This window comes from Deltaproteobacteria bacterium (assembly GCA_029210625.1).
Taxonomy (GTDB): domain Bacteria; phylum Myxococcota; class Myxococcia; order SLRQ01; family SLRQ01; genus JARGFU01.
In genome coordinates this window covers 1-57,671 of the sequence record JARGFU010000019.1, presented here as the reverse complement: position 1 = coordinate 57,671, position 57,671 = coordinate 1, and the positions used below count along the sequence as shown (strand labels likewise).

Annotated in this window: 43 protein-coding genes (1 of these 43 running past the window's edge); 22 read left to right on the top strand and 21 right to left on the bottom strand. The window is 72.2% G+C overall.

Annotation, left to right across the window (positions count from 1 at the left end; genetic code table 11):
- On the top strand, positions 1 to 1,093 hold the 3' portion of the coding sequence (locus P1V51_17695) for an RDD family protein (protein ID MDF1564881.1). The gene continues 416 nt to the left of window position 1, outside the view; only the last 1,093 of its 1,509 coding nucleotides appear in the window; its start codon lies beyond the left edge, outside the window; it ends in the stop codon at positions 1,091 to 1,093.
- Here the strand turns inward: P1V51_17695 and P1V51_17690 are convergent.
- Both P1V51_17690 and P1V51_17685 read right to left on the bottom strand, forming a co-directional pair.
- Complete coding sequence (locus P1V51_17690; GenBank protein ID MDF1564880.1) at positions 1,090 to 2,001, bottom strand: 50S ribosomal protein L11 methyltransferase; 912 nt, start codon at positions 1,999 to 2,001, stop codon at positions 1,090 to 1,092. The two genes, P1V51_17695 and P1V51_17690, sit on opposite strands and share 4 nt — an antisense overlap.
- 26 nt (positions 2,002 to 2,027) lie before the next feature.
- Complete coding sequence (locus P1V51_17685) at positions 2,028 to 2,927, bottom strand: LysR family transcriptional regulator (GenBank protein MDF1564879.1); 900 nt, start codon at positions 2,925 to 2,927, stop codon at positions 2,028 to 2,030.
- Positions 2,928 to 3,043: 116 nt separating this feature from the next.
- Here P1V51_17685 and P1V51_17680 point away from each other — a divergent pair, with 116 nt between their 5' ends.
- A complete protein-coding gene (locus P1V51_17680) occupies positions 3,044 to 5,947 on the top strand; it encodes an amino acid permease (protein ID MDF1564878.1) in 2,904 nt (967 codons plus the stop codon).
- Positions 5,948 to 6,036: 89 nt separating this feature from the next.
- Positions 6,037 to 6,942, top strand: a complete 906-nt coding sequence (locus P1V51_17675) for a hypothetical protein (protein MDF1564877.1) — start codon at positions 6,037 to 6,039, stop codon at positions 6,940 to 6,942.
- 17 nt (positions 6,943 to 6,959) lie between these two features.
- Here the strand turns inward: P1V51_17675 and P1V51_17670 are convergent, their stop codons facing one another.
- Positions 6,960 to 7,715: a hypothetical protein gene (locus P1V51_17670; GenBank protein ID MDF1564876.1), complete on the bottom strand. Its 756-nt coding sequence runs from the start codon at positions 7,713 to 7,715 to the stop codon at positions 6,960 to 6,962.
- Positions 7,716 to 7,924: 209 nt separating this feature from the next.
- Between P1V51_17670 and bioF the strand changes: the two genes are divergently transcribed.
- From bioF to P1V51_17645, 5 genes are read left to right on the top strand one after another with little or no spacing between them, the layout of a single operon-like run.
- Positions 7,925 to 9,133 (top strand): 8-amino-7-oxononanoate synthase, encoded by a 1,209-nt coding sequence (gene bioF, locus P1V51_17665; GenBank protein ID MDF1564875.1) that lies wholly within the window; start codon positions 7,925 to 7,927, stop codon positions 9,131 to 9,133.
- Positions 9,130 to 9,708 carry a hypothetical protein gene (locus tag P1V51_17660; protein ID MDF1564874.1) on the top strand — a complete coding sequence of 193 codons (579 nt, stop codon included), beginning with the start codon at positions 9,130 to 9,132 and terminating at the stop codon, positions 9,706 to 9,708. The genes bioF and P1V51_17660 overlap by 4 nt, the downstream gene beginning before the upstream one ends.
- Positions 9,705 to 10,976 carry an adenosylmethionine--8-amino-7-oxononanoate transaminase gene (gene bioA / locus P1V51_17655; GenBank protein ID MDF1564873.1) on the top strand — a complete coding sequence of 424 codons (1,272 nt, stop codon included), beginning with the start codon at positions 9,705 to 9,707 and terminating at the stop codon, positions 10,974 to 10,976. The genes P1V51_17660 and bioA overlap by 4 nt, the downstream gene beginning before the upstream one ends.
- On the top strand, positions 10,973 to 11,740 hold the full coding sequence (locus tag P1V51_17650) for a 16S rRNA (uracil(1498)-N(3))-methyltransferase (GenBank protein ID MDF1564872.1): 768 nt from the start codon (positions 10,973 to 10,975) through the stop codon (positions 11,738 to 11,740). The genes bioA and P1V51_17650 overlap by 4 nt, the downstream gene beginning before the upstream one ends.
- A gap of 26 nt (positions 11,741 to 11,766) precedes the next feature.
- The gene (locus tag P1V51_17645; GenBank protein MDF1564871.1) at positions 11,767 to 12,297 is read left to right on the top strand and encodes a hypothetical protein; all 531 of its coding nucleotides are present in this window, start codon (positions 11,767 to 11,769) and stop codon (positions 12,295 to 12,297) included.
- On the opposite strand, the gene P1V51_17640 is transcribed toward P1V51_17645, so the two are convergent.
- Positions 12,298 to 13,176, bottom strand: coding sequence for a hypothetical protein (locus P1V51_17640; protein ID MDF1564870.1), 879 nt, complete (start codon positions 13,174 to 13,176; stop codon positions 12,298 to 12,300). It abuts the gene before it with no gap.
- 121 nt (positions 13,177 to 13,297) lie between these two features.
- A complete protein-coding gene (locus P1V51_17635; protein MDF1564869.1) occupies positions 13,298 to 15,580 on the bottom strand; it encodes a HEAT repeat domain-containing protein in 2,283 nt (760 codons plus the stop codon).
- Between the two features lie 122 nt (positions 15,581 to 15,702).
- Here P1V51_17635 and P1V51_17630 point away from each other — a divergent pair, with 122 nt between their 5' ends.
- The 3 genes from P1V51_17630 to P1V51_17620 are packed head-to-tail and all read left to right on the top strand — an operon-like array spanning position 15,703 to position 16,911.
- Positions 15,703 to 16,299 carry a TonB-dependent receptor plug domain-containing protein gene (locus P1V51_17630; protein ID MDF1564868.1) on the top strand — a complete coding sequence of 199 codons (597 nt, stop codon included), beginning with the start codon at positions 15,703 to 15,705 and terminating at the stop codon, positions 16,297 to 16,299.
- Positions 16,290 to 16,418, top strand: coding sequence for a hypothetical protein (locus tag P1V51_17625; protein MDF1564867.1), 129 nt, complete (start codon positions 16,290 to 16,292; stop codon positions 16,416 to 16,418). Before P1V51_17630 ends, P1V51_17625 begins: the two co-directional genes overlap by 10 nt.
- A gap of 16 nt (positions 16,419 to 16,434) precedes the next feature.
- Positions 16,435 to 16,911 carry an FKBP-type peptidyl-prolyl cis-trans isomerase gene (locus P1V51_17620; protein MDF1564866.1) on the top strand — a complete coding sequence of 159 codons (477 nt, stop codon included), beginning with the start codon at positions 16,435 to 16,437 and terminating at the stop codon, positions 16,909 to 16,911.
- 4 nt (positions 16,912 to 16,915) lie between these two features.
- Here P1V51_17620 and P1V51_17615 read toward each other — a convergent pair whose 3' ends face one another.
- From P1V51_17615 to P1V51_17600, 4 genes are read right to left on the bottom strand one after another with little or no spacing between them, the layout of a single operon-like run.
- Positions 16,916 to 19,078, bottom strand: coding sequence for a PAS domain S-box protein (locus P1V51_17615; GenBank protein MDF1564865.1), 2,163 nt, complete (start codon positions 19,076 to 19,078; stop codon positions 16,916 to 16,918).
- A 41-nt stretch (positions 19,079 to 19,119) separates the two neighbouring features.
- On the bottom strand, positions 19,120 to 20,226 hold the full coding sequence (locus P1V51_17610) for an ArsA-related P-loop ATPase (GenBank protein ID MDF1564864.1): 1,107 nt from the start codon (positions 20,224 to 20,226) through the stop codon (positions 19,120 to 19,122).
- The gene (locus P1V51_17605) at positions 20,223 to 21,152 is read right to left on the bottom strand and encodes an ArsA-related P-loop ATPase (protein MDF1564863.1); all 930 of its coding nucleotides are present in this window, start codon (positions 21,150 to 21,152) and stop codon (positions 20,223 to 20,225) included. Before P1V51_17605 ends, P1V51_17610 begins: the two co-directional genes overlap by 4 nt.
- 53 nt (positions 21,153 to 21,205) lie before the next feature.
- A complete protein-coding gene (locus P1V51_17600) occupies positions 21,206 to 22,522 on the bottom strand; it encodes a DUF5690 family protein (protein ID MDF1564862.1) in 1,317 nt (438 codons plus the stop codon).
- A 122-nt stretch (positions 22,523 to 22,644) separates the two neighbouring features.
- Here P1V51_17600 and P1V51_17595 point away from each other — a divergent pair, with 122 nt between their 5' ends.
- Positions 22,645 to 23,469, top strand: coding sequence for a response regulator (locus P1V51_17595; GenBank protein ID MDF1564861.1), 825 nt, complete (start codon positions 22,645 to 22,647; stop codon positions 23,467 to 23,469).
- Here the strand turns inward: P1V51_17595 and P1V51_17590 are convergent, their stop codons facing one another.
- From P1V51_17590 to P1V51_17565, 6 genes are all read right to left on the bottom strand, one after another.
- Positions 23,470 to 24,021: a YaeQ family protein gene (locus P1V51_17590; GenBank protein MDF1564860.1), complete on the bottom strand. Its 552-nt coding sequence runs from the start codon at positions 24,019 to 24,021 to the stop codon at positions 23,470 to 23,472. It lies immediately after the preceding gene.
- Between the two features lie 11 nt (positions 24,022 to 24,032).
- Positions 24,033 to 25,343, bottom strand: a complete 1,311-nt coding sequence (locus P1V51_17585) for an ATP-binding protein (GenBank protein MDF1564859.1) — start codon at positions 25,341 to 25,343, stop codon at positions 24,033 to 24,035.
- Positions 25,344 to 25,513: 170 nt separating this feature from the next.
- On the bottom strand, positions 25,514 to 26,149 hold the full coding sequence (locus P1V51_17580; GenBank protein ID MDF1564858.1) for a hypothetical protein: 636 nt from the start codon (positions 26,147 to 26,149) through the stop codon (positions 25,514 to 25,516).
- Complete coding sequence (locus tag P1V51_17575) at positions 26,146 to 27,171, bottom strand: SPFH domain-containing protein (protein ID MDF1564857.1); 1,026 nt, start codon at positions 27,169 to 27,171, stop codon at positions 26,146 to 26,148. The genes P1V51_17580 and P1V51_17575 overlap by 4 nt, the downstream gene beginning before the upstream one ends.
- A gap of 11 nt (positions 27,172 to 27,182) precedes the next feature.
- Positions 27,183 to 28,250, bottom strand: a complete 1,068-nt coding sequence (locus tag P1V51_17570) for an SPFH domain-containing protein (GenBank protein MDF1564856.1) — start codon at positions 28,248 to 28,250, stop codon at positions 27,183 to 27,185.
- A gap of 74 nt (positions 28,251 to 28,324) precedes the next feature.
- Complete coding sequence (locus P1V51_17565; GenBank protein MDF1564855.1) at positions 28,325 to 29,695, bottom strand: lipase family protein; 1,371 nt, start codon at positions 29,693 to 29,695, stop codon at positions 28,325 to 28,327.
- 107 nt (positions 29,696 to 29,802) lie between these two features.
- Between P1V51_17565 and P1V51_17560 the strand changes: the two genes are divergently transcribed.
- The 4 genes from P1V51_17560 to P1V51_17545 all read left to right on the top strand — a co-directional run bounded on the left by P1V51_17560 (position 29,803) and on the right by P1V51_17545 (position 35,862).
- Positions 29,803 to 30,429 carry a hypothetical protein gene (locus tag P1V51_17560; protein ID MDF1564854.1) on the top strand — a complete coding sequence of 209 codons (627 nt, stop codon included), beginning with the start codon at positions 29,803 to 29,805 and terminating at the stop codon, positions 30,427 to 30,429.
- Positions 30,430 to 30,537: 108 nt separating this feature from the next.
- On the top strand, positions 30,538 to 32,118 hold the full coding sequence (locus P1V51_17555) for a hypothetical protein (protein ID MDF1564853.1): 1,581 nt from the start codon (positions 30,538 to 30,540) through the stop codon (positions 32,116 to 32,118).
- Positions 32,119 to 32,130: 12 nt separating this feature from the next.
- On the top strand, positions 32,131 to 35,409 hold the full coding sequence (locus tag P1V51_17550) for a hypothetical protein (protein MDF1564852.1): 3,279 nt from the start codon (positions 32,131 to 32,133) through the stop codon (positions 35,407 to 35,409).
- Between the two features lie 9 nt (positions 35,410 to 35,418).
- Positions 35,419 to 35,862, top strand: coding sequence for a PilZ domain-containing protein (locus tag P1V51_17545; GenBank protein ID MDF1564851.1), 444 nt, complete (start codon positions 35,419 to 35,421; stop codon positions 35,860 to 35,862).
- 26 nt (positions 35,863 to 35,888) lie between these two features.
- Here the strand turns inward: P1V51_17545 and P1V51_17540 are convergent, their stop codons facing one another.
- From P1V51_17540 to P1V51_17530, 3 genes are all read right to left on the bottom strand, one after another.
- A complete protein-coding gene (locus tag P1V51_17540) occupies positions 35,889 to 37,916 on the bottom strand; it encodes a thrombospondin type 3 repeat-containing protein (GenBank protein ID MDF1564850.1) in 2,028 nt (675 codons plus the stop codon).
- 39 nt (positions 37,917 to 37,955) lie between these two features.
- A complete protein-coding gene (locus P1V51_17535; GenBank protein ID MDF1564849.1) occupies positions 37,956 to 45,914 on the bottom strand; it encodes an Ig-like domain-containing protein in 7,959 nt (2,652 codons plus the stop codon).
- Positions 45,915 to 46,075: 161 nt separating this feature from the next.
- Entirely contained in the window at positions 46,076 to 46,477 is a 402-nt protein-coding gene (locus P1V51_17530; GenBank protein ID MDF1564848.1) for a CBS domain-containing protein, read from the bottom strand.
- A 95-nt stretch (positions 46,478 to 46,572) separates the two neighbouring features.
- Here P1V51_17530 and P1V51_17525 point away from each other — a divergent pair, with 95 nt between their 5' ends.
- Positions 46,573 to 47,619: a DNA repair exonuclease gene (locus P1V51_17525; protein ID MDF1564847.1), complete on the top strand. Its 1,047-nt coding sequence runs from the start codon at positions 46,573 to 46,575 to the stop codon at positions 47,617 to 47,619.
- On the opposite strand, the gene P1V51_17520 is transcribed toward P1V51_17525, so the two are convergent.
- Positions 47,577 to 48,113: a TlpA disulfide reductase family protein gene (locus P1V51_17520; protein ID MDF1564846.1), complete on the bottom strand. Its 537-nt coding sequence runs from the start codon at positions 48,111 to 48,113 to the stop codon at positions 47,577 to 47,579. The two genes, P1V51_17525 and P1V51_17520, sit on opposite strands and share 43 nt — an antisense overlap.
- On the opposite strand from P1V51_17520, the gene P1V51_17515 reads away from it, so the two are divergent.
- A complete protein-coding gene (locus tag P1V51_17515; GenBank protein ID MDF1564845.1) occupies positions 48,112 to 48,366 on the top strand; it encodes a GDCCVxC domain-containing (seleno)protein in 255 nt (84 codons plus the stop codon). The genes P1V51_17520 and P1V51_17515 overlap by 2 nt on opposite strands.
- A gap of 36 nt (positions 48,367 to 48,402) precedes the next feature.
- Here P1V51_17515 and P1V51_17510 read toward each other — a convergent pair whose 3' ends face one another.
- Both P1V51_17510 and P1V51_17505 read right to left on the bottom strand, forming a co-directional pair.
- Positions 48,403 to 49,383: a redoxin domain-containing protein gene (locus P1V51_17510; GenBank protein MDF1564844.1), complete on the bottom strand. Its 981-nt coding sequence runs from the start codon at positions 49,381 to 49,383 to the stop codon at positions 48,403 to 48,405.
- Positions 49,384 to 49,387: 4 nt separating this feature from the next.
- Positions 49,388 to 50,497 carry a cytochrome c3 family protein gene (locus tag P1V51_17505; protein ID MDF1564843.1) on the bottom strand — a complete coding sequence of 370 codons (1,110 nt, stop codon included), beginning with the start codon at positions 50,495 to 50,497 and terminating at the stop codon, positions 49,388 to 49,390.
- 264 nt (positions 50,498 to 50,761) lie between these two features.
- On the opposite strand from P1V51_17505, the gene P1V51_17500 reads away from it, so the two are divergent.
- The 4 genes from P1V51_17500 to P1V51_17485 form a co-directional block, all read left to right on the top strand.
- Positions 50,762 to 53,539, top strand: a complete 2,778-nt coding sequence (locus P1V51_17500; GenBank protein MDF1564842.1) for an MFS transporter — start codon at positions 50,762 to 50,764, stop codon at positions 53,537 to 53,539.
- A 10-nt stretch (positions 53,540 to 53,549) separates the two neighbouring features.
- On the top strand, positions 53,550 to 55,874 hold the full coding sequence (locus P1V51_17495) for a UvrD-helicase domain-containing protein (protein MDF1564841.1): 2,325 nt from the start codon (positions 53,550 to 53,552) through the stop codon (positions 55,872 to 55,874).
- A 98-nt stretch (positions 55,875 to 55,972) separates the two neighbouring features.
- Positions 55,973 to 57,148: a zinc-ribbon domain-containing protein gene (locus P1V51_17490; GenBank protein ID MDF1564840.1), complete on the top strand. Its 1,176-nt coding sequence runs from the start codon at positions 55,973 to 55,975 to the stop codon at positions 57,146 to 57,148.
- Between the two features lie 55 nt (positions 57,149 to 57,203).
- The coding region (locus P1V51_17485; protein MDF1564839.1) for a zinc-ribbon domain-containing protein at positions 57,204 to 57,671 on the top strand (468 nt) is incomplete at its 3' end.

Genomic DNA, 57,671 nt, shown 5'->3' with positions numbered 1-57,671 from the left:
GGACCTCGCGGTCACCGATCCGGGGCTGCCCGGCTTCGCCGAGAGGATCGCCCACCTGCCGATCCCCGTCCCGGAGCGGGAGCCGGAGCCCGTGGCCGCCGCCGAGGTCGAGGTCGAGGCGCCGCCCAGCGACGTGATCCCCGAGGCCTTCCGGGTCGAGCCCGCCCCCGAGCCTCCCCTCACCCTGGACGAGGCGCCGCGCTACTCGCCCCCCATCACGCCGGCGCCGGCCGAGCCCCGCCCCTCCCGCTTCCTCGACCTCGAGCACTCCGAGCCGCCGACCAGCAGCGAGTCCCTCGAGGCCGCCTGGTTCGCCGGCCTCGGCGAGCGCAGCTCCGAGGAGCCGGCCTGGGCCGGCACCGTGATGGAAGAGAGCCTGGCCGACACGGTCGTGCGGCCGGCCGACGAGCTCCCCGCGCTGCCGGTGCCCACGCCCGAGCCCGCCGAGGACCGCGAGGCGCCGGAGCACGAGGTGAGCGCCGAGTCGATCACCACCCCGCCCGGCATCGGTGAGCTGCGCATCTCCAGCCCGGCCTTCGACGTCTTCCGCCGCAGCGCCGTCCTCGACACGCCTCGCCCCGAGCACGATCCCCGGGACTCGGCCCTCACCCCGGCCAGCGAGCTGGAGGACGAGGAGATCCGCCCCGCCGAGCGCAAGATCGTGCGCGCCCGGGTCGCCAGCATCGGCGCCCGCGCCCTGGCCTGGCTGATCGACGGCGCGATCCTCTCCTCGACGGTCGCCGGCCTGGCCTGGGCCGCCGCCCGGGTGGCGGGCAGCGATCTGGGGCCGGCCTCGGTGCTGCGCGACCCCCTCGTCGCCGCCGGCTTCCTCGGCCTCGCGGCCGTGGTGGGCACGGTCTACGCCGCCGCGGGCGCCCTCGTCGGCGGCCAGACCTTCGGCGCCCGCCTCGCGAAGGTGCGGGTCCTCGATCGGCGCGGCCGAGCCCCGGGCCTCAAGCTCGCGCTCCTGCGCGGCTTCACCGCCTCGGTGGGCACCCTCTTCTTCCTGGTCGGCCTGGTCTGGGTCGTGGTCGACGACCGCGGCCAGGCCCTGCACGACAAGATCGCGAAGACCTACGTCGTCCGCGCCTAGGGCAAGGGCCGCCGGAGCGTGACCCGCGCCCAGCCGCCCTCGCTGACCGTCTCGCGGTGCTCGAGGCCCTCGGCCTCGTAGGCCGCGCGGGCCTCTGCGGCCTGCTCCTCGAGCAGCCCCGAGAGGAAGATCTCCCCGCCGGGCGCCAGGCGGGCGGCCGCGGCCGGGGCGAGGAGCTGCAGCACCCCGAGCTGGATGTTGGCGGCCACGAGATCCCAGACGCCGCTGTGCTGCTCGGGGCCCTCGGTGGTGGCCTCCACCCGGTCGAGCACGCCGTTGCGCTCGGCGTTCTCGAGGGTGACCTCGACGGCCACCGGATCGTTGTCGATGGCCAGGGCCCGGTCGGCGCCCAGGCGCAGGGCGGCGATGGAGAGGATGCCGCTGCCGCAGCCCAGGTCGAGCACGCTCGGGGCGTGACCCTCCTTCCGGTGGCGGGCGACCGCCTCCTCCAGGGCGACCAGGCAGAGGGCGGTGGTCGGGTGGCTGCCGGTGCCGAAGGCCAGGCCCGGATCGAGGACCAGCTCCTCCCGTCCGTCCTCGGGGCCGGGCTCGTGCCAGGTGGCCCGGATGCGCAGGCGCTGGCCGAGCTCCACCGGGACGACCTGCGAGCGGACTACCTCCACCCAGTCCTCGGCCTCGACCTCGTCCAGGGTGAGGGTCGCGTCGGCGGGCAGGGTGGCGCCGAGGTGGGCCCGGAGGGCCTCGTGATCGGTGCCGGCCTCGAGCCAGGCCAGGACCTGCGCCCGCCCGGCGGCCGGGGCGCTCTCGCCCTCGGGCACCAGGGTCTGCTCGTCGCGCTCCTCGATGCCGGTGGCGCCGAGGACGAGGAGGAGGGCGCCAGCGGCGTCGGCCTCGCCGGCCGGGACGTCGATGCGCACGCGAAGGAAGGCCTCGGGTGTCTCGCTCATGGCCGACCCATCGCATACTGACCGGCTCACGAGAAGAGCTCCTCCCGGGCCGTGGCGCCGATGGCGACGACGGCCGGGTGCCGGAGCCGGCGCTCGACGGAGACCATGTAGAAGCTGGCGGTGATCTCGTCGGTGCTGCCGAGGGCCTCGACCTCGTACTGGCGGACGGCCTCCTCCTCGACCACCGAGGGCACGGCGTAGAAGCCCATGCCCGCCTGGCCGAAGACCTTGAGCAGGGCGCTGTCCTCGAACTCACCGGCAACCCTGGGCTGCAGCCCGTGATCCGCGAACCAGCGGTCGAGCTCGCTGCGCAGGGCGGAGCCCTCGGCGGGCAGGAGGACCGGCTCGCCGTCGAGGGAGCCGGGGAAGCCGGCGCGCAGCTGCTCGGCCCGCTCCGGGCGGGCCAGGAAGGTGACGCCGCAGCGGCCGAGGAGGTGGTTGTGGGCCCGGACGTTCACGGCGTCCGGGATCGGTCGGTCGAGGAGGACGATGTCGAGCTCGTGGGTGGCGAGCTGGGCCAGCAGCGCCTCGGGGGGGCCCTCGCGGCAGAGGATGTGCACGGGATGCTCGAGGGTGAAGGCCGGCTCCAGCAGCCGGTAGGCGACCAGCTTGGGCAACACATCCACCACCCCGACCTTGAGGCGAAGGGCTCGGCCGGCGGGCTGACCCCGCAGGGTCTCCTGGAGCTCCCGGCCCAGCCCGAAGATCTCGTCGGCGTAGCTGCGAACCACCTTCCCCACCTCGGTGAGGACCAGCCGGCGCCCCTCCCGGAGGAAGAGCGCCTCCCCCAGGGAGGCCTCCAGCTCCCGGATCTGGCCGCTGACGGTCTGGGGGGCGAGGTGGAGGCTCCGGCTGGCCCGGGTGAGGTTCCCCTCGTGGGCGACCGCCCGGAAGAGGCGAAGATGGTGGAAGTTGAGGTGTTCCATGGCGATCTCCGGAATTCGAGAAAGTCGAACTATTTGACAGTTATATTCGAATTGCTCGAACGATTGTCGCTCTCTACCGTGTGAATGTGACGCCGGGGACCAGTGGAGGACGATCCGTGGCGGCTGCCCGGGGTGGGGCGGCCACCGGCAGCAGCCGGGCGCTGACCCGACAGCTGGGGCTGCTCGACGTCTTCGCGCTCTCCACCGGCGCGATGTTCAGCTCGGGCTTCTTCCTCTTGCCGGGCATCGCCTTCGCCATGGCCGGGAAGTGGTTCGTGGCGGCCTACGCCCTCTCGGCGGTGCTGGTGATCCCGGCCCTCTTCAGCAAGGCGGAGCTGGCGAGCGCCATGCCGCGCTCGGGCGGCACCTACTACTTCCTCGAGCGGAGCATGGGGCCGCTGGTGGGGACCGTCGGCGGGCTCGGGACCTGGCTGGCGATGGGGCTGAAGAACGCCTTCGCCCTGGTGGGGCTCGGCGCCTACGTCCTGCTCTTCTACGACATCGACATGACGATGGTGGCCGTCGCGGGGGCCGTCGGCTTCACGCTGATCAACATCTTCGGAGTGAAGGAGACGGCGCGGCTCCAGCGCTGGTTCGTCTTCGCCCTGCTGGGCATCCTCGGCGCCTTCCTCGTCGCGGGCGTCGTGCACCTGGAGGGGGTCGGGCGCCTGCAGACGCTGGGGAGCGAGCTCGCGGCGGCCCCGGGGGCGGACCTCGAGGGGGTGCTGGCCACCATCGGCCTGGTCTTCGTCTCCTACGCCGGCCTGACCAAGGTCACCGGCGTCGCGGAGGAGATCCGGAACCCCGACCGGAACATCCGCCGCGGCATGATCCTCTCCCTGGGGGCGGCGGTGACCGTCTACACCCTGGGGGCGCTGCTCCTCCTGCTCGTGGCCGATCCCGAGGTCTTCAAGACCGATCTGGCGCCCATCGCCACCGCCGCGGAGTCGGTCTTCGGCTGGATGCCCGGCCGGGTGGGGGTGATCGTCATCTTCGTCGCGGCCGCCGCCGCCTTCGCCTCGACGGCCAACGCCGGCATCCTCTCGGCCTCTCGCTATCTGCTGGCGATGGGGCGGGACAACCTCATCCCGAAGCCCTTCCAGAAGGTCGGCCGCTTCGGCACGCCCACCCTGGCGATCCTCTTCACCGGCGGCTTCATCGTCGTCACCCTCCTGACCCTCGACGTGATCAGCCTGGCCAAGCTGGCCAGCGCCTTCCAGCTGCTGATGTTCGCCCTCGTGAACCTGGCGGTCATCGTCATGCGCGAGTCACAGCTGCGCACCTACCACCCGCAGGTGCGGGCGCCGCTCTACCCCTGGCTGCAGATCTTCGGCATCCTCTCCTCGATCGGGCTGATCCTGGAGCTGGGCCGCCTGGCCGTGCTCTTCACCCTGGCCCTCTTCACCCTCGGCGTCGTCTGGTACTTCGCCTACGGCAAGCGTCGCTCCCAGCGGGGAGGCGCCATCCTCCACTGGTTCGAGCGCCTCGGGCGGGATCGCTCCGAGGGGCTGGAGCGGGAGATCTGGTCGATCCTCAAGGACACCGGCCTGAAGGCCGGCAACCACTACCTCGAGGCGATCGATCGGGCCCGGATCCTCGAGGTGGAGGAGTCGGTGAGCTTCCCCGTGCTGGCCTCTCGCGCCGCCCGCCTGCTGGGGCCCCGGATCCCGATGGGGGAGGAGGCCATCGCCGCCGAGTTCGTCCGCGGGGTCCGCTCGGGGCTCGTGCCCGTGGCCGATGGCATCGCCTTGCCCCACTTCCGGGCGCCCGGGCTCGGCCAGCACGAGCTGATCGTCGCGCGGGCGCGCGGCGGGATCACGATCGAGGTGGAGGAGGGCGCCGGGCCGGCGGAGGTCACCCAGGTCGTGCACGCCATCTTCTTCCTGGTGAGCCCGGAGGAGCTGCCCGGCGAGCACCTCCGCATCCTCGCCAAGCTGGCCAGCCTCCTCGAGCAGCCCGCCTTCGTCGACACCTGGGCCGCGGCGCCGGGGACCGAGAGCCTGCGGAGCCTGCTGCGCAGCAGCGCGATCCAGGAGGTCGACGATCAGCTGGCCAAGGGGGCCATCGCCCAGCGGGACGGGCGGACGTGGAAGCCGAGGGATCCCGAGTACTGGTTCTCGGACGTGCTCGTCGTGAACCCCTCCTACGGGGCCGGTCGGGCGGTCCTCGATCTGAGTGAGCGCCTCGCGAGGGACGACGCGAAGACCCGCCTGACGATCCTCCACACCCGGGAGGGGGAGGATCTCCGGGATCCGGAGGCCGCTCTCCTGGACGCCGAGGCACAGGTCGCTGCCGAGGCGCTCCTCGATCGGATCAGCCGCCCCCTGCGCTCGAGCGGGATCGAGGTGCAGACCCGGGTGCTGGTCGGAGAGCCCTGGGTGGAGACCATCCGCCAGGTCATCCGGGATCGCCACGACCTGGTCCTGGTCGCGGTCGACGCCTCCCAGCCTGGCGGACCCGACGCCTTCACCCGCCACCTCCTTCGCAAGTGCCCCTGTCCGGTGTTGACCCTCGCCCCGGGGGAGGAGGTGAGGATCCGTCGGGTGGTGGCCGCGATCGACGCCGCGGCCGAGGACCCCGCCCACCAGGCGCTGAACGCGCAGATCCTCGGTGCGGCCCGGCGGGTGGCCCGGCGAAGCGGCGCCGAGCTGCACGTCGCCTACGCCTGGTACTTCCCGGGCGGCGGCCTCCTCTCGGAGCGGGGGGTCTCGGACACCACGATCCACTCCGCCCGCCGGAGGCAACGCGAGTATCACGACGAGGTCTTCAAGAAGGCGCTGCAGGGCTTCGAGGCGGAGGGGGTGCCCCTCCACCGGCACCTCCTCGAGGGGCGGCCGGGGACGGCGATCCCCGCGTTCGCCCGGGAGCAGGAGATGGACCTCATCGTGATGGGCACGGTCACGCGCACCGGGATCGCCGGCTACTTCAGCGGCAACACCGCCGAGGACGTGCTGGCGAGGGCGAGCCGCTCGGTGCTCGCGATCAAGCCGCCCGGCTTCGTCACGCCGATCGAGCTCTGAGGGCGGCGGCGGGTTCGAAACCTGCTCGCGGCGCCCGGCTCTGGTACGATCGCGCAGCGCTCTCGCCGGACTCGGGGGCGCGACCCGCCATGCACACGATCGCCACCCTCCTCCTCGTCGCCGCCGCCGGCGCCGGACCCAAGGTCGTCGTCCCCCACTTCGCAACCCAGGGGGAGCTCGACGACGGCACCGCCGCCATCATCTCGGAGCTGGTCCTGACCGAGCTTCAGAACGGCCAGGGCATCCAGGCGCTCGGCCCCGACGACGTCGCCCGGATCATGGACCTCGAGGCGCAGCAGCAGCTCATGGGCTGCGAGACCGACGGCTGCTTCGCCGAGCTGGTCGGCGCCCTCGACGCCGACTTCGTCCTCGCCGGGCAGGTCGGACGCCTGGGGACCCTCTACGTCCTCACCCTGAAGGCGATCGACCCGGCGCAGGCCCAGGTCATCGGCCGGGTCAGCCGGACCCTGAAGAGCATCGAGGAGATCGCCACCACCCTGCCCGAGGTCCTGGGGGGGCTGGTGGCCAAGATGCGGGCGGCGCACCGGCCGGCCGCGAGCACCGCCAGCGCGGCGTCCGCGAGCGCCCCGGCGCCGGTCCCCGTGGCCGCGGCGGCCCCGCCCCCCACCGAGCTGGACCAGGCCCGCCGGGACGCCACCCGGGTCGTCGATCGGGTCCTGCGGACGGTGGAGAAGAACGACCGGAAGGGCTTCGAGAAGATGGTCCACCCGGCCGCCCTGAAGGTGACCCCGCTGCCCCTCTACTACTTCACCGAGCTGCGCAAGCTGCAGCGCGGCCGCAAGCGGATCGGCCTCTGCCCGGGGGGCAAGTTCGAGGCGAAGGACGGCTCCGGCGTCGTCGATCGCCTCGACGGGGAGGGGCTGCTCGTCCTCTGCCTGGCGATCGACGGAGGCAAGGAACCCGCCGCCGGCTCCATCCGCCTCAAGCAGGCGGAGCACGGCTGGCGGGTCTACGACTGGCAGCTGCCGAAGTAGCCGCCGGTCGACGCTGCTCAGGGCGCCGAGGAGAAGGTGACCGTCCGCACGTGGCGGCCGACCACCCAGCCGCCCTCGCCGTAGGCCGGGTCGAGGTTGCCGAGGCGGCGGCGCAGGAGCACCAGGGTGGTGTCGCAGGTCTCGCCCTCGTGACCGTCGATGTTCGTGAGGGTGCCGGCCGCGATGGTCAGGGTGCCCGGATCGCCGGTGATGGTGTTGGACTTCATCTCCCGGGCGCAGGTCGAGGTGACGATCTCCCAGAGCATGTCGTCGGTGGTGCCCGAGCTGTCCCAGGTCAGGACGATGTCGTCGTTGGCGCGGGAGAAGGTGGCGCCGGCGGCCGGCGCGGTGATCTCGAAGCCGGCGGGCAGGGAGAGCGTGGTGTTCGGGGCGCTCTCGTAGCCCTCGCCCCGGTTCCAGGCGACGGTGAAGGCCTTGTCGGTCTCGTCACCGGTGAAGGTGCCGACGTAGGAGATGGCGCCGAGCACGTTGCGCCGGGCCAGGGTCTTGGTCTCGCCCCCGGAGGTGGCGGTGACCGACTCCTCGGCGCCGAGCTCGAGGAAGGTGTTGGAGAGGGCGCCACCCACCCGCAGGGAGGTGGAGACCGTGGTGCTGCCGTCACCGTCGGCCTCGGCGGTGATGTTGGCGTAGACGCCCGAGGTCAGGACGTCCTCGGAGTCGACCTGCTCGCAGGCGAGGTTGGAGATGGCGACGAGGGCCAGCACGCCGAAGGCGGCGGGCAGGGTCGAGAAGCGACGAGTGGAGCGGATCATGTCTTCCTCCCAGAAAGGATCCATCGAAGGGTTCGTCCCTGATGGAGAGCAAGTCTCGTACCCGATCGATCTCCAGTAAAGCCGCGGTGTTGCACGAGGAGGCCCTGTCACCCGGAGTTCACACGCTGACAGCGAAGTCGTGCCTGTGAGCCGGGTCACGCGAGCTGTGGCGTTGACCTCCGGCCCGCGGGGGGCCACTTTCGCCGGCGATGGACGACACCCTCCTCGAGCCCGCCCTGAAGGCCGCCCTGGCCGCCGCCGAGGCCGCCGGTCTGCGCCGGGGTCTGCGGCCGGTCGAGGGGCAGGAGGGTCCCTGGCTGGAGGTGGAGGGGCGGCGCCTGCTCTCCTTCTCCTCGAACGACTACCTCGGCCTCTCCCACCACCCCCGGATCATCGCCGCGGCGCACGCCGCCCTCGATCGCTGGGGCTTCGGCGCCGGCGCCTCCCGCCTGATCACCGGCGACCGGGCGGTGCACGAGGCCCTGGAGGCGGCCCTCGCCCGCCTGATGGGCACCGAGGCCGCCCGCCTCTTCACCTCGGGCTACCACGCCAACACCGGCGCCCTGCCGGCCCTCGCCGGCAGCGGGGATCGGATCTTCTCCGACGCCCTGAACCACGCCTCCCTCATCGACGGCTGCCGCCTCTCCCGGGCCGAGGTGCAGGTCTACCCGCACCGCGACCTCGCGGCCCTCGAGCGGCTGCTGGTCCGGGCGCCGGGGGGCGGCCGGCGGCTGATCGTCACCGACGCCGTCTTCTCCATGGACGGTGATCGGGCGCCCCTCTCCGGGCTCGTGGCGCTGGCGGAGCAGCACGGCGCGACCCTCTTCCTCGACGAGGCCCACGCCCTCGGCGTGCTCGGCCCGGCGGGCCGCCCGGCGGGGCTCGCCGCCGAGGCCGGCCTCGAGGCGAGGGTCGCCCTGCGGATGGGCACCCTGGGCAAGGCCCTGGGCACCTTCGGCGCCTTCGTGGCGGGCAGCGCGGCCGCCTGCGAGCACCTGCTGGGCTCGGCCCGCAGCTTCGTCTTCACCACCGCGCTGCCGCCGGTGGTGGCCGCCGCCGCCCTCGAGGCGCTGGCGGTGCTGCAGGACGAGGGGGAGGCGCGGCGGGCGCGGCTCTTCGCGGCGGTCGATCACCTGCGCGCCGGCCTCTCGGCCCTCGGGCTCGCGGTCGGCCCGGAGCGCACCCCCATCCTGCCCCTGATCCTCGGTAGCCCCGAGCGCACCCTGCGGGTCGCCGGGCGCCTCCTCGAGGAGGGCCTCTGGGTGCACCCGATCCGGCCGCCCACCGTGCCCGAGGGGAGCAGCCGCCTGCGCATCGCCCTCTCGGCCGATCATGGTATCGAGGAGGTCGATCGGCTCCTGCGGGCCCTGCCCCGCTGCCTGGAGGACACGTCTCGAGACGGGAGGTCGGTGGCATGAAGAGAGTGATGCTGGTTTGCGTGCTGGTGTTGGCTGGCTGCCCCTCGAAGGAGGAGGCGCCGCCCCCGGCGGCCGGGCAGGAGGCGCCGCCCCCCGCGGCCGCCGTGGTGCCCGCCGAGCCGCCCACCGACGCCGCCCGGGCCCGGGCAGCGGCGCTGCGCGAGCAGCAGACGGTGACCACCGACGAGATCCGCGCGGCCTGGGCCCTGAAGGCCTGCGAGGCCGGCTGCGACGAGCGGCAGCGGGCCATCGCCACCCGCCTCTCCTCGGCCGCCCAGCTGGTGCCCTACACCCGCGACGAGGCGCCCGTCGGGCTGATGCTGATGCGGGTGCAGGCCTACAGCCCCTGGATCGCCTGCCGCCTCGAGCCCAACGACCTCTTGAAGGCGGTGGAGGGTGCGCCGGTGCGCGGTGAGGAGGACATCCCCCGGGTGATCCGGGCCTGCGTCCTCGGCCAGGCCCTCAGCCTCGAGCGCCGGGGCAAGCCCGTCGAGCTGCCGGCCCGGCCGGCGGTCAGCGCGCCCGCGAAGGCGCCGGAGGAGATCCTCCCGCCCGGCACCCGGGACCTGGAATGAGCCAGCGCCTCGCCGACCTCGACCGCAAGCACGTCTGGCACCCCTTCACTCCCATGGCGGAGTGGATGGCCAGCGAGCCCCTGATCATCGAGCGGGCGGAGGGGAGCTACCTCGTCGACACCGAGGGCCGCCGCTACCTCGACGGCGTGAGCAGCCTCTGGGTGAACGTCCACGGCCACCGCAAGGCGGCCATCGACGAGGCCATCCGGGAGCAGCTCGAGCGGGTCGCCCACACGACCCTCCTCGGCCTGGCCAGCGTGCCCTCCATCGAGCTGGCCGCGAGGCTCATCGCGGTGGCCCCCGAGGGGCTGACGCGGGTCTTCTACAGCGACAGCGGCTCCACCGCCGTCGAGGTCGCCCTGAAGGTGGCCTACCAGTACCAGCGCCAGCGGGGCGCCCCGGAGCGCTCGCGCTTCGGCACCCTGGCCGGCGCGTACCACGGCGACACCATCGGCTCGGTCTCCCTGGGCGGCATGGACCTCTTCCACGCCACCTACCGGGCGCTGCTCTTCGAGTCGCTCAAGGTCGATCCCCAGGACCTCGGCGCCCTCGACGCCTTCTTCGAGGCTCACGGCGGCGAGCTGGCCGCCTTCGTCATGGAGCCGCTGGTGCAGGGGGCGGCCGGGATGATCTTGCAGCCCCCGGGCTTCCTTCGCCGGGTGCGCGAGCTCTGCGATGCCCACGACGTGCTGCTGGTCCTCGACGAGGTGGCCACCGGCTTCGGCCGCACCGGCACCCTCTTCGCCTGCGAGCAGGAGGGGGTGCGCCCCGACGTGCTCTGCCTGGCCAAGGGCATCACCGGCGGGACCCTGCCCCTGGCCGCGACCCTCTTCACGGAGGCGATCCACGACGCCTTCCTCGGCGCGCCCGAGGAGGCGAGGACCTTCTTCCACGGCCACACCTACACCGGGAACCCGCTGGCCTGCGCCGCGGCGATCGCCAGCCTGCGCCTCTTCGAGGAGGAGCGGACCCTCGAGCGCCTGCAGCCGAAGATCGCGCAGCTCTCCCGGCGCCTCGAGGCCCTCGCCGCGCGCGCCGACGTGGTCGAGGTGCGGCAGCGGGGCTTCATGGTGGGCATCGAGCTCGAGAGCAGCGACCCCCTGCGCCGGCGGGGCGTGCGGGTCTGCGCGAAGATGCGCGAGCGCGGCGTGATCGTGCGGCCCCTCGGGGACGTGGTCGTCCTCATGCCGCCCCTGGCGATCTCCGGGGAGGAGCTCGAGCAGCTCCTGGACGTGACGGCGTGGGCCCTCGAGGAGGTCCCCGCTTGAGCCAGCACCACCGCCTCCACCTGGACCCCGGCCTCCTCGAGAGCGCGGGGGAGGGCGAGCGCCTGGAGCTCCCGCCCGAGGCCGCGAGCTACCTGGTGCGCGTGCTGCGCCTCGGGGTGGGGGACACCGTGGAGATCTTCGACGGGCTCGGCTTCGTCCGCGAGGCAGCCCTCGTGGCGGTGGAGGGAAAGCGGGTCTACCTCCAGCCCGGCGAGCGCCGCGCGGGCCTGCCCCTGCCGCCGCCCTTCCTCCTGCTCCAGCCGGTGCTCAAGGGCGAGAAGATGGACTGGCTGATCCAGAAGGCCTGTGAGCTGGGCCTGAGCGCGCTCTGGCCGGTGAGCACCGAGCGCTGCGTGGTCCAGCTCGATCCGAAGAAGGCCGAGAAGCGGCTGGAGCGCTGGCGGAAGATCGCCGAGGAGGCCTGCCGGCAGTGCGGCCGGGCGGACCTCCCCGAGCTGCGCCCGCCCTCTTCCCTGCGCGAGGCGCTCGCCGCCCTGCCGCCCGCCGCGGATCTGCAGCGCCTGGTCGCCTGGGAGGAGGAGGAGGGCCGGGGCCTGCGGGAGGCGGTGCGCGCCGCCGGAGGCGCGCCCGGGCACGCCCTGCTCGTCGGCCCCGAGGGGGGCCTCACGGCCGCCGAGGTCGAGGCGGCGCAGGAGGCCGGCTTCGAGGCGGTGAGCCTCGGCGGCCGGATCCTCCGGGCCGAGACCGCGGGCCTCGCGGTGCTCGCGGCCCTGCGCTTCGAGCAGGGCGAGCTGGGGCGCTGATCCGCATCTGCTATCCTGGGCGGACCATGCGCCGCCTCCTCTCCCTCCTCGCCCTCGTCCTCTTCACCACCCTCGCCGGAGCCTGCTGGCCGGTGGAGGACGACGACGGCTCCGGCGGGGACGGCGGCACGATCCGGGACGCCGGCTGGGACGCCGGGGGCTTCGACGGGGGCGGCAGCGACGCCGGCGGCGAGGACGGCGGCGGCCTCGACGGTGGGGGGAGCGACGGAGGTGGCATCGACGACGGAGGCGTGACCGGCCCCTGCGCCGACTGGCCCTCGACCGCCTACGCGACGCCGGGCTGCGGGGCGGCACCTCTGAGCGTATACTTCGACTCCACCGAGCTGCAGCAGGCCTACACCGCCAACGGCTGCAACTACTGGGGCGTCACCTGGGACTTCGGTGACGGCGACACATCGACCGGAGACTACCCGATCCACGTCTTCACCCCGGGCGACTACCTGGTGCGCGCCGACGGCGACGGAGAGTGCTGCGACACCAACGGCTGCTACACCTTCGGGCTGAACCTCACCGACATCCCCATCCGCGCCTACTGATCAGCGCGGCACCGGGATGGTCACGGGGTCGTGGTCGTCGATGACGATCTCGGCCTCGCCGATGCTCCAGAGCAGCGGGGTGAAGGTGACCCGCACCGTGTGCCCGGTGGCGGTCTGCACGAGGAGGGTCCCCGACTTGGGGAAGCGATCGCCCAGCTCGTACTCGAGGGTGGTGGCGGTGAGGCTGTCGGTGCCCGCGGGTCCCTCGAGGGTGCCGGTGCCGTCGATGAGGAGGGTGGTGCCTCCGATGACCGGCGGACCGCTGCGGGAGGCGACGGTGGCGTCGAGGGTGAAGCTGCGGCCGCTCTGGCCGGGCACCGGGCCGCTGACCTGGGCCCAGTAGCGGGTCTCGTCGCTGCAGGTGCCGTAGCCCCCCGTGGCCGAGAGGCCCACGCCGTCCACCGTGAGGGTCGAGACGTCGAGGGCGAGGTCCATGCGGCTCTCACCGCCGCTGTAGGTGAAGACCAGCGTCCCGGCGAGCTCGTGCCCCTCCAGCGTGCAGCCGGTGCCGAAGTCGATGACGATCTCGTCGGCGTCGGCGCTCACCGGGCCGTGGCTCACGGTGGCGCAGGCGACCTCGGCGTCGAACTCGGGGGCGACGCGGCCGACGAAGGTCTGGCGGGGCTCGCCGCACTCGTAGACCGGCAGGAGGCCGAGCACCTCGAGCACCGTGCGGGCGGCCTCGGCGCCCTCCATCGCGGCGTCGGCGGTGGCCCGGGCCTCGGCGATCAGCGCCTGCGGGGCGGGGTTCCCGCCGCTCGAGCCCCCGTCGCTGCCGCCGCCGCCGTCGGGATCGTCGATGCCGGGGGCCATCCCGCAGGCCAGGGAGAGGGCGAGGAGGGGGAGGGCGAGGGCCGCGGGGAGGGTGAGGCGCTTCATGCTCCGAGCATGGAGCAAGGCGCGGGCCAGGTCGAGAACCGGCTCCTGTGGGCCGATCCTCGGGGTGCCGCCCCTCGATCGGGGCAGCGCTGTCAGGGGGGCTGCGTCGCGGGCTACGCGATCAGAAGGTGACCGCCACCATGGCGCCGTCCACCTCGCCCCGGCTGTTGATCGCCGGCTGGAAGGAGAGGACGAAGGCCGGCAGCTCGAGGCCCTGGCCCTTGGTCGAGGCCACGCTCACGCCGTCGCCGCCGCCCTTGCCGCCGTCGACGAGGGTCCAGGTGATCACCGCGCCGCCCAGCAGGCCGACGCCGCTGGCCACGAGGTTGGTGGCGATGAGGGCGTTGGGATCCTCGGTGAGCATCGCCGCCACCAGGGTGACCAGGCCCGTGAGCACGACTCCGCCGACGCTGCTGCCGGCGAGGATCATCGGGTCGAGGCCCACCAGGGGCGAGACCAGCAGGGCGGTCACCAGCAGGCCCACATCGGAGCCGGCGAGGGTGCCCAGGAGGGCGGCGTCGAAGTCCCAGGAGCCCAGGGCCGCGGTCCAGGCGACGAACCAGGCGCCCCAGACCGCGCCCATGCTGCCCATCGCCACCTCCCAGGGGGTGGGGTCCGAGTACTGGGTGGCGGCCACCGCGCCGAGGCCGAAGAGCGAGGGCACGGTGAGGGCGAGGCCGGCGAACTGATCGCCCTCGATGGTGTCCCGGTCGAAGAGGTAGCCGCCGAGGGCCAGGCCGTGCCAGAGGCCCAGGCCCGTGGCCACCGGGATGGCGGTGGCGTCACCGGCCGTGTAGTGCAGCTGCCCCTTGAGCAGCGCGCCGGCGCCCAGGCCCAGGGCGCCCACGGCCAGCTGGGTGGCGGTGACGGCCTCGACGCTGCCCTGGCCCATCAGGGCGAGGCCGGCGCCCAGGCTCTTGCCGTAGACCGAGAGCATGGCCATCTGGCCCACGTCGCTGGGCTCGAGGGTGACGAAGTGGGCGATCGCCTCGCCGGCGAAGAGGCCGAGGGTCGAGCCGACCCAGAAGGTGCCCCAGCGATCGGCGTCGGGGGCGAACTCGGGGATCCAGGCGCCGACCCAGCCGCCCTCGGCGGCGGCCCAGCTCGAGAGCATGATGTCCGCCGCGTCCAGGGAGGTGTGCTTGGCGGCGAAGCCCGAGATCCCCAGCCCCGCCAGGGAGCCCAGGAGGGTCAGGGCCGGCGTCACCCGCCACTCGCGGCTGTCGTTGATCCAGCCGAGGCCCGTCCCGAGCATGGCGCCCGCCAGGCCGTTGACGTTGATGAAGATCAGCTGGCCCGCCGAGTAGTCGAGGGCGTCTCCCATCAGGTAGGCGGCGCCGCCGCCGATGAGCTCGCCGACCACCCCCATGGCGAGCTGGTAGCGCTTGTCCGGGAAGCGCGAGGAGGCGGCGACGAAGACCTGCCCCAGCCCCACGCCCCAGCCCATGGTCGAGGAGTAGAGGAGGGAGCGGTCGGTGGTGAGGGCGCCGCCCAGGAGGAAGCCGGTGGTCAGGCCGATGGCGCCGCCGCCGAGGGCGCCGATGACCGGGCCGGCGTCGGAGAGGGCGAACTGCCCGACCGTGTAGAGGGTGTAGCCGCCGAAGAAGGCGCCGCCGAGGGCGGGCACCAGCCGCGAGCCGGCGACCCGCGGGGTGCCCCGCTGGGCGGCGAGCTCGGGGTAGTGCTCCTCCAGGACCGCGATCGCCATCCGGCGCTTCGCGCGCTTCAGGTCCTCGTCGGCGGCCAGCTCGAAGAGGATCTCACCGGCGGACTGGTTGCCCCGCTCTCCGAGCGCGTCGACGGCCGCCCGCCAGACCTCGTGCCGCTCCGAGAGCCGCGCCAGGCGCCCCAGGGTGGTGAAGGCCTCGGGGTGATCGAGGGTGCCCAGCAGGCGGGTGGCGGTCGCCGAGATCGAGGCGGTGTTGTCGTTCTCGGCGATATAGCCGAGGGCCGAGGCCACGGCGGGATCGGTGGCGCCGGCGAAGCGCTCGAGGACCTCCTGCTTCTGCGCCAGGCTGGCGCCGTCGAAGAAGGGGCGGATCTCGTCCAGGTAGCGGCGGGCCTCGGGGGCCAGGGGCTGGGCGTCCGCGGGGGGGAGCTGCACCGGCGGCGCGAGCAGCTCGGGCTGCGCGACGGGCGCCGCCGCCTCCAGGGTCTCCGCCGCCAGCGGCGCGGGCTCGGCGGTGACCGGCGCGGTGGGATCCGCCTCGCTCGCCTCGGACTCCTTCTCCTCCTCGTCGGCCGCGGCCGCCTCGACGGGAGGCGGGGGCGGAGGCGGCGTGGGCGCCGTGGCCTCGACCGGCGCCGCCGGATCGGCGGCCTGGGCCGAGGCCAGCGTCGGAGCCAGCAGGAGCGAGAGGAAGCCGAGAAGCGCGCCCGTCCCCAACCACGTCTGGTTTCGCATGGGGGCACTCTACACCCGGGTCCCCCCCCGAGATAAGGCGTGCGCCTTCTTCATCGCCGGGGCTGTTCGGGAATCATGATCTCTGGTCTAGGATGCGCCCGGGTCGGAGGATGAAGGTGAGCGTGGACACTCGAAGGGGGGGTGTGCTGCTGGCGGCGCTGGTCTGCCTGACGGCGCCGGCGCGCGCCCAGGAGGCCGAGCTCCCCGGGCTCGACGAGGCGGCGCTGGAGGCCGAGTTCGACTTCGACGACATCGACATCGCCGACGAGTTCGCCCTGCTGGTGCAGGAGGACGTGGTCGTCACGGCCTCCCGCCGCGCCCAGCGGATCGACGACTCGCCCTCGGCGATCACGGTCCTGACGCGAGAGGATCTCCTCGCCTCGCCCTTCGACAACATCGCCGACGTCCTGCGGGTCGTGCCGGGGATGGACGTGCTCCTCAACACCATCGCCATCGCGGCGACCGGCACCCGCTCCGGCTCGAACATCGCCGGCTCGAACGTGCTGGTGCTCGTCGACGGGCGGGACGTCCTCGATCCCCTCTTCCAGCTGCCGCTCCTGCTCGGCCTGCCCCTCGACGTCGACACCATCGAGCGGATCGAGGTCATCCGGGGCCCGGCCTACACCCTGAGCTGGGGGCCAACACCCTGCTCTCCGGGCGGGCCGGCTGGGCCTTCCCGCTGGGCGGCACCGAGTGGGAGGCCGGCCTCGTGGGGCTGACCCCGGTGCTGGGCCTCGAGATGCGGGAGACCTCCGGCGAGTACCTCGCCGATGGCGCCAACTTCGGGGGCCACCCCTTCGGCCCGCGGTTGAAGGGCTACCTGCGCGGCAGTTTCTGATCTAGACACCCAGGGCATGCGACACGTGCAGCACTTCGTCCTCCTGCTCGGGGCCGTCCTCTTTGCCTCGTGCGCCACCCCCAACCAGGCTCCCGAGAAAGGAAGCACCACCATGTCCAGCGCCATCCCGGCCCCCGCCGACGTCGCCGCCCCGCCGGCCGACGCCACCACCACCGCCAGCGGGCTCGCCTACAAGGTCCTCCAGCAGGGCAGCGGCGACCGGCACCCCACCGCGACCAGCAACGTCGAGGTGCACTACACCGGCTGGACCACCGACGGTCAGATGTTCGACAGCTCCGTCGCCCGCGGCCAGACCATCAGCTTCCCCCTCAACGGCGTGATCGCCGGCTGGACCGAGGGCGTGCAGCTGATGAAGGTCGGCGACAAGTTCCGCTTCTGGATCCCCGCCGGCCTCGCCTACGGTGAGAACCCGGGCGGCGGCCGGCCGGGCGGGATGCTCGTCTTCGACGTCGAGCTCTTCCAGATCCGCTAGGGGATCAGTCCTCGTCGAGGACCTCGCGCACCTTGGCCGCCAGGGTGCGCATCGAGTAGGGCTTGGCGAGGAAGCGGAAGCGCTCCTCGCTGACCCCGTGCCGCAGGACGACGTCCTCGGTGTAGCCCGAGACGAAGATCACCTTCATCGCCGGATCTCTCGCCGTCAGCGTCTCGGCCACCTGCCGACCGTTGGTGTCGGGCAGCACCACGTCGGTGAGCAGGAGGTCGACGCCCGACCCGCGCTGATCCATGAGCGCGAGGGCGCCGGCCCCCGTCTCGGCGTGCAGGATCGTGTACCCCAGACGCTCGAGGAGGGTGCACGCCATCTTTCCGAGGCGCTCCTCGTCCTCCAGCAGGAGGATGGTCTCGTCGCCGCCGGGCATCGTGCCGGTCTTCGTGGCGGCGCGGGTCGCCCCCGCGGCCGTCTCCAGGCGAGGGAAGTAGAGCGCGAAGGTCGTCCCCACGCCGACCTCCGAGCTCACCTCGATGAAGCCGCCGGCCTGCTGCACCGTGCCGAAGATCATCGAGAGGCCCAGGCCCGTCCCCTCGCCGGTGGGCTTGGTGGTGAAGAAGGGCTCGAAGATGTGCGCCTGGACCTCCTCGCTCATGCCGTGGCCGGTATCCGACACTCGCAGGCGCAGGAAGGGGCCGGGCGCCAGGTCGGGGTGGAGGTCGCGCTGAGCGGGAGAGAGAGTGACCCGGTCGGTGTGGAGCTCGAGCCTCCCGCCCGAGGGCATGGCGTCCCGGGCGTTCACCGCGAGGTTCACCAGCACCTGCTCGAGCTGGGCCGGATCGGCCTTCACGTTGCCGGCCCCCTCCGCCAGGGTGAGGGAGAGGGTGATGTTCTCGCCGATCAACCGGGCGAGCATCTTGTCCACGTCACGGACCAGCGCGTTCAGCTCGATCACCCGGGGTTCGACGACCTGCTGCCGGGAGAAGGCGAGGAGCTGCCGGGTGAGCTCGGCCGCGCGCTGAGTGGACTTCAGCGCCTCCTCCAGGGGTGGTTCGATGGGGTTGCCGCGGGCGGCCTCCATCCGGGCCAGCTCGATGCTGAAGCCGATGGCCGTGAGGAGGTTGTTGAAGTCGTGGGCGATCCCGCCGGCGAGGCGGCCCACCGCCTCCATCTTGGTGGCCTGCTGCAGCTGGGCCTCGAGCGAGCGCCGGGCCGCCTGCGCCTCCTTGCGGGCGCTGATGTCGCGCACCGAGGCGATCACCCGCCGCTCCCCGCCGATGAGGCTGGCCTTCAGGGAGACCTCGGACCAGAAGAGCGTTCCGTCAGCCCTCCGGCTCCGCCACTCGAAGGTCTGGGGTCCCTCCACCAGGGCCGCCTTCACCCGCTCGACCGCGTCCGCCACGGAGTAGGGCGGGTTGCCCTCGCTCAGGCCCTCGATGTCCAGGGAGAGCGCGGTCTCGCGATCGCAGCCGAACATCGCGCACACGCGCTCGTTCACGTCGACGATGCGCCCCGTGTCGTCGTGGAGGAAGAGGGCGTCGCTGGTCGCGTCGAAGATCTCGCGGTAGTTCTTCTCGCTCTCGAGCCGCTCCTCCACCGCCCGCTGTCGCTCTGCTTCGACCACGACCCGCGAGAGGTGGTCGGCGATCTGGCCGGCGAAGCTCACCTCGTCCAGGTTCCACGTGCGGGCCGTGCCGGTCTGCTCCAGGCAGATCACGCCCAGGGTCTCCCCCTGCTGCCGGATCGCGGCGTCCAGCATGGACCGGATCCCGAGCGGTCGGAGGTAGCCCTCGGTGAACTCGGAGGTGCGAGGATCGGTCTCGGCGTCGTGGGCGGCCACCGCCCGCTCGGAGAGCACCGCCGAGAAGTAGGCGGGGAAGTCCCGGGCCCGCAGCTCCGAGCCGGCGGAGTGGAGGCCTCTGGCCTGCTCGAAGAGGTCCACGCAGCGGAGCACATCGCGCCCGTTCTCGAGGAGCCAGAAGCTCGCCCGGTCGACGCTCAGGGTCGTGGCGGCCAGCTCGAGGGTGGCCCGGGCCGCCTCGGCCAGGCTCGGGCCCCGGTAGGGCGCCTCGGTGTTGAGGCGGACCAGGGCGTCGAGCTGCTGGGCGAGCGCGAGGGAGTCGGGCCGGCTCTGGACCGCGGCCAGCGCGCGCTCCAGCCGTCCGACCTCCGCGCGAAGGTGCGACAGCTCCTTGGTTCTCTCTTCGTCCACCCGGCGAACCCCTTCTCCCCCAGGGTAGGCCGGATCGCCCCTCAGATCACCAGCGCATCGGCGAGGAGGGTGACGGCCCCCAGATCGGAGACCGCCTCGGGGAGCCTGGGCAGGGCGCGGGCGATGCCCCCCCGGGCCCGGGAGGCCAGATCGGCCAGGAGGGCCTCGTGGGCCTTGGCGGCCTCGGCGTCCTCCCGGGCCAGGGTCTTGAGCTTCTCGATGGCCCGGTGGGCCGCCTCGGGGGCGCCCTCGGGGAGGAGCTCGGCGGCCGGGAAGTCGTGCCCGGAGAGGTGGGCGAGGGAGCCGTTGAGCACGTAGCCACCCACCCGCATGTCGAGGTCCCGCGAGACCTTGTCCTCGAAGTAGTGCGCCTCCGCGATCGCCTCGGGGGCGGGGGAGGTCACCAGGAGGAAGGAGACGGCGTCCGTGCGGAAGAAGGACTGCATCTCCTTCACGTCGCCCTTCACCTGGGAGAGCACCACCGAGATGCCCTGGAGGAAGATCTGCAGCTCGTCGCGGGTCTCCTTGCCGAAGGCGGCGTCGAGGACCGTCTCGGCCAGGCGGGCGGCGGCCCGGCGGAGGAGGTTCTTCTCTCCCGGGAGGAAGACGGTGAAGATCCGGCCGTCGAGGAAGCCCAGGGCGCGCACCGGCGCCTCGAGGAAGTGGAGGGCGTTCCGGGAGGGCGGGGTGTCGAGGATGATCAGGTCGAAGCGGTCGTCCTTCACGAAGCCGTAGAGGGCCTCGACGGCGGTGTACTCCTGCATCCCGGCGACGATGCCGCTGATGTTCCGGTACATCCGGTTGCGCAGCAGCTCCTCGGCGGTCGCGTCGTCCGGGGCGAAGCGCCGGACCACCCGCTCGGTGACCAGGCTGGGGTCGAGCATCCAGGCGTGCATCTGGCCCGGGGGCTCCACCCCGGCCTCGCGCAGGGCCTCGGGGGAGACCGGCACCGGCTCGGGGGGGTTGCGGCTCACCCCGAGGGTCTCGGCCAGCCGCTTGGAGGGGTCGATGGTCACGACCAGGACCCGGCGCCCCTGACGGGCGGCCGCCAGGGCGAGCGAGGCCGAGACGGTGGTCTTGCCCACCCCGCCGGCACCGCAGCAGACGACCACCTTCTTCTCCTGGATCAGCTCGGCGATCGTGGTCACGCGATCACCCCGCGGGCCAGCCAGAGCGTGGTGAGCCCCTCGAGGATCTCGGAGGCGGTGCCCTTGAGCTCCGGGAGCTCGGTGCTGGGCAGGTTGGTCTCCTCTGCCAGCCGGCTCGTCGCCGCCTGGCTCTCCTCGATCTGGAGGAGGCGGCGGGTGCCCAGCATCGGGCGGGCCAGGCCGTTCTGGAGGATCGGGGTGATCGCCGCCCGCTCCTCGGGCGTGAGGGGGTCCTCCGGCATCCGGTTGAGCACCACGCCGCCCACCGGGGTGCGGGTGGCGCGCAGGCCGTGGACCAGCTCGATGGACTCGCTGACGGGCAGCCGCTCGGGCAGCGCCACCACCAGGGTGGTGGAGAGCCAGGGATCGCGGATGATCTCCTCGCCCCGCCGCAGGGCCTTGTTCACCGGCCCCTTGGGGATGATCCGCAGCAGCATGTCCACCAGCCCGGTCAGCGCGAGGGCGTGGCCGGTGGCCGGCATGTCGATCACGATGGTGTCGTGGACCGGCTTGCCGTCGGGCCGGCGGGCTTCGAGGAGGGTCAGCAGGTGGTAGTAGATGCCCATCTCGTGGAAGGAGGGGGCCGCGATGAGGAAGCGCCGCAGCGCCTTGGAGCGCAGGGTCGCCCGGATCAGGCGCTTCGAGGGGAGGATCGAGCGCAGGAAGAGCTCGTGCCCCAGGGGCGCCCAGAGGTGGCAGAGGGAGAGGTTCTCGGCGACCGGCTCGGGCGTCGGGGTCAGCACGCTCTTGCCGAAGAGGCGGCCGAGGGCGGTGGGGCCGCCCTCGGGATCGCCGATCTCGCAGCCCAGCACCCGGCGACCGGCCGCCAGCGCGCGCACGATGGAGGCCGCCACCGTCGTCTTGCCGACGCCGCCCTTGCCCGTGATCAGGACGATGCGCTTGTCCCGGTCGATGTGCTCGATCACGCGTGAATCCCCATCGGTCGGCCAGTGTAGACCACATCTGGCCCTCGAAGGCTCTAGCGTCCGGGGGGGGCTCCCGCCAGGCCCTGGCGACGGAAATAGAGGGCGCTGGCGGCGAAGGCCAGGGTGCAGACGAGGGCGGTGGCGTGGGAGAAGAAGCGGAAGAAGGAGATCCAGGAGAGCTCGGCGGCGGTGAGGTTCTTCAGCAGGAGGATCCCGATCGAGCCGACGTAGCCGAAGGCGTCGGTCACGTAGATCATGAAGACGGCGGTGCCGGCGGCGCCGGTGGCCGCGATCAGGCGGTCGAAGAGGACGCAGCCGTAGGGGACGTAGGCGAGGTAGAGCCCCACCCCCAGGACGATCATCCAGGCCGCCCCCCCGATCAGGCCCAGATCGAAGGCCAGGGTGGAGAGCCCCAGGAGGATCGTCCCGGCGGCCATCATCCCGTGGACGGTGAAGAAGGCCCGGGCGTTGTCCCGGATCCGGTAGATCAGCGCCAGGCCGGTCATCACCGCCAGGGCCACCGGGAGCTCGCTGGCCGTGAAGATCAGGGGCGCCTCCCCCCAGCCCAGGGCCGTCCAGAGCTCGGCGGCGAAGTTGTCCCGGAAGTCCCGGTAGGCGGTCAGCAGGAGGTAGAGGGCGGTCAGCGCCGTGAGGCCGAACCAGTGGGCCCGGAAGAAGGCCCAGCGCTCCGGCCCCCGCATCGGCTGCCGGCGCGTCCGGGCGGCGATGTCCGCCGCGTCGGGTGGGGGGAGCTGCTTCAGGAGCCAGACCGCGCCCAGGAAGAGGGGCGCGAAGAGCAGGCCGGTGAGCGCGGGCATCACCGACTCGGAGACCCCGGCCTGGAGGAGCCACTTCCCCACCGTCTTCACCGCTCCGCTCGAGACGATGTAGGAGGTCGAGAGCCCGGCGCCGAGGATCTCCGAGGTGCGGCGCCCCTCGAGGAAGCCGAAGACCAGACCCCAGACGGCGCCCAGCGGGAGGCCGTTGAGGAAGATCGCGACGATCTTTCCCCCCGGGGGCAGGAGGGCGAAGAGGAGGAGGGCGCCCTCGGCCAGGCCGATCAGGACGATCAGGGCCAGGGCCCGGCGGCGGGCCGGGATCTCGGAGACCAGCTTGATCGAGATGAACTTGGAGAGGGCGTAGCCGACGACCTGGGAGATGACCAGGGCGATCTTCAGGGAGAGGGGGCCGAAGGTCTCCCCCTCGAAGGTGGCCACCGAGAAGGGCTTCCGGAAGGCGTACATGCAGAAGTACGCGGTGAAGGCCGCGAAGATCGCGTAGGCCGAGAACGCGGGCGTCGAGCGCCGCGCCAGCCAGGCCGGGAGGCCCCCGGCGGGCTCCCCGCCCCCACTCGCTCCCCTTGCTTCCATCCGGAGCGACACGGTTACCCGGGGCGGGGGCGGATGGCCAGGCCCGCCTCGCTGGAATACCGGCCCGCCAGTGCTATGTTCCCCCTCGAAGCACCTGATCCGACTTCCTGCCGGAGGGCCGCTTGGCTCGCATCCTGCTCATCGACGACTCCGAGATCGCCCGGGAGATGGTCCTCGGCGACCTCGAGGATCTCGGCCACGAGGTCGTGGGCGCCGAGAGCGGGGCCCGGGGCCTGGAGATCTTCTTCGATATGCTCCACGACCGGCCGCCGGGCTTCGACGTGCTGATCACGGACATCAACATGCCCGAGCTCTCGGGCACCGACGTGCTGGCCAACGTGCTCAAGCGGGCCCCCGAGTGCCCGGTGATCATGCTCTCCTCCAACACCGAGATGCAGATGGTCCGCCAGGCGCTCCGGGAGGGGGCCTTCGACTACGTCATCAAGGACGAGGGCATCGAGCCCCTCCAGGAGGCCATCGAGCGGGCGCTGGCCGAGCGCCAGAAGAACCGGGTCGAGCCCGAGCCCTCCGAGGATCCCGTGGCCCGCCTGCGGGAGTGGGCCGAGCTGGGCGCCGACGGGGAGTTCATCGCGACCGCGGCCGAGTGGGAGGTCCACGTCCACCTCCAGGAGGGGCGGGTCGCCTGGGCGACCAGCTCCGCCTCCAAGTACGCCTTCACCCGCCACCTGAGCGAGCACTTCGGGATCGAGAAGGAGGCCATCGTCGAGGTGGTCGACGAGTGCCGGAAGACCCGCAAGAACGTCGGGGAGACCCTCGTCGAGTGGGGCATCGCCACGGAGGAGCAGGTCCGGGAGTCCCTCCGGGCCCAGATCGCCGACGCCCTGGCGGTGCTCCCCGGGAGCAGCGGGGTCCAGTCGATCTTCCTCTCCCGGGGCTCGGACTACGCCCAGCCCCTGACCTTCACCCTGGACGAGCTCCTGCCCTAGCTAGGCGAGCAGGCGGGCGAGGGTCGTGCGCTCGAGGGCGCCGGTGAGCACCTCGTCGCCGTCGATCAGGGTGAGGACGCCCTCCACCACGGTCAAGGTCCAGGTGTTGGAGCGGACGAGCCGCCCGGCCACCTGCTGGACGAAGTCCGGGGCGACGAGGAGGAGCTCGAGGGCCTCGGCGCGGTGGATCGCCACTCCGCCCCAGGTGTCACGCAGGAGCGCGCGGTCGCGATCGGTCAGCACCGCCACCCGCGGGGCGTGCTTGCTGGCCCGGTGCAGGCGCTCGGCCGAGGGCTTGCCGACCTCGACCCAGAGCGTCACCTCGCCGGTGGGGTCGTGGAGCCAGAGGGCGGGCTCGTCGGTGGTGGAGAGGCCGCGCCCGAAGGCGAGCCCCTCCTCGTGGAGCAGCGCCCGGGCCAGGAGGCGCAGCACGACGCGCTCGGGCTCCTCGCTGGGGTGCTGGGCGATCCGCAGCTCGAGGGTCTCGTAGGCCCCCCGGTCGACGTCGGAGAGCTCGAGGGTGAGGCGGAGCAGGGTCGAGGTGAGGGCCATCGTGGGCGAGCCTAGCCCTTGCCTTCCAGGGTCGCCTCGATGGCGGCCAGGAGCTCCTGGACGCTGAAGGGCTTGGCCAGGGTGGAGGGCGCGAGGGGCCGCCCCATCCGCCCCTCGATCTCCTCCCCCGGGTAGCCGGTCATGAAGAGGACCCGGGCCTCGGGGTGGAGGGCGAGGATCTCCTCCGCGGCCTCCGGCCCGTGGACGCCGGGCATGATCACGTCGCTCAGGACGAGGTCGATCTTCCCCTCGTGCCCCCGGGCCAGGGCGATGCCCTCCTCGCCGTCGGTGGCCTCGAGCAGCCGGAAGCCCCTCACCTCGAGGACCCGGTGGACCAGCCCGCGCACCGCCGCGTTGTCCTCGATCAGCAGGACGGTGAGGGTGTCCGTGCGGGGCGCGGCAGGGGGGCGGGGCGGGGCGGCCGCCTCCGCCTCCCGTGTGGTGCGTGGCAGGAAGACCCGGAAGGTGCAGCCCTCCCCGGCCTGGCTCGTGACGGTGACCAGGCCTCCGGCCCTCTCGACGATCCCCTGGACCAGGGAGAGGCCCAGGCCCGAGCCCTTGCGGTCGGTCTTGGTGGTGAAGAAGGGCTCGAAGATCCGGCTCCGGGTCTCCTCGCTCATCCCCAGGCCGTCGTCGGAGACGGTGAGGAGGCAGTAGCCCTCGTCGATCGGCTCGAGGGCCTCGGGCCAGTCCTCCCGGAGGGCGAGGCCGACCGTGAGCCGGATCTCTCCGCCGGAGGGGAGGGCGTCCCGGGCGTTCACGCAGAGGTTGAGGATCACCTGCTCCACCTGGGAGCGGTCCGCCCAGATCGGCGCGCACTCGTCCACGAGGTCGAGGTGGATGGAGATGTCCTCCGGGAGGATCCGCCGGAGCATCGGCAGCATGGCCTCGGCCACGTCTCCGAGGAGGAGGACCGAGGGGTCGAGGATCTGCTTGCGGCTCAGGGTGAGGAGCTGCTTCGTCAGGCGGGCGGCCCGCTCACTGGCGTCCTGGATGTCCACGAGGATGGCCCGGGCGTCGGCCTGGTCCTCGGGGAGCTGCTCCTCGAGCAGGCTCGCGCCGCCGAGGATGCTGGTGAGGATGTTGTTGAAGTCGTGGGCGACCCCTCCGGCCAGCTGCCCGATGGCCTCCATCTTCTGGGCCTGGAACAGCTCGGCCTCCTTCTGCTGCAGCTGCCGGGTGCGCGCCTCGAAGCGGCTCTCGAGCTCCCGGTGTATCGTGTCGAGGGCCTCGCGCAGGGCTCGCTCCTCCTCCCGGAAGCGGACCACCCGGCGCAGGACCAGCCCGAAGACGAGCCCGACCACCACCGGGACGATCAGCATGGGAGGGGTGACGACCTCCACCCCCAGCACCACCCGGTGCTGGACAATGGCGGCGGTAGCGACGGCGCCCGCGCTCCCGAGGACGAGGGACAGATCCCGTGCCGCTGTGGCCCGGCTCCACCCGCGTTCGCTCGAGAATCGCTCTATCAAGGCGTCTCCGACTCGGGGACTCAGTCGACCCGCTGGCGTCTCCAGGTCGTCCGGAACTCCCGGGTGGTGACCTCCACCAGCTCGCCGAGCATCTGGTGGTAGCGCTGCACGGGGTCACTGACGCCGACCCGCAGCCCGTTGCCCACGCCCGCGCCGCCGAGGGTCCAGGTCCCGTGGGCTCCGTTCGTCCAGAGCAGGGAGCCGTCGGCCGCGGGGTGGAGGGAGGCGGTCAGATCACCGTCCACGTTCATGTCGGCGGAGAGCGAGTCGAGGTTCACGCCCACCCGGACCTGCGGCCGGGGCTTCGAGACCTTCAGCTCCCCGACGATGATGGCGTCCACCTTCCAGTGGGCGCCGATCTTCTGCAGGGTGGCGGCGTCGAAGCTCGTCCCGCCGACGGTGGCGAGCACGTCGGCGGCGGGGCCCAGCCGCTGGACGCGCACCCCGGGCTGGGCGTTCTGCATGGTCGCGATGAAGCGCTGGGTGACGTTCTGGGCCAGGGGCTCCTTCTCGCAGGCGAACTGCACCACCCCGATCGTCGTGAACTCCCGCAGGTTCACCGCCGGCGGGTCCTCCACCACGACGTAGTGGGCGCAGCCGCCGGCCAGGAGGGCCAGGATCAGCGCGCCGCTTGCGAGGGTGAGCCTGGGCGTCATCGGGTGGCCGCCTTCGCCGTCTCGGCGGCGATGAGATCGTTGATGTCCAGGCGCTGCACCGTGACCCCGCCCGAGCCCTGGGCGCAGGGCAGCACGGTGATCTGGTCCGGGTTGAAGTGCCGGGCGTACTCCATCTTCACCGCGGTCTCACCGCCCCGGCTCATCATCGCCTCGTTGAGCTTCCGGATGGCCTTCGCCTCGGCCTCCTTCTCCGCGAGGATGGCGTTGGCCTCGTTCTTCCGCTCCTCGAGGGCGGCGTCCGCCGCGTGGCGGATCGAGCCGGAGGCGCCGCCGGCCTCGGCGATGGTCTGGTTCGAGGCGCCGATCTGCTTCTCGAGCTCCTTCTTCCAGAACTCGACCTGCGAGTCCTTCTCGAGGAGGTACTTCTCGAGGTCCTGCCCCGCCTCCTTCGCGGCGTTGATCGCCTCCTGGTAGTTCGGGTCCTCGAACTGGTAGGCGCGGGGGTTCACCTGGTCGATGATGATGCCGTACGGGGCGAAGTTCTCGCGCAGGGCGATGGTGGCGTTCTTGGCCTCCTCGAAGCGCCGCTGGCCCTCGTAGTACTCGTCCGAGTTGAGCTTCGAGAAGTGGTCCCGGATGACGCTTCGGGCGATGGGCCGGACGTACTTCTCCTTGATGTGCTCGATGTCAGGGCCGACCTCCTCGATGATCCGCTCGGCCTGCCGGAAGTCGAGCTTCCAGGTCATCACCACGTCCTGGGAGATGTTGTTGCCCTCGCGGGTCTTGAAGAGCAGGTCGTCTCGCCGCCGGCGATCCCCGCTCTCCGGGTCGCGGGTCATGTAGAAGTCCTGCATCGAGATGTCGAGCGTGTACCAGTCGTTGATCACCGGGACCATGAAGATGGTCCGGCCCGGCTCGATGATCTCCGCGCGCTCCTCGCCGCAGAAGATCTTGCAGAAGCGAACGCCGACCTCGTTGGCGTCGGTGGAGCGCGGCACGCAGCCGGCGCTTCCGAGCAGGGTGAGGAAGGTGGAGAAGAGAACGAGCTTGCGAGTGTTCATGTGCGTCCTCCTCACTGCGCGATCTTCTGGACCATGCTGCCGAGGTCCATGGGGTTGATGCCGCCGTCTTCGCAGGCGGTCATGTAGACCTTCTTGATGGCCGACGCCTTCTTGGCCATCTCGATGCCGACGATGCGGTTCGAGCCCGCGCCCTCGTAGGCCTTGTTCACCATCTCCTGGCCCGCGGCCTCGGCCTGCTCGACCAGGAGGCGGCCCTCGGCGTCCTTCTGCCGCTGATAGAGCTCGGCCTCCGAGAGGATGATCCGGCGCTCCTTGTCGGCGCGCTGCACCTCGATGGTCACCTTGGCCTGTCCCTCGGCGTTGATCTTGCGGACCAGGGCGGCCTCGGTGGCGGCCTTGGCCTGCTCCTCGTTGGCGATCTGCAGCTTGCGCTGCAGCACCTTGGCCGAGATCTTCTCCTCGTAGGAGGGGATGTAGCGGAAGCGGCGTACCAGCACCTCGCCGACCTCGATGCCCACCGGGTTGAGCTCGTGGTTCAGCAGCTTCTTCGCCTCGATCGTGGGCGGGTGGCGCTTGTCCACGTCGTAGAGCTCCTGCGCCTGCAGGCGGCCGAAGGCCTCCTTGAGGGCCGGCGCCGTCTTGGTGCGCACGTGCTTCTCGTAGAGGCGCCCCATGCCCACGCCGCGCTCCTTGTCGATGACGATGCTCGGATCCTTGATCCGGTAGATGACCGTCATCTCGAAGGAGTTCCGGAAGCCCTCGGAGGAGGGGATCACCAGAGCGCCCTCGTTGTTGTAGCCCTCGAGCTCGTCCTCCAGCATCTTCTCGTACTCGTTGTTGTTGAAGTCGAGGACCTGCCAGGTCTTGGGGAAGCGGTGGTAGGTCACGCCGAAGCCCTGGAAGTAGAGCTGGCCGCCCTCGTAGACGCCCTCCTGGATGCCGCCGAAGTACTTCGACTCCTTCACCGCGAACTGGTGGGGCGGCACGTACTGGGTGCAGGCCCGGTAGAAGAGCACGGTGGTGATCGCGATGAGCACCAGCAGACCGGCGCTCCGGCCCCGTCGGCCGGTGCCGCCCCCCGGCAGGTAGCTCTTGAGCTTCTCGGCGAACTCGGACATGGACGTCCCCCTTGTCGTTGGCGAATCTGCCCGGGAGTGTACCCGGCCGGGGCTGTGGGGGGGAGGGCGCCGGGTCAGCCGCAGTCGACCGCCGGGCTCCGCTGGCAGATCCGCTCGGCGGGCCAGGGCTCACCGGCGAGGCGCGCCCGGACGAACTCGAGCTGGAGGGGCACCGAGTCCAGGGCGCCCTGGGTGTGGGTCGCGCCGGCGCACTCGAGGTACTCCAGGGTCATCCCCTGCTCGCAGAGGGCGTCGAAGGCTGCCCGCTCGGCCGGCACGTGGACCAGCTCGTCGGACTCCGACTGCACGAAGAGGGTGGGGAAGGCCTCCAGGGCCTCCAGGGAGAGGTGCGGCAGGCTGTTCTCCCTGACCGCGCAGCTCCAGGCGTCCTCTCCCGCGAACCCCGCCGAGGCCGCCTCCAGGAAGGCGGGCGTGAAGATCTCGGCCGGGGGGGCGCCCCCGGGGAGCCCCCCGATCCCGCAGTTGGCGAGGAGCCAGTCGGGCACGTCCCGGTCGTGGGGTGGCAGGAGGACCCCGGCGAGATCCAGCCCGTACCAGTCCGCCCACGCGGCCAGCACGGCGGCGGTGTTCGAGGTCGCCGAGAGGCGCTCCTCGGTGGAGCGCACCACCTCGCCCACGACGTCGGCGGGGGCCACCGAGGCGACCACCACCGCCGGCGCCGCGTCGGGGGCGTAGTAGGGCGCGAAGCGGGCGGCGAAGAGGGCCGCGTGCCCGCCCTGCGACCCGCCGAAGAAGGCGACCTGCTCGCTGGCCTCGACCCCGAGCCCCAGCCGGGGCAGGAGGGCCCGGGCCGCCCGGACCGAGTCGAGGCTGGTGATCGCCGTGGGCTCTCCGGTGACGTAGGCGTGCAGCTCGGGCGAGGGCTCGCCCAGGCTGCGCAGGCCCAGGTAGTCCGGGGCGACGACCACGAAGCCGGTCGAGGCGAGGGCCATCGAGGCGAGGTAGTCCCCCAGCCCGGCCGAGGGCGCGCAGGCGTCGTTCAGGCCGGAGGTGCCGTGGAAGTAGACCATCAGGGGGTAGGTGGCGCGCTCGCCCCGGGAGAGGAGGGGCAGGGCCAGGATCGCGGTGGCGTCGGTGCTCTCCCCCCGGTCCTGCGTCCGGTAGCGCAGGCGGAAGGAGGCCACGTCGTGCACCGGCGCGACCCCCAGATCCCGTCCGCTGTCGGCCATCAGCTTCTGGAGGGCCTCGGCGGTGAGCTCCTCGAAGAGACCCATGGGGTCACCGGGGTGGTGCTCCAGGACCTCGCCGAGGGGGAGGTCCTCCCGCCAGGCGTAGGCCGGCTGCCCGCAGCGCGCCGGCGCCGCCCACTGGGCGGCGATCCGGGGATCGGGCTCATCGGCCTTCCCGGGGCAGCCCGCGAGGAGGGGAGCGAGGAGGAGGGGCAAGAGGTGGCGGGCGGCGCGGTGCGGGATCGAGGTGAGCATGACCCGAAGGACCCTAGCACGCTGGCGCAGGTCCCCCGAGGCGCGCCGCCTGTCGGGCCGGAGGGCTGGAGCTAGGTTGGAGGCACCGAAAAGGAAGGGAGGAGAACATGACCTCCGCGGCGCTCCTGCTTCCCCTGATCGTCACCCTCGCGGGCCACGCCAGCGCGTCCCCGCCACCGGTGTCGCGCCCCTGCGGCTTCTGGCTGCACCCGCTGCCCACCGCGGTCATGGCCGCCGATGAGGTGCTGACCGTCTCCGGCGGCTCCCTCTTCGAGCTCGCCGACTGGCAGCTGGTCGTCCGCGGCACCTACACCCGCGGCAACTGGTACGGCTGCAGCACCCGCTCCGAGGGGGCCTGGATCTCCGGGGGTTTCTCGATCCCCCTGGGGCACCACCGGGACTCCGGCTTCTTCCTCGAGCCCCGCCTGCAGTACCGCTGGTTCCAGACCGGGGAGGGGGCCACCGGCCTCTTCGGTTGCGGCTCGCAGATCGTGGAGGACCTCCCGGGCACCGACTGGGAGCTGGGCGCGGTGGCCACCGTGGGCTACCTCTTCCAGACGCGCTGGCTCTACCTGGGCCTCGCCGCCGGCCTCGGAGTGGGCTGGTGCGAGCGCTGCCCGGGCGGCGGGCCGCTCTTCGGAGGCAACCTCGCCCTCGGTGAGCGGGACCTGCGGCGCTCCCGGCCGACCCTCCTCCTCGATGTGAACCTCCTGCGCCTGGGCATCCGCTTCTAGGGGTGCACCGGAGTCCCCCGCCTGAATCGGTTCGGGGTATCGAAAGGGGTTCCAGGCGGTATAGGGTTTCCCCGCCCTGAAACGACCGATCCGGGGGAGGCCCGTCTCGTGAACGTCCGTCCGTCGAACTCCGCTCTCTTCGTCCTGACCCTCGTCCTGCTCTCGGCCCCCGCGGCCGCGATCGCGGACGACCCCACCGCCCCGGAGGCCGCCGCCGAGGCCGCCGCGCCCGAGGCCCTCGAGGGGGCGGACGACGACGAGGGGGTGCCCGGATCGGCCGAGCCCGGCCGGCGCTGGTCCCGCTTCCGCAACCGGGGGCGCTTCGCGCTGCGGGGCCGGATCGACGGCCGCGGCGAGCTGATCGGCGCGGTGCCCACCGACGCCGCGGGCTCGAACCTGGAGGGCGGCGCGGGCCTCGATCCCCGCCTCCGCCTCTCCCTCTCGCTGGTCCACGAGGGTCCGGTGGCGACCTTCTCGCTCATCGCCGAGGCCGACGTCTCGGGTGAGGTCCTCGGCTCTCCCGAGCTCTCCGGCGAGGGCCTGCCCCGGAGCGAGGGCTTCGATCTCCTCCCCCGCAAGGCGCACGTCGCCGCCCAGGGGCGGGGCTGGCGGGCCGCCGCGGGCCTGATGACCAGCCACTGGGGCCTCGGCCTCCTGGCCAACGACGGCGATCACGGCTGGACCCCCAGCTCGGCGGCCTTCACCGATCCGAGGGGCGGGGACGCGGTCTGGCGGGCGATGATCACCCGGGCGCTCTCCGAGGAGCTGGCCTTCACCCTCGCCGGCGACCTGGTCCACCAGGACGACACCACCCTCCCGGGTGACGTGGCCTGGCAGGGCGTGATGGCCGCCACCTGGGGCTCGCCGGTCGCCCCCACCTTCGGGCTCTACCTCGTCTACCGGAACCTGGAGGCCGAGAGCGGCGGCGGGCTCGAGGTGATCGTGGTCGATCTCACCGCGCGCGCCACGGTCGAGATGGAGGGGGACTATCGCCTCACCCTGGCCACCGAGCTGGCCCTGGTCGCCGGCAACACGACCCTGGCGCCGAGCGTGGACTTCCAGCGGCACCGGGTGCTGCAGGGGGGCGGCGTCCTCCGGGGGACCTTCGAGGGCCACGGCTGGGGTGTGGTCGCCGACCTGGTCTACGCCAGCGGCGATCAGAACCTCGACGACGCCAGCCAGAACGCCTTCAAGGCCGACCGCAACTTCGACCAGGGGCTGCTCCTCTTCCCCTGGGTCCTCGCGGCGCAGACCGGCCGCTCGGTGGCCACCGCCTCGAACCTCGAGCTGGTGGGCCAGCCCGCGCCGGACATCGAGCGGCTCCCCACCCGGGGCGCGGTGACCGACACCGTCTCCTTCTTCCCTCGCGCCTACTACCGCCTCTCCTCGCTGCCCCTCGAGTTCTACGGCGGGCCGCTCCTGGCCTTCGCGGCGGTGCCCCTCGTCGATCCCTACAACACGCGGATGGCCGGCGGCGTGAACCGCAACGCCCTCGACGGTGAGGGGGGGACCTTCCTCGGGCTCGAGCTCGATCTCGGCGCCCGCTATCAGCGGGAGTGGAAGGGGATCCTGCTGGCGATGGGCCTGGAGGGGGCGATGCTCCTGCCGGGCGCCGCGCTGCAGGGTCCGGGGGGGATCGGCGGCGATCCTCTCTTCGGCGGCCGCCTCACTCTCACCCTCGGTCTCTAGGAGGAGCACACCATGCGCAAGCTCGCCTATCTGCTTCCGGTCGCCCTCCTCGCCTCCACCCTCACCGCCTGCTCTCCGGCCCCCGAGGGCATCGCCCTGGCCCGGCCCGCGGCGACGACGGTGAAGATGGACTTCCAGCACCGGCCCCTGCCGGAGATCCCCCTGCCCAACGACATCGCCACCCGGGCCGATCTGTCCTCGGCCACCGGTCTGCGGGTGAACGCCTCGCAGGTGGCGCCCACCGCGATGGAGATCCGGGTGCGGCAGAAGGTCGACGCCCTCGACGGCTGGGGGGTCTTCCAGCCGATCTCGATCCCCTTCACCGGGCCCCTGGACGTGCGCACCATCGTCGAGCGGCACCGCGACGTGCACTACGACCTCGAGGACGACGTGATCTACCTGATCGACGTCGATCCCGACTCGGCCGCCTTCGGCCAGGTGCACCACCTCGATCTGGGCAACGGCAACTACCCGGTGGTCGTCGAGCGCCAGACCCAGTACTGGGCCAACGATCCGCGCGCCTACACCCTCTCCCTGGGCTTCGAGGAGGTGGACGAGGACCTGAACGGCAACGGCGTCCTCGATCCGGGGGAGGACACCGACGGGGACGGACTCCTCGACGAGCCCAACTACCTCCCCGGCGCCGACCCCGATCCCACGGATCTGGCGGCCCGGGCCGACGCCCTGATGAGCTTCTACGAGAAGCAGACCGACACCCTGATCGTGCGCCCGATGCTGCCCCTGCAGGAGCGCACCACCTACGCGGTGGTGGTCACCCGGCGGCTCCTGGACGCCGACGGTCAGCCCGTGGGCTCCCCCTACGAGTGGATCCACCACCTGGCCCAGACCGCGGCCCTCGAGCCCCTGGCCGAGGCCCTCGCGGAGGCCCACACCTTCCGGGGCGCGCCGGTCGATCTCGGCATCGCGCTGGAGGACGTGGCCTACGCCTTCACCTTCACCACCCAGACCGTCGAGGCGGGCTGGAAGGCGGTGCGGGACGGCCTCTACGGTCACGGGCTGCAGGCCCACATCGGTGAGCGCTTCCCCGCGAAGATCGACTCCCTCCTCGAGCTGCGCGACTGGGACCACTTCCCCGACATGGAGAAGCCCCACATCGTCCACGGTGAGCAGTGGGCCGAGATCATGCGGGTGCTCGGCCCCGGCGTCATCGGCATGCGCGAGGACAGCGTGCGCTACCAGCAGATGATCGAGGGCATCGGCTACATCGACTACTTCGTGATCGGCTCCTTCTGCTCGCCCCAGCTCTACGCCCGGGGCGGCGGCGAGCCCTTCCTCGGGGGAGGCTGCGACGATGCCGCCTACGATCCCGACGGCCTGCGCGCCGACGAGGACTACATCCCGGATCGGGACTGGGCGAACCTCAACGACCAGGCCTGGCCCGAGGATCTGGACAGCGTGCCCGTCGAGACCCGGCCCGAGCGCGTCTACTTCACCCTCGCCGTGCCCCGGAAGGAGGTCAGCGCCCGCGGTGAGGGCCAGCCGGCCGACGTGATCATCGCCGGCCACGGCTACGGCTCCAACCGCTTCGAGGGGATGCAGTGGGCGGCCTACTGGGCCCGCCACGGGCAGGCGACCCTCTCCATCGACGGGCCCTCCCACGGCATCGGCGTCAGCGACGCCGAGCTCTCCCTGGTCCGGGGCATCCTCGGACCCCAGGGGGCCTCGGCCCTGATCGACGCGATCTTCTCGGATCGCGCCTGGGATCAGGACGGCGACGGCAGCGTCGACTCGGCCGCCGACTTCTGGACCGGCTACCTCTTCCACACCCGGGACGTGGTGCGGCAGTTCGCCCTCGACTACATGCAGCTCATCCGCATCGTCCGCAGCTTCGACGGGGAGACGACCTGGGACGTGGACACCGACGGCCGGCCGGGCGGTGAGCTGAAGGGCCTCGCCGGTGACTTCGACGGCGACGGCGAGGTCGACATCGGCCGCGGCAGCCAGCTCACCATGATCGGCGGCTCCCTCGGCGGGATGATGAGCATGGTGATGGGCAGCGTGGAGCCCGAGCTGACGGCCGTCGCTCCCCTCGCCGGCGGCGGCGGGGTGACCGACCTCGGCATGCGCACCACCCAGGGCGGCGCGGTCGAGGGCTTCATGCTCCGCTCGATGGGGCCCTTCTTCATCGCCAACGTGGACCTCGGCGGCGGGCCGACGCGGGTCGCGCAGATCGTGCCCGACCTGAACGACGCCACCACCGTGCCCATCGCCGACGTCGTGGGCGTGAGCGTGGGCGACACCATGGTCGTCGAGAACCTCGACAGCGGCGAGCGGGCCTGCGGCCTGGTGGCCGCCGACGGTGGGGTGCGCGCCCCCCTCGCCGCCGACAAGGACGATCCGATCGCCATCCGCTTCTTCGCGGGGGCGGTGAACCTGCCTGGCACCGAGTGCGAGGTCCCCGAGTCCGCCGAGCTGATCCTCGAGCTCAGCGAGTTCGAGATCGGCGGCGGCTTCCAGTACCGGAGCATCCCGGCCGGCGATCCCCTCGTGGCCCTGGCCGAGGGGATGGGCCTGCCCCGGGCCCACCCCGACCTGCGGCGCTTCGTGGGCATCGGTCAGCTGGTCCTCGACGCCTCCGACATGGCGGTCCTCGGCCGCCACGCGCAGGTCGATCCGATGACCTACCCGGGCACCGGCCAGACCACGGGCAGCCACATCCTCCAGATCACCACCCAGGGCGACACCAGCGTCGCCGTCGCCGGCGGGATGAGCTTCGGTCGGGCGGCCGGCCTCATCGAGTGGCTGGAGGACCGGCCCGACCTGGGCACCACCGAGAACCAGTACCTGATCGACACCCACGTCGCCGAGGGCGTCCACACGATCCCCCGCCACTTCGATGGCGCGGGCCGCAGCGTGCACTTCGACGTGGAGAACTTCAGCCAGGGGACCCACCCCTGGGGGGCCGCGACCTACCCCACGACCACCACGCCCCTGCACATCGGCCTGGGGAAGACCGATCCCCTGGGCGGGAAGAGCGCGAGCTTCTTCCCCCTGACCAACCCCACCGGCGCCCACGGCTTCGACCAGCCCGGCGAGATGACCGACGACGCCCGGGCGGCCTGCGCGGCCGCCTGCCAGCCCGATCCCACCGCCTGCGGCTGCGACACCCTGTGGGCCTGGGACGTCGGCAACTTCCTGGTGAACATGGCCGGCGACTACCTGCGCCACGGGGGCAAGCAGCTCAAGATCGACCACTGCCTGGTGGACGGCAGCTGCGCCGATGCCCTCCCGGCCCCGGCGCCCCGGGACCGGGCCGAGCTCGACGAGTAGGGGACGACGATGACCATCGCGGTGGCCGTGCTCTCGGTCGTGCTGGTGGCGGTCCTCTACCGCCAGATCCTCATCCAGCGGCGGATGGAGGCGCTCAGCCTCGCGCTGCGGCGCGCCGCCCCCGAGGACCGGCACGTCGGCGGGGAGACCCTGCGCTTCCCGGTGGATCTCCCCGGGCGCCTCCTCGTCGAGGGCGAGGAGGAGGAGGTGCAGGTGCTCGACCTCTCGGCCAGCGGCGCGCAGATCGCCTGCGAGCGGGGGCTGGAGATCGGCTCGGTCGTCCGGCTCACCCTCGTTTCCCGGGACGGCGAGCGGGTCTGTGACGCCCGGGTGATCCGGGCCCTCGCGGGCAGCCGCTGGGGCCTGCGCTTCAACAAGCCCTCACCGGGCTTCCTGGCGGCGATCCACCTGCTGCGGGGCGAGGCCCTCGGCGACTGGCGCGGCGGGGCCTGAAGCCGCCCGCGGCTCCTCTCTTGGGGCTACTCCTCGGGCGTGGCCTCGACCGGGGGGGTCTCCTCGACCGGGGCCGCCTCCTCGGCGTCGACCGGGGTCGCCTCGAGGGTGGTCGTCGTCTCCCGGGTGTCCGGGATGACGAACTCCACCCGGCGGTTCGCCGCGCGGCCCTCCTTGGTCTCGTTGGGCTCGACCGGCCGCTCCTCGCCGTAGCCGATGGCCTCCAGGCGCTCCTCGGCGATGCCCTTCTTCAAGAGGTAGGTGCGCACCGCCTCCGCCCGCCGCTGGGAGAGCTTCTTGTTGAAGGCGTCGTTGCCCTGGTCGTCGGTGTGCCCCTCGACCTGGATCTTCCCGATCTCGGGGTGGGACTTCAGCACCTCGAAGACGTTGTCGAGGAGGGCGAAGGAGCGCTTCTGGATGACGTCCTTGCCGCTCTGGAAGAAGACCTTCTCCAGGATCTCGAGCTTGGCCTCGCGGATGATCACCAGCTGCTTCTTCTTGCAGCCCTGCTGCTCGGGGACGCCGGCCTCGTCGGGGCAGTTGTCGAGGCGGTCGACCACGCCGTCGCCGTCCCGGTCGGTGTCGGGGCAGCCGTGGTTCTCCGGGATGCCGGCCTCGAGCGGACAGCGATCGTGGCCGTCGACGACGCCGTCCTCGTCGTTGTCGAGGTCGGGGCAGCCGTCCTCGTCCTCGAAGCCGTCCACGTCCTCGGGCTGCTCGGGGCAGCCGTCCTCGCGGTCGACCTTCCCGTCCCCGTCGACGTCCTCGTCGGGGCAGCCGCGGTTCACCTCGAGGCCCGCCTGCTGCGGGCAGTCGTCGAGGCGGTCGACGACGCCGTCCTCGTCACCGTCCTGATCGGGGCAGCCCTTGTTCTCGGCCGGGCCCGGCTCGGTGGGGCACTCGTCCTTCTCGTCGAGGAGGCCGTCCTCGTCCTGATCCAGGCGCGGACAGCCGTCGTCCTCGGCCTTGCCCGGCTTCTCGGGGCAGCGATCGAGGCGGTCGACCACGCCGTCGCCGTCACCGTCGGTGTCGGGGCAACCCCGGTTCTCCACCGGCCCGGCGATCTTCGGGCAGGCGTCCTGCTCGTTGAGCACACCGTCGGCGTCGAGGTCGGGCTTGGGAGCCGCCCAGGCGTGGACGTAGCGCAGGCCCAGGAAGATGCGGAAGTCCGCGGCGCCGTAGCCGTGGGTGAGGCCGACGCCGAAGCCGGCGTGGGCCCGGAAGGGGAGGTCGGGCAGGTCCCAGTGGGCTCCGAGGAGGAGCTCGAGGGGCGAGGCGAACTCCTCGGCGTAGAGGGCCTGGGCGCCGGAGAGGGCGAGCTGGGCCTCGATCTTCTGGCCCACGAGCTCCTCGAGGTCGTAGCCCACGCCGAGGCGGTACTGCAGCTCGTCGTCCACTCGCAGGCCGAGCACGTCGGTGCGGCCGCGCAGCAGGTAGGCGAGGTTCAGGCCGTAGCGCAGGGCGCCGTCCTCCCGGGAGAGCGCCAGCTCGGGGGTGAGGGTGGCCGAGCGCTCGCCGAGGTAGTTGCGGCCCGGGCTGATCGGCAGGGAGGCGCCCAGGATGAAGGCGAGGTCGAGGTGGTGGAGCTCCTGCTTCAGCAGCGAGAGCTTGGGGGCCAGGCGCAGGTCACCCAGGCCCAGGACCGGCAGCTTCTCCAGGGAGGGATCGACCCCGGGCACCTCCTCCGGGCGGGTCTGGAAGAGGGTGAGGCGGGTGCCCAGGCCGAGCTGCAGCCAGGGCAGCAGCACCACCGAGCCGCCGAGGTCCAGATCGAGGCGATCGGAGACCAGGGGGGCGACCCGCGCGTAGCCATCGTCGCCCTGGCGGTAGAGGACGAAGGGATCGTTGACGTAGTGGAGGAAGGCGACGGCCTCCCAGCCCTCGTCGGTCGGCAGCCGGCCCCACTCGAGGTCGAGCAGGCCCAGGTGATCCAGGGGAGTCCGGAAGCGCTGGATGTCGAAGCCGCTGGGCTCGCTGGTCTGGGCCACGGCCGGGGCGGTACCGAGGAGCCCGACGATCGTCAGGAGGGCGGGGAGCGCTCTGCGCACCATCATGTTCAGCCTCTCTAGGGTGTTCACGAGGGAGTGGGACGGCTAGGCGCGGCGACGCCGGAAGAGGAGCAGGCCGGCCAGCAGGAGCAGGGCGAGCGAGGGCCGCGAGGGCTCGGTGCTGCTGCAGTTGCAGCCGCCCCCCGCCGCGACGAGGTCGTCGTCGAAGCCGTCGCCGTCCACGTCGCTGTCGCAGGCGTCGCCGATTCCGTCTCCATCGGTGTCGGTCTGGTCGGGGTTCGAGACATCGGGGCAGTTGTCCGAGACGTCGGCGAAGCCGTCGAGGTCCACGTCCACCTGGCAGACGCTGGGCTCGCCCCCGCAGACCCAGCCGCTCTCGCCCTGGCAGGTCGCCGAGCAGCCGTCGCCGCCCTCGAGGTCGCCGTCGTCGCAGCTCTCTCCGGTGTCGATCCGGCCGTTGCCGCACTCCTCGACGAAGACCGTGAAGGTGATCGAGGGGCCCACCCCCGAGGCGTTGCCCGCGGCGTCCGTGGACTCCGCGTGGGCCTCGTAGGTGCCCTCGGCCAGGGGGCTCGGCACCGGCAGGGTGAAGCGGCCCGCGGCGTCCGCGTCGACGGTCCCGAGGAGGGCGCCGTCGAGGTAGACGTCGACCCGGGAGAGGGCCTCGGCGCTCCCCTCGAGGGTGGGCGTGAAGGTGCCCACGGTGCTGCCATCGGTCGGGGTGTCGATGACCGGCGGAGCCGGCGCGGTGGTGTCGAGGGTGACCGTGACCGCGTTCGAGGCGAGGGAGGTGTTGCTCGCCGCGTCGGTGGCGGTGGCGGTGAGGACGTAGGTGCCGTCGGCGGCCGCGGTGACGGTGAAGGTCCAGTCGCCGTTGGCGTCGGCGGCGGTCGTCCCGGCGTAGGCGCCGTCGACGTAGACGTCGACCGTGGCGCCCGGCTCGGCGGTCCCGGTGATGTCGAAGGAGAAGGCGTCGAGGATCGCGCCGTCCGCCGGATCGGTGATCACCGGGGCCGCGGGAGCGGTGGTGTCGACGTCGATGGAGACGTCGGTGCCGGGCGTGGTGTTCCCGGCCGGGTCGGTGAGGGTGACGCCGACGGTGTGGCTGCCCTCGTCCAGCGGGGCGCCGGGGGTGCAGGACCAGTTGCCGGAGGCGTCCACGGTGGCGGTGCAGACCGGGGTGCCGTCGACGGTGATCGTGACGGTGCCGCCGGGCTCACCGGTGCCGGTGATGACGGGCGTGTCGTCGCCCACCGACTCGCCCTCGGTCGGAGAGGTGATCACCGGGGCCGCCGGGACGGTGGTGTCCACGGTGAGGTTCTGATCGGGGGAGGTGCCGGTGTTGCCGGCCGCGTCGGTGGCGGTGGCGCTCACCGTGTGGGTGCCCTCCGCCAGGGCGGCGCCGGCGGTGCAGGACCAGGCGCCGGCGGCGTCGGCGGTGGTGGTGCAGGCGGTGCTGCCGTCCACCGTGACGTCCACGCTCGTGCCCGGCTCGGCGGTGCCGGTGAAGGTGGGGGTGGTGTCGTTGGTGGCGGCGCCGTCCACCGGGGCGGTGATCACCGGCGCGGCGGGTGAGACGGTGTCGATGATGAGGGCCTGATCGGGGGAGGTGCCGGTGTTGCCGGCGGCGTCGGTGGCGGTGGCGCTCACCGTGTGGGTGCCCTCCGCCAGGGCGGCGCCGGCGGTGCAGGACCAGGTGCCGGCGGCGTCGGCGGTGGTGGTGCAGGCGGTGCTCCCGTCCACCGTGACGTCCACGCTCGCGCCCGGCTCGGCGGTGCCGCTGAAGGTCGGGGTGGTGTCGCTGGTGGTCTTGCCGTCCGCCGGATCGGTGATGATCGGAGCCGCCGGGTCGATCGTGTCGACGGTGAAGGTCTGCTCGGTGGTCGGGGTCGCGTTGCCGGCGGCGTCGGTGGCGGTGGCGCTCACCGAGTGGCTGCCCTCGCCCAGGGGGCTGCTGCCCGAGCAGGTCCAGGCGCCCGCGGCGTCGGCGGTGGCGGTGCAGACGACGCTGCCGTCCACGGTCACGTCCACGGTGGTGCCGGGCTCGGCGGTGCCCGCGTAGGTCGGGCTGTCGGTGGCGATCGTGTCGCCGTCGGCCGGGCTGTCGAGGGTCGGGGTGGCCGGGGCGAGGGTGTCGACCGTGAAGCCGTTCGGGGTCGAGGTCGCGCTGTTGCCCGCGGCGTCGGTCGAGGTGGCCTCGGCGCTGTGGGCGCCCTCGGCCAGGGCCGCGCCGGCGGTGCAGGCGTAGGCGCCCGCGGCGTCGGCGGTGGCGGAGCAGACCAGGCTGCCGTCGACGGTGACCGTCACGGCGCTGCCGGCCTCGGCGGTGCCGGTGAAGGTCGGGAGGTTGGTGGCCAGGATCGCGCCGTCGGCCGGGGTGGTGATCGTCGGCGTCGCCGGGGCGACCGTGTCGACGGTGAAGCCCTGGTCGACGGTGGAGGTCGCGTTGCCCGCGGCGTCGGTGGCGGTGGCGCTCACCGTGTGGCTGCCCTCGCCCAGGGGGCTGCTGCCCGTGCAGGTCCAGGCGCCCGCGGCGTCGGCGGTGGCGGTGCAGACGACGCTGCCGTCCACGGTCACGTCCACGGTGGTGCCGGGCTCGGCGGTGCCCGCGTAGGTCGGGCTGTCGGTGGCGATCGTGTCGCCGTCGGCCGGGCTGTCGAGGGTCGGGGTGGCCGGGGCGAGGGTGTCGACCGTGAAGCCGTTCGGGGTCGAGGTCGCGCTGTTGCCCGCGGCGTCGGTCGAGGTGGCCTCGGCGCTGTGGGCGCCCTCGGCCAGGGCCGCGCCGGCGGTGCAGGCGTAGGCGCCCGCGGCGTCGGCGGTGGCGGAGCAGACCAGGCTGCCGTCGACGGTGACCGTCACGGCGCTGCCGGCCTCGGCGGTGCCGGTGAAGGTCGGGAGGTTGGTGGCCAGGATCGCGCCGTCGGCCGGGGTGGTGATCGTCGGCGTCGCCGGGGCGACCGTGTCGACGGTGAAGCCCTGGTCGACGGTGGAGGTCGCGTTGCCCGCGGCGTCGGTGGCGGTGGCGCTCACCGTGTGGCTGCCCTCGCCCAGGGGGCTGCTGCCCGTGCAGGTCCAGGCGCCCGCGGCGTCGGCGGTGGCGGTGCAGACGACGCTGCCGTCCACGGTCACGTCCACGGTGGTGCCGGGCTCGGCGGTGCCCGCGTAGGTCGGGCTGTCGGTGGCGATCGTGTCGCCGTCGGCCGGGCTGTCGAGGGTCGGGGTGGCCGGGGCGAGGGTGTCGACCGTGAAGCCGTTCGGGGTCGAGGTCGCGCTGTTGCCCGCGGCGTCGGTCGAGGTGGCCTCGGCGCTGTGGGCGCCCTCGGCCAGGGCCGCGCCGGCGGTGCAGGCGTAGGCGCCCGCGGCGTCGGCGGTGGCGGAGCAGACCAGGCTGCCGTCGACGGTGACCGTCACGGCGCTGCCGGCCTCGGCGGTGCCGGTGAAGGTCGGGAGGTTGGTGGCCAGGATCGCGCCGTCGGCGGGCGTGGTGACCGTCGGCGCCGCCGGGGCGATCGTGTCGACGGTGAAGCCCTGGCTCGGGGAGGAGACGCTGTTGCCCGCGGCGTCGCTCGAGAAGGCCACGACCCCGTGGGCGCCCTCCGCGAGGGCCGCGCCCGCGGTGCAGCTGTAGGTGCCGGCGGCGTCCGCGGTGGTGGTGCAGGCGATGACGCCGTCGACCCTGATGGTCACGGCGCTGCCGGCCTCGGCGGTGCCGGTGAAGGTGGGGGTGTTCGTCGCGACGATCGCGCCGTCCGCCGGCGAGTCGATGGTCGGGACGGCGGGGGCGAGGGTGTCGACGGTGAAGCTCTGGTCCGCCGTGGTGGCGCTGTTGCCCGCGGCGTCGGTGGCGGTGGCGTTGACCGTGTGGGCGCCCTGGCCCAGGTCCGCGCCGGGCTGGCAGGTCCAGCTGCCGCCGGCGTCGGCGGTGGCCGTGCAGACCACGGCGCCGTCGACGGTGACGCTGACGGTGACTCCGGGCTCGGCGGTGCCGGAGAAGCTCGGGCGGGCCGTGGCGAGGATGTCGCCGTCGGAGGGCACGGCGATGACCGGGGCGGCCGGGGCCACGGTGTCGACGGTGAAGCTCTGGTCAGCGGTGGAGGTGGCGTTGCCCGCGCCGTCGGTGGAGGTGGCGCTCGCGGTGTGGAGCCCCTGGGCGAGGGCCGCGGCGGCGGTGCAGGACCAGGTGCCGGCGACGTCGGCGGTGGTGGTGCAGACGCTGCTGCCGTCCACGGTGACGGTCACGGTGGTGCCGGCCTCGGCGGTGCCGCTGAAGGTCGGGGTGTCGGTGGCGAGGACGGCGCCGTCGACCGGCGCGTCGAGGGTCGGCGCGACGGGGGCCACGGTGTCGACGGAGAAGCTCTGGTCGGTGGTGGAGATCGCGTTGCCCGCGGCGTCGGTGGAGGTGGCGCTCAGGGTGTGGGCGCCCTGGGCGAGGGCGCTGGCGGCGGTGCAGGACCAGCTGCCCGAGCCGTCGGCGGTGGTGGTGCAGGCGGTGCTGCCGTCCACGGTGACGCTCACGGTGGTGCCGGCCTCGGCGGTGCCGCTGAAGGTCGGGGTGTCGGTGGCCAGGGTCGCGCCGTCGGCCGGCGCGGCGATCGTCGGGGCGGCGGGGGCCACGGTGTCGACGGTGAAGCTCTGGTCGGCGGTGGAGGTCGCGTTGCCCGCGGCGTCCGTGGAGGTGGCGCTCAGGGTGTGGGCACCCTGGGCCAGCGCGCTGGCGGCGGTGCAGGACCAGCTGCCCGCGCCATCGGCGGTGGTGGTGCAGGCGGTGGCGCCATCGACGGTGACGGTGACGGTGGTGCCGGCCTCGGCGGTGCCGCTGAAGGGCGGGGTGTCGGTGGCCAGGGTCGCGCCGTCGGTGGGCGCGGCGATCGTCGGGGCGACGGGCGCGATGGAGTCGACGGTGAAGCTCTGGTCGGCGGTGGAGGTCGCGTTGCCCGCGGCGTCGGTGGAGGTGGCGCTCAGGGTGTGGGCGCCCTCGGCCAGGGCCGCGCCCGCGGTGCAGGACCAGCTGCCCGCGCCGTCGGCGGTGGTGGTGCAGGCGGTGGCGCCATCGACGGTGACGGTGACGGTGCTGCCGGCCTCGGCCGTGCCGGTGAAGGTGGGGGTGGTCGTCGTGACGAGCGAGCCGTCGGTGGGCGCGGTGAGGGTCGGCGTCGCCGGCGCGGTGAGGTCCACGGTGACGAGCACGGGGGCGGAGAGGCCGCTGGTCGAGCCGGCGACGGTCTGCTGGGCCGTGAAGGGATGGGTCGTCTCGGAGAGGGAGGAGACCACCAGCGACCAGGCGCCCGCGCCGTCGGCCACCACCGTGCCGATCGAGCTGCCGCCGTCGAAGACCTCGACGGTGGCGCCGGGCTCGGCGCTGCCCGAGAGGGTCAGGGTGGTGGTGGGGACGCTGCTGCCGTCGGCGGGAGTGGTGATCACCGGCGGGGGCGGCACGACCTCGAAGGTGGTGGTGTCGCTGGCGATCTCCGTCCCGCAGGAGGTCCGCCAGGTGGCCACGACCGAGTAGATCCCCAGGGCGGGGAAGCTCACCGTGGGGACGGCCCAGCCGGCGTTGTGGGTGTCGAGGGGGGCCAGGGTGATGCTGTTCTCGACCCGGGTGACCTCGGCGCCGGTGTAGGCGGCGAAGGTGCCGGCGCTGGTGAGGTAGAGGGTCCCCGAGGGGTCGATCACCGTGAAGTCGACGTAGGCGCCCTCGTAGACGGCCTTGGTGTTGGTGGAGAGCAGCGTGGCGGTGCCGGCGACGGTCTGCCCGTCCCCGAAGACGGAGGCCACCGGGGCGTGGAAGGCGATCGCGCCGCTGCGCTCGAGGACGACCTCGATGGAGTCCACCGGCGTGCCGCTGCTGGTGTCGGTCACGGTGACCGTCCAGGTGCCGAGGGGGTCGGCGGTGCCGAAGGTGTAGCTGTCGAAGGCCTGGCCGCGGCCGTCGGTGGGCACCAGCGCGCTGCGCTGATCGACGGCGAGGGGATCGGTGTAGGTGAACTGGTAGCGAGCGGCCTCGGAGGCGACCAGCGGCGCGGCGTAGGCGTAGACCGGGGTGCAGTTGGTGAACTGCTTGCTGAAGAAGAGGAGGGAGGGGTCCCGGTAGGTCGCGAGGGTGCCCACGGCCAGCTCGTCGGTGGCGGTGTCGAAGACGGTGGGGCTGGTCTCCGAGGTGGCGGTCACGGTGATCGTGTCGGTGCTGCCCACCGGGGTGCCGGCCGGGACCATGACCTCGACGATGAAGTGGAAGGAGCCCCCGTAGGCCGGGACCGCCGCCACGGTGGGGCAGGTGCTGGTGATGAGCGTTCCGTCCGCGATGGAGCCGTCGCCGTCGGGGTCGGACCAGACCCGGGTCGTCCAGCCGTTCCCGGAGGTCGTGAGGAAGCCCATGCAGTCGGCCAGGGGCTGGGCGTTGATGAGCTCGTGAGGGAAGAAGGCCGAGGCGCCGGCCTGGGCCGCCAGGTCGGTGAGGGCGACCGCGCTGTAGTCGGGGAGGATGAGCAGGGCGCTCGAGGCCCGGGTCACGAAGGCGGCGGAGTGGGCTCGGACCGGGTTGGAGTCCGGGATCACCCGCACGACGGTCGTGGTGAAGTCGCCCACCAGGGCCGTCAGCGGGACGTCCACCTCGAGGACCAGCCCCAGGCTGCTCCCCGCCGGGATGAGGCCCGTGTCGGGGAAGCCGTCGGCGTCGGTGTCACCGGGCACGCTGTCCCACACGCCGTCGCCGTCGGTGTCCTCGCCGAGGAGGACGTCGCCGACCCCGTCGGCGTCGGTGTCGAAGTAGAGGCGAGAGGACCAGCCCCCGGCCGCCACCAGCTCGAACTCGCCGCGGTCATCCGAGACGCCGTTGTTGTGGACGTTGGTGGGGTGGGGGACCGGGAATCCCTGCACCCCGGTGCGCACGCCGCCCGGCTGGATCGTGAAGAGGCCCAGGGCGGTGACGTCGAGGGCGCTGCCCCGGACGCTCGGGTCCAGGCGCGACTCACCGAAGAGCTCGGTGGTGTCGTCCACGCCGTCGAGGCCCGAGGCGAAGGTCAGGCGCAGCACCAGGTCGAAGCTGGCGCCGGGCAGGAGGTTGCCGGTGTCGGGCCGGCCGTCGGCGTCGGTGTCCCAGGCGGGGACCACGTCGGCGGGCAGGAAGACGCCGTCGCCCTCCGGATCGCTCGCCATCAGCTGATCCGGGTTGCCGTCGGAGTCCAGGTCCGCCCAGAGCTCCACGGCGGCGCCGCGGTTGGAGACCGCCCAGAGGTTCGCCGTGTCGTCCTGGTTGCCCAGGTTCGAGACGGAGTGGACGTACTCGATCGTCCCGGGGCCGGCGATGTTGCCCATGTTGTCCGGGCTCACCAGGATCTCGGTGCTGCCGAAGAGGCCGATCCCGCCGTTGGGTCCGCCGAGGTTGTCCTCGTAGCCGCCCACGGTGCCGGCGGCCACGTGGAAGTGGATCGGGGTGCCCGCGGGGACGCCCATCTGGCTCCAGGGCACCATGAACTCCATCGCCAGGGTGCTGGTGCCGGGCTGATCCGGAGAGGTCCAGAGGTTGGCGCCGATGCCGCCGGCAATGTCGTAGCCGTCGGCGTTGCCGGCGCCGTCCTCCATCGGGTCGGGGGTCGGCGGGACGGCCGGGGCGTAGGCGTAGAGGTCGACGCTCAGGTCGTTGTTGTCCTGCCAGCCGACCCGCACCACCTCGTCGGTGGGGCTCATGAGGTCGTCGCCGTCGAGGTCCATGAAGAAGTAGAAGGTCTGCTTGGCCCCCGACCCCTGGTTGACGCGCTCCGTGTAGAGGTAGAGGTTCGTCGCGTCGTAGGTCCAGGCGAAGCGGTAGAGATCGCGGCCCTTGCTCCCCACCGGGCAGTCGAGGTCGGCGGAGACCGCGCAGTCGATGCTGGAGCCGTCCCCGTCGAGGGTCACCTGCAGGGGGTTGGCGAGCACGACCGCCCAGTCCCCGAAGGAGCCATCCACCGTGATGGTGGTCAGGGTGGGCGAGCCGGCGCGGGCCGGCACGGCCAGGAGCAGCAGGCCGCAGATGGCCGTGAAGAGAGCAGTCCAGCGGAGCTTCATCTCGTCTCCCCTCCCATGGGGACTCGGACGGACCCCCCCTCGGGGCCCCCGGAAAACCGTAGCGATAACTAACCTATGCACGACCCGGGGTCATGCAAATGATCCCGGTCACGCCCCCCGGGCCGACGTCGGGCGGCGGTCCGGGCTGCTCTCGCGGGTCTTCAACCCGGGAGACAGTAGGCCGTGTAGCGCAGGATGTCGAAGCGGGTGATGGCGCCGACCACCTTCTCGTTCTCCAGGACGATCAGGCGCCGGAAGCTGTGCCGCAGGAAGAGGCCCGCGACGTAGCCGATCTTCATCTCCGGGGTGACGGTCACGACCTCGGTGGTCATGAAGTCGGAGACCGTGGCGTTGGTGCCCAGGCCCCCCCCCTCCGCCGTGAAGATACCCAGGCAGTCCCTCTCGCTGAGGATCCCGAGGAGCTTGCCCTCGGAGTCCACCACCGGCGCGCCGGTCACCCGGTGGCGCACCAGGAAGCGGATCGCCTCCAGGATGGGCTGGGTCGGAGAGAGCGTCGGCACATGGGTGTCCATGTGCTGACCCACGGTCTCGAGCGCGGTCATCTCGACCTCCTTGTATTCGTCCCTGCCCACAAGTGTAGGGACCGCGCGCCACACCCGGCAACCGGTGTCAGGGGCCCCGGCTAGCTTGGAGGCCCATGGACCTGCGCCTCCTCCTCCTCGCCGACACCCACCTGGGCCTCGACGCGCCCCGGCGCCCGCGGGTGGAGAGGCCCCGCCGGGGCCCCGACTTCTTCGCCAACTACCGGTCGGCGCTGGCGCCCGCCCGGCGAGGAGAGGTCGATCTGGTGGTCCACGGGGGCGATCTCTTCTTCCGCTCGAAGATCCCCCCCTCGCTGACCCGGTTGGCCTTCGAGCCCCTCTTCGAGGTCGCCGACGCCGGGGTGCCGGTCTTCGTGGTGCCGGGGAACCACGAGCGTGGGGCCATTCCCCACCCCCTGCTGGCCCTGCACCCCGGCGTCACGATCTTCGACCGGCCGGCCACCCACACCCTGGAGGTTCGGGGCCGGCGGGTGGCGCTGGTGGGCTTCCCCTTCGCCCGGGCGATCCGCGCTCGCTTCCCCGGGCTCCTCGCCGCCACCGGCTGGCGGGACGTGGAGGCCGACCTCCGCCTCCTCTGCCTCCACCAGGCCGTCGAGGGCGCGCGGGTGGGGCCGGTGGACTACACCTTCCGCGGCGGGGAGGAGGTCCTGCCGGGCCGGGCGATCCCCCGGGGCTTCGCCGCGGTGCTCTGCGGGCACATCCACCGCCACCAGATCCTGCGCCGTGATCTCGCGGGCCGACCCCTCGCCGCGCCGGTGCTCTACCCGGGCAGCATCGAGCGCACCGCCTTCGCCGAGGCCGCCGAGACCAAGGGCTACCTCCTCCTCGAGCTCGATGAGGGCGGCCTCCGGCGCCAGCGCTTCGTCCCCCTGCCGGCGCGTCCGATGGTGGAGGGGCGGCTCTCGCTCGAGGGAGAGCGCGAGACCGTCGAGGCCCGCCTCCGGGAGCTGCTCGGGGCGCTGCCGCCGCGGGCGCTCTGCCGCCTCGTCCCGGAGGGCGCCCTCACACCGACCCTGGCCGGGCTGCTCTCGGCGGCCTCCCTGCGGGCGCTGGCCCCCCCGGGGGCCAGCGTCGAGCTGCGTCCGCCCGGGGCGAGCCCTCAGAGGAAGAGGCGCGCGAGCAGGCCCAGGGTGGTGGTGTAGCCCACCGCCGAGCCCTTCACCTTGCCCTCCCGGTCCAGGAAGTAGACCGTCGGGTAGGAGGCGACCTTCAGCTCGGCGGCGAGGGCGTCGCCGGCCAGGAGGACCGGATAGTCGACCTCCTGCGCGGCCACGTAGCCGCGGACCTCGGCGAGCTCGCCGTAGGAGACCACCACCGAGAGGACGTTGGCCTTCTCGCCGGCCAGCTCCTGCACCCAGGAGATGTTCGGGGACTCGGCCCGGCAGACCCCGCACCAGGGGGCCCAGAACGCGAGGAGGGTGGGCTTGCCCTCCAGGGAGCCCAGGGCGAGGGGCTCGCCGTCCAGGGTCTGGAGGGTGAGCTCGGGCAGGGGCACGTCCCGGACGTGGCCGCGGGTCTGCCAGGCGGAGATCAGCACGATGGCCACCGCGACGAGGAGGAGGTCGGTCCCCCACCGGTACCAGCGGCGATCCCGCAGCTCGGCGTGGCGCTGTTTCAAGGATGCGAGGCGGCTCATGATCGGGGTAAACATGATCACGATGTCGGCCTGCGCCAGTGTCCAGCTCCACAGCGTGCTCACCTGCCCCGAGTGCGGGCACCAGAGCCGCGAGGAGATGCCCACCGACGCCTGCCGCTTCTTCCACGACTGCGCGGGCTGCGGGGCCCTCCTCAAGGCCCTCCCGGGCGACTGCTGCGTCTTCTGCTCCTACGGCGACACCCCCTGTCCGCCGGTCCAGGAGGAGGGGAAGGGCGCCTGCTGCAGCCGCTGAGGCCGGGGAGCGGATCGGGACGAGCGCGGAAGCGGTCTACTCGGCCTTCGTGGCCTTCTTCTCGGGCTCGGGGGTCGCCTCCGGGGCGGCGTCCTTCTCGGGCTCCGGGGTCGCCTCCGGGGCGGCGTCCTTCTCGGGCTCCGGGGTCGCCTCCGGAGCGGCTGCCTTCTCGGGGGCCGGGCCGAAGCCGCAGGTGCCCATCCCCGCCTTCGCCATCTCGTCCTCGGCGTCGAGGGAGAGGGCCTTCTCCAGGTGGGGCTTGGCGGCCTCGCACTTCTTCTGCTCGGCCAGGATGTCACCGACCATCGCGTGGGCCGGGGCGAACTCGGGCGCCGTCTCGATGGCCTTCTGGGCCAGCTCGAGCGCCTTGTCGAGCTTCTTGGCCTTGCGCATCATCGCGGCGAACTTGAGGTTGCGCTTGGCGACGGCCACGTCGCCGCCCTGGGTGGCCTTGGGCGGCTCGAGCACGGCCTGCAGCTGGGCGTCGTCGATGTCCCCCAGGGCGTGCTGGACCCGGGCGCGCACCAGCGCACAGTAGTTGATCCGGCGGAAGGGCTGATAGGCCAGCAGCTTGTTGTCGCCGCTGGCGATGCCGATGACCGGGTGCAGGCGGACCCCGAGCTTGCCGTAGAGGGCGTCACCCTTGTCGATGAGGATCGGGGCCTTCACCCCCGACTTCTTCACCATCGCCTGGGAGTCGGCCTTCGGGTAGTAGTCCGAGACGATGCCCACCCAATGAACCGGGCGGTCGGCGAACTCGGTCTCGCACTTCGCGATCTCCTCCAGCACCGTCTCGGAGTTCTCCTGCCCCGGGCGCACGAAGAAGAAGACGGAGATCTTCTGCTTCGGATCGACGAGGGGCGCGACCTTGCCGGCGAGGGTCGGCAGCTTGGCCTGCGGGATCGTGTCTCCGATCTCGAAGTTGCTGAAGGAGTGGCTCTCGGCCGCGACGCCAGCAGTGGCGAAGAGGGCCGCGAAGACGACGAACTTGGGCACGAACACGAAGCGCACTCCCATCTACCTACTTGCTCCCCACACCGTTCACGTACTCCTTGGCCGTGTGGCAGGTCTTGGCGCAGCGCCCGCCGGTGGGGGTCTGCTCGTAGTTGACCTTCAGCACCCAGCCGCTCTTGCCGTAGGGGACGCCTTCCCGGATCTGGTGCTTCTCCTTCGAGGCGTGCACCTCGTGGCAGGCGCGGCAGGTGCGGCCGCGGTCCGCCTTGTTCACGTGCACGAAGTGCAGGTTGCGGTCACCGTCGCGGAACTTGGTCAGGGTGGTGGTGTTCGGCTTGTCCATGATCTGATCGTTGTGACAGCCGTAGCAGAGCTTGTAGTTGGTCGGGTCGTAGTCGGCGTAGAACTTGCCCGGGTAGTCCTCTCGCAGCAGGCGGAACTGCTCCGAGCCGTGCGGCTTGTGGCAGGCGGAGCAGTCCTTCTCGGCGACCGGGTCGTGGTGGACCGGGTTGTCCTTGAGGAGCTTGAGGAAGTTGGTCATCGCCTTGCCGTCCGAGGCCTTCATGTCGTCCTTGCCGTGGCAGTTCACGCAGAGGTCGAAGGGGAGCTGCACCAGCAGGTTCTCCACGTTCGACGCGTGCGGGTTGTGGCAATTCAGGCAGGCCTTCTCGGCGGTCACGGAGTCGTGCTGCACCTTCGACTCCTTGATGATCTTGCCGATGTCCTCGTGGCAGTTCAGGCAGGTCTTGGCCGGGGAGGTGTAGAGGAGCATCCGCTCCTTGGCGTTGTGGGGGTTGTGGCAGCCCACGCAGGACTCCAGGGCCGCCCCGTGCTTCACCGCCCGCTGCTCCATGATCTCGCCGATCTGCTCGTGGCAGTTGAGGCAGAGCTCGTTGGGCTTGGCGTTGATCGGGCCCGGGTTCTTCGGATCACTGTTGGCGTGGCAGATGCTGCACTCGCCCATCTCGAAGGGGGCGTGGGACCAGCCGACCTCGACCCCGGCGGGGAGGGGCGCCGTCTTGAACTTCTTGGCCGGCGTCGGCTTGGCCTTCTTGGCCGGCGTCGGCTTGGCCTTCTTGGCCGCTTCGGCGCTGCCGGGAGCGGCGGCCACCAGCAGGGCGGTGCAGGAGGCGGCGACGGCGAGCCAGGTGTGGATCTTCATGAGTTTCGACCTCATCGATGAGATGATCGTGGTGATCGGGAGATGATCTGGATCGTCTAGGGAGCGCATCGATCCGTCCGCCCGGTGTGGGTGGACGGAGCCACTGTAGGCTGCTGGCGTAATCTGTCACCTTCTCGACCACCCCGTCGAGATCGCCGCGATCCGGGCCCCGGCGGCTTGCCCAATGGGCCCCGCCTTTGCGATACAGGGCAGCCCTCGAGAGGCCCTCTCCCACGAGAAGGCCGATCGACAACCGTTCTTGCCTGGCCGGGAGCCCTCATGAAAGCCCTCCTCCGCTTCGCCCGTCGGACCCGTCGTTTCCGCCTGACCTTCACGATCGTGATGGCCCTCGGGATCCTGATGGCCACCAGCTACAGCCCGGGGCAGGAAGCCCAGGCCCAGGACGAGGCCGCCGCCGAGGCGCCTGCCGTCGCCGCCGAGGCCGTCGCCGAGGCTCCCGCCGCCCCGGAGGGCGAGGCCGTCGCGCCCGCCGAGGGCGAGGAGGCCGAGGCTGAGGCGGAGGCGGAGGCGGAGGCGGAGGCTGGCGCTGAGGCCGAGGCGGAGGCGGAAGCTCCGGCGGAGGGACCGTCCACCGAGGCGCTGGGCGCCAGCGCCGAGAAGCTCCTGCGCGGGCTCTCCGGGCACATCTCCCCCACCCCCGAGGCCAAGGACGCCGAGCTCGACGCCGAGCTCAAGGCGCTGGCCGCCGGTGAGGCCGACGCCAAGAAGAGCCTGCGAGCCATCCTGGAGAAGCCCGAGAAGGCCGGCGCCAAGATCCATGAACTGCGCCGCCATGGCTTCGTGCCGGTCGAGAAGATCCGCTGGGACGAGGTCCGCAAGGCCGCGCCCCCGAAGAAGGCCGCCGAGGGTGAGGAGGCCGCCGAGGACCACGGGGCCCCGGTGGCCGCCTGGGAGCTCTTCGGCATCATCACCGTGGCCGACAAGCCCCGGGAGGCCGAGGGCTGGGTGCCGCGCTCCAAGGTCGTGAAGGTGACCTTCACCGCCGACCAGAAGATCGTGGACGTGGTCCGCCCGACCACCGACGAGCTGAAGGCCTCGGCCATCGTCGAAGCGCTCCTCGAGAAGATGCGGGCCGGTGAGGTCGAGGCCGCCTGGGCCGGGACCAGCGCGATGCTCAAGCAGGAGCGCGACGCCGAGCAGCTGAAGGCCGAGCTCGAGGGGGACGAGTTCCTCGCCGCCGAGTCCATCGAGTGGGGCGAGTCCACCAGCCTCGAGGGCGGCTTCAAGCTCAAGGGCACGGCGAAGATGAAGGACGGCTTCGAGATGCCCTTCTACGCCGCCCTCATCGAGACCGAGGACGGCCTGAGGGTCCTCGACCTCCAGTCGACCACGAGCTTCTTCGACCGGATCCGCGGCGGCCGGGGCGACACCCTCGACATCTCCTTGATGATCGTGGCCGTCGCCCTGCTCCTGGGCTTCGTCTACATCCTCTTCTCCTACGCCAAGGGCCTGGGTGGCTCGCCCCGCGAGCTCTACATCCTCTTCTTCACCAAGGTCACCGAGTACAGCGCCTACGGCGCGGCCCAGCTGGCCTTCATGTTCTACCTCCGGGAGGACATCGGGCTGGGCGACATCGGGGCCGGCACCTACTACTCGGTCTGGTCCACCGTGGTGACCGCCACCACCATGGCGGTGGGCGCCATCTGCGACGCCATCGGCATCAAGAAGACCCTGCTGCTGGGCAGCTTCGCCCTGCTCCTCTCCCGCGCCGTGATGCCCTTCGCCAACGACATCTGGATGGCGACCATCTTCGGCTTCATCCCCCTGGGCATCGGCATCGCCATCACCGGCCCGGTGCTCTCGGTGGGCATCAAGCGCTTCACCACCATCGAGGGCGCGGCCCTGGGCTTCGGCCTCTTCTACACCCTGATGAACGTCGGCTGGGCCATCGGCGCCGCGCTCTTCGACGTCGTGCGCATCAACATGGGTGAGATGGGCACGATGAACTTCCTGGGGGACACCCTGACCCCCTGGCAGGTGATCTTCGGCCTCGGCTTCTTCATCAACCTCCCCGACCTGGCCGCCATCCTCTGGATGCGCGACGGCGTGGAGATGACCGAGGCCGGCATCCGCTTCCCCAAGAAGCAGGAGAAGGTCGCCAGCGAGGGTCCACGGGGCAGCCTGCTCTCCCGCTTCATGGCCGAGGGCAAGTCCAAGGTCATGGAGACCGTGAAGATCTTCGGTGAGAACTTCATGCAGCGGGTCTTCTGGGTCTTCATCCTGCTCATCGCCATCACGGTCTTCGCGCGGCTGACCTTCTTCCACTTCCACATCACCTGGCCCTCCTACGGCATCCGCTACTTCGGCGCGGGCTCCCTGGTCGGGAACATCTTCGGCGTGCTCAACCCGATGATGATCGTCTTCCTGGTGCCGGTGATCGCCTACTTCACCCGGAAGGTGCGCTCCTACTGGATGCTGCTGATCGGCACGATCGTCTCGGTCGGCTCGATCTTCTTCGTGGTCCTGCCGGTGGAGACCTTCGCGGGCCTCACCGACACCTGGTTCGGCGCGGTGATCTACGATCGCTGGCTCGAGGTCCCGGTGGGGATGCGCGATCCCTACTACCTCTCGATGGTCATCTTCGTGATGACCTTCACCGTGGGCGAGGCCATCTGGTCGCCGCGGCTGATGCAGTTCACCGCGGAGATCGCGCCCCCGGGGCGGGAGGGCTCCTACATCTCGCTCTCCTACCTGCCCTACTTCGGCGCGAAGTTCATCGCGGGCCCGATGGCGGGCTTCCTCCTCTCCGGCTACGCGCCCGAGTTCGGCGTCGATGGGGTCTACGGGAACTACCCCGATCACCAGATGATCTGGTGGTGGATCGGCGGCATGGCCGCCCTCACCCCGATCGGCCTCTTCCTCCTGCGCGGCGTCTACCACGCCGCCGAGGAGCGGGCCGAGAAGGCCGCCAGGGAGGCCGCCGAGGCCGAGGCCGCCGCGGAGGCGGAGGCGGTGGCGGTGGACGAGTCCACCGACGACACCTTCGATGCCGTGGGCGACCCGAAGGGCGAGCACGACGGGGGCGAGAAGAAGTAACCTTCCCCCCTTGAGCGGTCTCAACCCCCCCCAGCTCGAGGCGGCCCGTCACGTGGACGGGCCGCTGCTCATCCTCGCCGGCGCCGGCTCGGGGAAGACCCGCGTCATCACCCACCGCATCGCCTGGCTGGTGGAGGAGGCCGGGATCCCGCCCGAGTCGATCCTGGCGGTGACCTTCACCAACAAGGCCGCCGCCGAGATGCGCGAGCGCTGCGAGGCCCTCATGGGCGCCCCGGCGCGCCGGCTCTGGCTCTCGACCTTCCACGCCGCCGGGGTGCGCATCCTGCGCGAGTACGGCGACCGCCTGGGGCTGCCCGAGCGCTTCGTCATCTACGACGACTCGGACCAGCGCGCCCTCATGCGGCGCATCCTCCGGGACCTGGGCTTCGACGAGGACGCCTTCTCGCCCCGGGATGCGCTGGCCCGGATCGACCAGGCCAAGGGCAAGGGGCAGGGGCCCTCGCAGATGGAGATCGGCCACTTCGACCTGGTCGGCGAGCGGATGCGGGAGGTCTACGTCAGCTACCAGGAGGAGCTGCAGCGCGCCGGCGCGGTGGACTTCGGCGATCTCCTGCGCCTGCCGGTCCTGCTCCTGCGCGAGCACGCGGACGTGAAGGCCGACTTCCATGCCCGCCTGCGGCAGGTGATGGTCGACGAGTACCAGGACACCAACGTGGTGCAGTACGCGCTCCTCAAGGAGCTGGTCGGGCCCGACACCAGCGTGGTGGTGGTGGGCGACGACGACCAGTCGATCTACCGCTGGCGGGGCGCCGACATCTCCAACATCCTCTCCTTCGAGCGCGACTTCCCCGGCGCCAAGGTCGTGCGCCTGGAGCAGAACTACCGCTCGAGCCAGACCATCCTCGACGCCGCGCACGGCGTGATCCGCCACGCCCGGGGCCGCAAGCCCAAGAAGCTCTGGACCGACGCGGGGCACGGTGAGCCCATCAAGGTCATCGCCTGCGGCGACGAGGTGGAGGAGGCCCGCTGGGTGGCCGCCACCGTCGAGCGCCTCTCCGAGGAGTACCCGCTCCCGGAGATCGCCATCTTCTACCGGGTGAACGCCCAGTCCCGCGTCCTGGAGGACGCCCTGCGGGCGGCGCGGCTGCCCTACCACATCGTCCGGGGCCGCTCCTTCTACGAGCGCGCCGAGATCAAGGACCTGATCGCCTACCTGCGCCTGGCCCTCTCGCCGGACTCGGACGCCGACCTGCTGCGGGTGATCAACACGCCGCGGCGGGGCATCGGCAAGAAGACCGTCGAGACCCTGCTGATCGCGGCGCGCCAGGAGCGCACCAGCGCCTACCGGGCGCTCGTCTCCCCCCGCCTCGAGGGCCGCCTCGCCGACCGCGCCCGGGCCAAGCTCGCCGCCTTCCATCGGCTCATCGACGACCTGCACCACCGGGCGATGGAAGAGCAGGCGCCGGACGTGATCGTGGCGGCCGCCATCGCGGCCTCCGGCTACGGCGACGCGCTGCGGGCCGAGGACAGCGACGAGTCCCGCGAGCGCCTCGAGAACCTCGACGCCCTCCTCGGGGCGGCCACCGAGCGCAGCGGCCGGGGCGCGAGCCTGGCCGACTTCCTCGACGAGATGGCGCTGACGAGCGACGCCGACGGTCAGTCCCAGGACGAGCACCGCATCAGCCTGATGACCCTCCACGCCGCCAAGGGCCTCGAGTTCGACGCGGTGGTGATCGTCGGGATGGAGGAGCGCACCTTCCCCCACAGCCGGGCCTTCGTGGTCGGGGAGACCGAGTGGGACCCGGAGGAGATGGCCGAGGAGCGGCGCCTCTGCTACGTCGGCTTCACCCGCGCCCGCAAGGAGCTGGTGCTGACCTGGGCCCGCTCGCGCTTCCTGATGGGGAGCCGCCAGGTGAAGCGGCCGAGCCGCTTCCTCGAGGACATCGAGCCCGACCTGATCGACCCGGCCTGCCGGCCCCAGCGCAGCCTGCTGGAGCCGGGGTGGAGCGGAGAGGCCCACCGCCAGGGGCTCTCCGGCTACCGGGGCCGCCAGCGCGGGCTCTTCGACGAGGACGCGGTGGATCCGCCCGCCGGGGACGACTTCGACGCCCTGACCGACGCCGCGGAGGCCCTGGCCGAGGAGGTGGTCCACCCCGAGCCCGGCGAGGTGGTGGTGGACTACGCCTTCGATCAGCGCCCCGAACACGAGCGCGGCGGAGGGATCCCCCGCCGGGGAGGGCGGGTCTGGCACCGCACCTTCGGTGAGGGGCGGATCGCCGAGGTGGACGGGCGGGGCGACAAGGCCCGCCTCACCGTCGACTTCGAGGGCGTGGGCCGCAAGAAGGTCATCGCGCGCTTCGTCGAGGTGATCTGAAAGACGACACCCCCTCCCTCTCGAGGGTGTCCTCCGGGGCGTCAGTTTGGCGACCCACCCCCCTTCTTGTGGTAGCTTCGACGCGCGAAAGGCATTTCATGCGGCTCTCCTGCCCCTCCTGCAAGACGACCTTCGAGATCCCGGAAGGTACGGCCACGGCCGGCAAGAAGGTGCGGTGCGCGCGCTGCAAGATCGTCTTCAAGATCCCCGGGGCCCCGGGAGCCAGCCCACCGCCCATGCCGGCGGCCGCCCCCGCCCCCGCGCCGCAGGCCGCGCCCCTGCCCGGGCTGGCGGTCACCGGGAGCCAGCGCACGGCCTACGAGGAACTGCAGGCCGCCCCGCCCGATCCGCTCCCGCCCGGGATCGGCACCCAGGAGGACCTCGACACCCTCCCGCAGCTCGGCGAGCCGGCCGATCCCTGGGGCGGGAGCGAGGGCCGCCTCGAGGTGGATCCCTTCGCCGACCTCGAGGCGACGCCGGCCCTCAGCGAACCCACCCCGACGCCGATGCCGACCCCGATGCCCGGCGGCCCCTCCCGGGGCACCAGCGCGATCCGGGCCCAGAGCGGCGCGCCGGCGACGGTCGAGGGGGCCGCGAGCGAGGAGCTCACCGGGGCCTGGAAGCTGCGCCTCTCCGACGGGACGGTGCGCAACTTCGACTCGATGGAGGAGGTCCACAACTACCTGGGCGCGCACCCGGATCCGGGCGCCGAGGTCTCCTCCGACGGCCGCACCTGGCAGGACCCCGACTCCCTGCGCTCGATGCAGGCCCCGCGGGCCGTCTCCCGGGAGCCCACCGGCCTCTCGGTGGCCCTCCGGGCGGCCGCCGCGCCGATCGCCGACCCGAGCGAGGGCGCCGGGGTGGGCTGGTCGGCGGCGGCGGTCCTCGCCACCTTGCTGATGCTGGTCTCGGTGCTGGTCGCCGTCCAGACCCTGCAGGTCGTGGACCTCTCGGGCTGGGTCCCCTTCGACGCGCTGGGCCTCGACGCCATCGGTGGAGGGCGGGTGGCCCCGGTGGAGGACGCCGGCGATCCGGCCGTCGACCAGCGGGCGGCCTACGAGGCCCTCATGGGCCAGGCGACCCGCGCCCGGAAGGAGGGGCAGCTGGTCGACGCGGTCATCGCCTACCGGCGCGCGGTCGACACCCTGGAGAGCCCGGAGGCCCTGGAGGCCCTGGCCGAGGTCTACGAGACGCTGGGCGAGGAGAAGCGCGCCGGGAAGATCCGGGGCCGCTTGAAGGCGTTGCGTGAGAAACGGGGGAAGCGTACACCCTGAAGAGCGCGTGCGACGTGGCCGCAGCGCGGCTCGTGCGGGAGTGTGAGAGGAGACCATGGACGTTCGTTGCGAGAAGTGCGGGACGGTTTATGACCTGGACGAGGCCCAGCTCACCGACGCTGGGGTCACCGTCCGCTGCACCGAGTGCGACAACGTCTTCCGGGTGCGGCGCCGCTCGGTGGCCTACACCGAGCCGGTCGCGCCGCCGCTCGCCGCCTCCGCGAGCGACAAGCCCTGGCAGATCCGCACCAAGAGCGGGGACGTCTACACCTTCAAGGACCTGACGACCCTCCAGAAGTGGATCGTCGAGCGGAAGGTCAGCCGGGACGATGAGATCTCGCGCTCGGGTGAGACCTGGAAGCGCCTGGGGAACATCGCCGAGCTCGCCACCTTCTTCCAGGTGGTGGATCAGGCCAACGCCATCTCCACCGGCGCCACCTCGCCGGCGCAGCCGGCCGCTCCGGCGCCCGTGGTGCCGCCCCCCGCCGCGCCCGCCCCGGCGCCCGCGCCCGCGGTGGTCCCC

Coding starts and splice junctions, on each gene's coding strand:
- P1V51_17550 (MDF1564852.1), top strand. CDS start 32,131: ATGCGCAAGCTCGCCTATCTGCTTCCGGTCGCCCTCCTCGCCTCCACC.
- P1V51_17585 (MDF1564859.1), bottom strand. CDS start 25,343: ATGCTGATCGTCCCGGTGGTGGTCGGGCTCGTCTTCGGGCTGGTCCTG.
- P1V51_17635 (MDF1564869.1), bottom strand. CDS start 15,580: ATGCGAAACCAGACGTGGTTGGGGACGGGCGCGCTTCTCGGCTTCCTC.
- P1V51_17560 (MDF1564854.1), top strand. CDS start 29,803: ATGACCTCCGCGGCGCTCCTGCTTCCCCTGATCGTCACCCTCGCGGGC.
- P1V51_17545 (MDF1564851.1), top strand. CDS start 35,419: ATGACCATCGCGGTGGCCGTGCTCTCGGTCGTGCTGGTGGCGGTCCTC.
- P1V51_17490 (MDF1564840.1), top strand. CDS start 55,973: ATGCGGCTCTCCTGCCCCTCCTGCAAGACGACCTTCGAGATCCCGGAA.
- bioF (MDF1564875.1), top strand. CDS start 7,925: ATGGACGACACCCTCCTCGAGCCCGCCCTGAAGGCCGCCCTGGCCGCC.
- P1V51_17685 (MDF1564879.1), bottom strand. CDS start 2,927: ATGGAACACCTCAACTTCCACCATCTTCGCCTCTTCCGGGCGGTCGCC.
- P1V51_17590 (MDF1564860.1), bottom strand. CDS start 24,021: ATGGCCCTCACCTCGACCCTGCTCCGCCTCACCCTCGAGCTCTCCGAC.
- P1V51_17690 (MDF1564880.1), bottom strand. CDS start 2,001: ATGAGCGAGACACCCGAGGCCTTCCTTCGCGTGCGCATCGACGTCCCG.
- P1V51_17640 (MDF1564870.1), bottom strand. CDS start 13,176: ATGAAGCGCCTCACCCTCCCCGCGGCCCTCGCCCTCCCCCTCCTCGCC.
- P1V51_17600 (MDF1564862.1), bottom strand. CDS start 22,522: ATGGAAGCAAGGGGAGCGAGTGGGGGCGGGGAGCCCGCCGGGGGCCTC.
- P1V51_17675 (MDF1564877.1), top strand. CDS start 6,037: ATGCACACGATCGCCACCCTCCTCCTCGTCGCCGCCGCCGGCGCCGGA.
- P1V51_17525 (MDF1564847.1), top strand. CDS start 46,573: ATGGACCTGCGCCTCCTCCTCCTCGCCGACACCCACCTGGGCCTCGAC.
- P1V51_17515 (MDF1564845.1), top strand. CDS start 48,112: ATGATCGGGGTAAACATGATCACGATGTCGGCCTGCGCCAGTGTCCAG.
- P1V51_17620 (MDF1564866.1), top strand. CDS start 16,435: ATGCGACACGTGCAGCACTTCGTCCTCCTGCTCGGGGCCGTCCTCTTT.
- P1V51_17535 (MDF1564849.1), bottom strand. CDS start 45,914: ATGAAGCTCCGCTGGACTGCTCTCTTCACGGCCATCTGCGGCCTGCTG.
- P1V51_17510 (MDF1564844.1), bottom strand. CDS start 49,383: ATGGGAGTGCGCTTCGTGTTCGTGCCCAAGTTCGTCGTCTTCGCGGCC.
- P1V51_17570 (MDF1564856.1), bottom strand. CDS start 28,250: ATGTCCGAGTTCGCCGAGAAGCTCAAGAGCTACCTGCCGGGGGGCGGC.
- bioA (MDF1564873.1), top strand. CDS start 9,705: ATGAGCCAGCGCCTCGCCGACCTCGACCGCAAGCACGTCTGGCACCCC.
- P1V51_17520 (MDF1564846.1), bottom strand. CDS start 48,113: ATGAGCCGCCTCGCATCCTTGAAACAGCGCCACGCCGAGCTGCGGGAT.
- P1V51_17575 (MDF1564857.1), bottom strand. CDS start 27,171: ATGAACACTCGCAAGCTCGTTCTCTTCTCCACCTTCCTCACCCTGCTC.
- P1V51_17530 (MDF1564848.1), bottom strand. CDS start 46,477: ATGACCGCGCTCGAGACCGTGGGTCAGCACATGGACACCCATGTGCCG.
- P1V51_17645 (MDF1564871.1), top strand. CDS start 11,767: ATGCGCCGCCTCCTCTCCCTCCTCGCCCTCGTCCTCTTCACCACCCTC.
- P1V51_17565 (MDF1564855.1), bottom strand. CDS start 29,695: ATGCTCACCTCGATCCCGCACCGCGCCGCCCGCCACCTCTTGCCCCTC.
- P1V51_17500 (MDF1564842.1), top strand. CDS start 50,762: ATGAAAGCCCTCCTCCGCTTCGCCCGTCGGACCCGTCGTTTCCGCCTG.
- P1V51_17580 (MDF1564858.1), bottom strand. CDS start 26,149: ATGACGCCCAGGCTCACCCTCGCAAGCGGCGCGCTGATCCTGGCCCTC.
- P1V51_17670 (MDF1564876.1), bottom strand. CDS start 7,715: ATGATCCGCTCCACTCGTCGCTTCTCGACCCTGCCCGCCGCCTTCGGC.
- P1V51_17505 (MDF1564843.1), bottom strand. CDS start 50,497: ATGAGGTCGAAACTCATGAAGATCCACACCTGGCTCGCCGTCGCCGCC.
- P1V51_17660 (MDF1564874.1), top strand. CDS start 9,130: ATGAAGAGAGTGATGCTGGTTTGCGTGCTGGTGTTGGCTGGCTGCCCC.
- P1V51_17540 (MDF1564850.1), bottom strand. CDS start 37,916: ATGATGGTGCGCAGAGCGCTCCCCGCCCTCCTGACGATCGTCGGGCTC.